The organism is Streptomyces sp. NPDC101237, assembly GCF_044767465.1.
Classification (GTDB): Bacteria; Actinomycetota; Actinomycetes; order Streptomycetales; family Streptomycetaceae; genus Streptomyces; species Streptomyces gramineus.
Window position 1 is genome coordinate 1 of record NZ_JBIWNY010000040.1, and the last position, 57,671, is coordinate 57,671.

At 72.5% G+C, this 57,671-nt stretch carries 44 protein-coding genes (1 of these 44 running past the window's edge); 22 read left to right on the forward strand and 22 right to left on the reverse strand.

The features are described from left to right. The first annotated feature begins 119 nt into the window (after nucleotides 1-119). Entirely contained in the window at nucleotides 120-2,807 is a 2,688-nt protein-coding gene (locus tag ACIRQ9_RS37140; protein WP_404184268.1) for a tetratricopeptide repeat protein, read from the forward strand. Between the two features lie 60 nt (nucleotides 2,808-2,867). Further along, nucleotides 2,868-6,614, forward strand: coding sequence for a tetratricopeptide repeat protein (locus ACIRQ9_RS37145; RefSeq protein ID WP_404184131.1), 3,747 nt, complete (start codon nucleotides 2,868-2,870; stop codon nucleotides 6,612-6,614). 45 nt (nucleotides 6,615-6,659) lie between these two features. Here the strand turns inward: ACIRQ9_RS37145 and fxsT are convergent, their stop codons facing one another. The 4 genes from fxsT to ACIRQ9_RS37165 all read right to left on the reverse strand — a co-directional run bounded on the left by fxsT (nucleotide 6,660) and on the right by ACIRQ9_RS37165 (nucleotide 12,455). Next, nucleotides 6,660-10,133, reverse strand: a complete 3,474-nt coding sequence (gene fxsT / locus ACIRQ9_RS37150; protein WP_404184134.1) for an FxSxx-COOH system tetratricopeptide repeat protein — start codon at nucleotides 10,131-10,133, stop codon at nucleotides 6,660-6,662. Continuing rightward, nucleotides 10,126-10,338 (reverse strand): hypothetical protein, encoded by a 213-nt coding sequence (locus tag ACIRQ9_RS37155; RefSeq protein ID WP_404184137.1) that lies wholly within the window; start codon nucleotides 10,336-10,338, stop codon nucleotides 10,126-10,128. Before ACIRQ9_RS37155 ends, fxsT begins: the two co-directional genes overlap by 8 nt. 96 nt (nucleotides 10,339-10,434) lie before the next feature. After that, nucleotides 10,435-10,902 carry a hypothetical protein gene (locus ACIRQ9_RS37160; protein ID WP_404184140.1) on the reverse strand — a complete coding sequence of 156 codons (468 nt, stop codon included), beginning with the start codon at nucleotides 10,900-10,902 and terminating at the stop codon, nucleotides 10,435-10,437. A gap of 131 nt (nucleotides 10,903-11,033) precedes the next feature. Continuing rightward, on the reverse strand, nucleotides 11,034-12,455 hold the full coding sequence (locus ACIRQ9_RS37165) for a DEAD/DEAH box helicase (protein WP_404184142.1): 1,422 nt from the start codon (nucleotides 12,453-12,455) through the stop codon (nucleotides 11,034-11,036). Nucleotides 12,456-12,696: 241 nt separating this feature from the next. On the opposite strand from ACIRQ9_RS37165, the gene ACIRQ9_RS37170 reads away from it, so the two are divergent. From ACIRQ9_RS37170 to ACIRQ9_RS37180, 3 genes are read left to right on the forward strand one after another with little or no spacing between them, the layout of a single operon-like run. After that, on the forward strand, nucleotides 12,697-13,761 hold the full coding sequence (locus ACIRQ9_RS37170; protein WP_404184145.1) for a Rieske 2Fe-2S domain-containing protein: 1,065 nt from the start codon (nucleotides 12,697-12,699) through the stop codon (nucleotides 13,759-13,761). After that, entirely contained in the window at nucleotides 13,758-13,931 is a 174-nt protein-coding gene (locus ACIRQ9_RS37175) for a hypothetical protein (RefSeq protein ID WP_404184148.1), read from the forward strand. The genes ACIRQ9_RS37170 and ACIRQ9_RS37175 overlap by 4 nt, the downstream gene beginning before the upstream one ends. Then, the gene (locus ACIRQ9_RS37180; protein WP_404184150.1) at nucleotides 13,928-14,875 is read left to right on the forward strand and encodes a PDR/VanB family oxidoreductase; all 948 of its coding nucleotides are present in this window, start codon (nucleotides 13,928-13,930) and stop codon (nucleotides 14,873-14,875) included. Before ACIRQ9_RS37175 ends, ACIRQ9_RS37180 begins: the two co-directional genes overlap by 4 nt. An 80-nt stretch (nucleotides 14,876-14,955) precedes the next feature. Here ACIRQ9_RS37180 and ACIRQ9_RS37185 read toward each other — a convergent pair whose 3' ends face one another. The 10 genes from ACIRQ9_RS37185 to ACIRQ9_RS37230 form a co-directional block, all read right to left on the reverse strand. Continuing rightward, complete coding sequence (locus ACIRQ9_RS37185; protein WP_404184153.1) at nucleotides 14,956-17,133, reverse strand: discoidin domain-containing protein; 2,178 nt, start codon at nucleotides 17,131-17,133, stop codon at nucleotides 14,956-14,958. Nucleotides 17,134-17,192: 59 nt separating this feature from the next. Beyond that, nucleotides 17,193-18,800, reverse strand: a complete 1,608-nt coding sequence (locus ACIRQ9_RS37190) for an alpha-amylase family glycosyl hydrolase (RefSeq protein WP_404184156.1) — start codon at nucleotides 18,798-18,800, stop codon at nucleotides 17,193-17,195. A 30-nt stretch (nucleotides 18,801-18,830) separates the two neighbouring features. Then, on the reverse strand, nucleotides 18,831-19,712 hold the full coding sequence (locus ACIRQ9_RS37195; RefSeq protein WP_404184159.1) for a carbohydrate ABC transporter permease: 882 nt from the start codon (nucleotides 19,710-19,712) through the stop codon (nucleotides 18,831-18,833). Further along, on the reverse strand, nucleotides 19,709-20,665 hold the full coding sequence (locus ACIRQ9_RS37200) for a carbohydrate ABC transporter permease (RefSeq protein WP_404184162.1): 957 nt from the start codon (nucleotides 20,663-20,665) through the stop codon (nucleotides 19,709-19,711). Before ACIRQ9_RS37200 ends, ACIRQ9_RS37195 begins: the two co-directional genes overlap by 4 nt. 5 nt (nucleotides 20,666-20,670) lie before the next feature. Beyond that, nucleotides 20,671-22,023, reverse strand: coding sequence for an ABC transporter substrate-binding protein (locus ACIRQ9_RS37205; RefSeq protein ID WP_404184165.1), 1,353 nt, complete (start codon nucleotides 22,021-22,023; stop codon nucleotides 20,671-20,673). 151 nt (nucleotides 22,024-22,174) lie between these two features. After that, the gene (locus ACIRQ9_RS37210) at nucleotides 22,175-23,170 is read right to left on the reverse strand and encodes a LacI family DNA-binding transcriptional regulator (protein ID WP_351314784.1); all 996 of its coding nucleotides are present in this window, start codon (nucleotides 23,168-23,170) and stop codon (nucleotides 22,175-22,177) included. 78 nt (nucleotides 23,171-23,248) lie between these two features. Then, the gene (locus ACIRQ9_RS37215) at nucleotides 23,249-24,064 is read right to left on the reverse strand and encodes an ABC transporter permease (protein WP_404184169.1); all 816 of its coding nucleotides are present in this window, start codon (nucleotides 24,062-24,064) and stop codon (nucleotides 23,249-23,251) included. 11 nt (nucleotides 24,065-24,075) lie between these two features. Next, on the reverse strand, nucleotides 24,076-24,939 hold the full coding sequence (locus ACIRQ9_RS37220) for an ABC transporter permease (RefSeq protein WP_404184172.1): 864 nt from the start codon (nucleotides 24,937-24,939) through the stop codon (nucleotides 24,076-24,078). A 3-nt stretch (nucleotides 24,940-24,942) separates the two neighbouring features. Continuing rightward, nucleotides 24,943-26,133, reverse strand: coding sequence for an ABC transporter substrate-binding protein (locus tag ACIRQ9_RS37225; protein WP_404184175.1), 1,191 nt, complete (start codon nucleotides 26,131-26,133; stop codon nucleotides 24,943-24,945). 61 nt (nucleotides 26,134-26,194) lie between these two features. Next, the gene (locus tag ACIRQ9_RS37230) at nucleotides 26,195-27,226 is read right to left on the reverse strand and encodes an ABC transporter ATP-binding protein (RefSeq protein WP_404184178.1); all 1,032 of its coding nucleotides are present in this window, start codon (nucleotides 27,224-27,226) and stop codon (nucleotides 26,195-26,197) included. A 123-nt stretch (nucleotides 27,227-27,349) separates the two neighbouring features. On the opposite strand from ACIRQ9_RS37230, the gene ACIRQ9_RS37235 reads away from it, so the two are divergent. Together ACIRQ9_RS37235 and ACIRQ9_RS37240 are read left to right on the forward strand one after the other, a co-directional pair. Continuing rightward, nucleotides 27,350-28,090 (forward strand): FadR/GntR family transcriptional regulator, encoded by a 741-nt coding sequence (locus ACIRQ9_RS37235; protein WP_404184181.1) that lies wholly within the window; start codon nucleotides 27,350-27,352, stop codon nucleotides 28,088-28,090. 38 nt (nucleotides 28,091-28,128) lie between these two features. Beyond that, entirely contained in the window at nucleotides 28,129-28,908 is a 780-nt protein-coding gene (locus ACIRQ9_RS37240; RefSeq protein WP_404184184.1) for a cache domain-containing protein, read from the forward strand. A gap of 100 nt (nucleotides 28,909-29,008) precedes the next feature. Here the strand turns inward: ACIRQ9_RS37240 and ACIRQ9_RS37245 are convergent, their stop codons facing one another. Further along, nucleotides 29,009-29,677, reverse strand: coding sequence for a hypothetical protein (locus tag ACIRQ9_RS37245; protein WP_404184187.1), 669 nt, complete (start codon nucleotides 29,675-29,677; stop codon nucleotides 29,009-29,011). A gap of 246 nt (nucleotides 29,678-29,923) precedes the next feature. Between ACIRQ9_RS37245 and ACIRQ9_RS37250 the strand changes: the two genes are divergently transcribed. The 3 genes from ACIRQ9_RS37250 to ACIRQ9_RS37260 all read left to right on the forward strand — a co-directional run bounded on the left by ACIRQ9_RS37250 (nucleotide 29,924) and on the right by ACIRQ9_RS37260 (nucleotide 31,629). Next, nucleotides 29,924-30,580, forward strand: coding sequence for a helix-turn-helix domain-containing protein (locus ACIRQ9_RS37250; protein WP_404184190.1), 657 nt, complete (start codon nucleotides 29,924-29,926; stop codon nucleotides 30,578-30,580). A 30-nt stretch (nucleotides 30,581-30,610) separates the two neighbouring features. Next, nucleotides 30,611-31,180: a toxin-antitoxin system, toxin component gene (locus ACIRQ9_RS37255; RefSeq protein ID WP_404184193.1), complete on the forward strand. Its 570-nt coding sequence runs from the start codon at nucleotides 30,611-30,613 to the stop codon at nucleotides 31,178-31,180. A 218-nt stretch (nucleotides 31,181-31,398) separates the two neighbouring features. Beyond that, a complete protein-coding gene (locus ACIRQ9_RS37260) occupies nucleotides 31,399-31,629 on the forward strand; it encodes a hypothetical protein (protein ID WP_404184196.1) in 231 nt (76 codons plus the stop codon). Between the two features lie 27 nt (nucleotides 31,630-31,656). Here the strand turns inward: ACIRQ9_RS37260 and ACIRQ9_RS37265 are convergent, their stop codons facing one another. Beyond that, the gene (locus ACIRQ9_RS37265) at nucleotides 31,657-32,337 is read right to left on the reverse strand and encodes a 4'-phosphopantetheinyl transferase (protein ID WP_404184199.1); all 681 of its coding nucleotides are present in this window, start codon (nucleotides 32,335-32,337) and stop codon (nucleotides 31,657-31,659) included. Further along, on the reverse strand, nucleotides 32,285-33,190 hold the full coding sequence (locus tag ACIRQ9_RS37270) for a metallophosphoesterase family protein (protein ID WP_404184202.1): 906 nt from the start codon (nucleotides 33,188-33,190) through the stop codon (nucleotides 32,285-32,287). Before ACIRQ9_RS37270 ends, ACIRQ9_RS37265 begins: the two co-directional genes overlap by 53 nt. Before the next feature lie 377 nt (nucleotides 33,191-33,567). Between ACIRQ9_RS37270 and ACIRQ9_RS37275 the strand changes: the two genes are divergently transcribed. Beyond that, nucleotides 33,568-34,689 carry an ATP-grasp domain-containing protein gene (locus ACIRQ9_RS37275; RefSeq protein ID WP_404184205.1) on the forward strand — a complete coding sequence of 374 codons (1,122 nt, stop codon included), beginning with the start codon at nucleotides 33,568-33,570 and terminating at the stop codon, nucleotides 34,687-34,689. Between the two features lie 216 nt (nucleotides 34,690-34,905). Beyond that, entirely contained in the window at nucleotides 34,906-36,588 is a 1,683-nt protein-coding gene (locus ACIRQ9_RS37280) for a carbohydrate binding domain-containing protein (protein ID WP_404184208.1), read from the forward strand. A 319-nt stretch (nucleotides 36,589-36,907) separates the two neighbouring features. Here the strand turns inward: ACIRQ9_RS37280 and ACIRQ9_RS37285 are convergent, their stop codons facing one another. The 4 genes from ACIRQ9_RS37285 to ACIRQ9_RS37300 are packed head-to-tail and all read right to left on the reverse strand — an operon-like array spanning nucleotide 36,908 to nucleotide 43,354. Next, on the reverse strand, nucleotides 36,908-38,158 hold the full coding sequence (locus tag ACIRQ9_RS37285) for an alpha-L-fucosidase (RefSeq protein ID WP_404184211.1): 1,251 nt from the start codon (nucleotides 38,156-38,158) through the stop codon (nucleotides 36,908-36,910). Between the two features lie 4 nt (nucleotides 38,159-38,162). Continuing rightward, entirely contained in the window at nucleotides 38,163-41,207 is a 3,045-nt protein-coding gene (locus tag ACIRQ9_RS37290; RefSeq protein WP_404184214.1) for an alpha-mannosidase, read from the reverse strand. A gap of 45 nt (nucleotides 41,208-41,252) precedes the next feature. Then, nucleotides 41,253-42,593, reverse strand: coding sequence for a 6-phospho-beta-glucosidase (locus ACIRQ9_RS37295; protein WP_404184217.1), 1,341 nt, complete (start codon nucleotides 42,591-42,593; stop codon nucleotides 41,253-41,255). Beyond that, complete coding sequence (locus tag ACIRQ9_RS37300; RefSeq protein ID WP_404184220.1) at nucleotides 42,590-43,354, reverse strand: DeoR/GlpR family DNA-binding transcription regulator; 765 nt, start codon at nucleotides 43,352-43,354, stop codon at nucleotides 42,590-42,592. The genes ACIRQ9_RS37295 and ACIRQ9_RS37300 overlap by 4 nt, the downstream gene beginning before the upstream one ends. Nucleotides 43,355-43,480: 126 nt before the next feature. Between ACIRQ9_RS37300 and ACIRQ9_RS37305 the strand changes: the two genes are divergently transcribed. From ACIRQ9_RS37305 to ACIRQ9_RS37345, 9 genes are all read left to right on the forward strand, one after another. Next, entirely contained in the window at nucleotides 43,481-44,500 is a 1,020-nt protein-coding gene (locus ACIRQ9_RS37305; protein ID WP_404184223.1) for a carbohydrate kinase family protein, read from the forward strand. Between the two features lie 95 nt (nucleotides 44,501-44,595). After that, nucleotides 44,596-45,882, forward strand: coding sequence for an ABC transporter substrate-binding protein (locus ACIRQ9_RS37310; RefSeq protein WP_404184226.1), 1,287 nt, complete (start codon nucleotides 44,596-44,598; stop codon nucleotides 45,880-45,882). Further along, a complete protein-coding gene (locus ACIRQ9_RS37315; RefSeq protein WP_404184229.1) occupies nucleotides 45,879-46,838 on the forward strand; it encodes a carbohydrate ABC transporter permease in 960 nt (319 codons plus the stop codon). The genes ACIRQ9_RS37310 and ACIRQ9_RS37315 overlap by 4 nt, the downstream gene beginning before the upstream one ends. A gap of 14 nt (nucleotides 46,839-46,852) precedes the next feature. Beyond that, the gene (locus ACIRQ9_RS37320; RefSeq protein WP_404184234.1) at nucleotides 46,853-47,713 is read left to right on the forward strand and encodes a carbohydrate ABC transporter permease; all 861 of its coding nucleotides are present in this window, start codon (nucleotides 46,853-46,855) and stop codon (nucleotides 47,711-47,713) included. After that, nucleotides 47,710-50,634: a glycoside hydrolase family 2 TIM barrel-domain containing protein gene (locus ACIRQ9_RS37325; RefSeq protein WP_404184237.1), complete on the forward strand. Its 2,925-nt coding sequence runs from the start codon at nucleotides 47,710-47,712 to the stop codon at nucleotides 50,632-50,634. The genes ACIRQ9_RS37320 and ACIRQ9_RS37325 overlap by 4 nt, the downstream gene beginning before the upstream one ends. Before the next feature lie 83 nt (nucleotides 50,635-50,717). Beyond that, nucleotides 50,718-51,500 carry an IclR family transcriptional regulator gene (locus ACIRQ9_RS37330; protein WP_404184240.1) on the forward strand — a complete coding sequence of 261 codons (783 nt, stop codon included), beginning with the start codon at nucleotides 50,718-50,720 and terminating at the stop codon, nucleotides 51,498-51,500. 9 nt (nucleotides 51,501-51,509) lie between these two features. Beyond that, nucleotides 51,510-52,850: a lanthionine synthetase LanC family protein gene (locus tag ACIRQ9_RS37335; RefSeq protein WP_404184243.1), complete on the forward strand. Its 1,341-nt coding sequence runs from the start codon at nucleotides 51,510-51,512 to the stop codon at nucleotides 52,848-52,850. A 161-nt stretch (nucleotides 52,851-53,011) separates the two neighbouring features. Further along, nucleotides 53,012-53,245 carry a hypothetical protein gene (locus ACIRQ9_RS37340; protein ID WP_404184246.1) on the forward strand — a complete coding sequence of 78 codons (234 nt, stop codon included), beginning with the start codon at nucleotides 53,012-53,014 and terminating at the stop codon, nucleotides 53,243-53,245. A gap of 178 nt (nucleotides 53,246-53,423) precedes the next feature. Beyond that, on the forward strand, nucleotides 53,424-54,839 hold the full coding sequence (locus ACIRQ9_RS37345; protein ID WP_404184249.1) for a glycoside hydrolase family 16 protein: 1,416 nt from the start codon (nucleotides 53,424-53,426) through the stop codon (nucleotides 54,837-54,839). A gap of 54 nt (nucleotides 54,840-54,893) precedes the next feature. Here the strand turns inward: ACIRQ9_RS37345 and ACIRQ9_RS37350 are convergent, their stop codons facing one another. Further along, entirely contained in the window at nucleotides 54,894-55,790 is an 897-nt protein-coding gene (locus ACIRQ9_RS37350; RefSeq protein WP_404184252.1) for a helix-turn-helix domain-containing protein, read from the reverse strand. Between the two features lie 145 nt (nucleotides 55,791-55,935). On the opposite strand from ACIRQ9_RS37350, the gene tkt reads away from it, so the two are divergent. Continuing rightward, nucleotides 55,936-57,671, forward strand: partial view of a transketolase gene (tkt, locus tag ACIRQ9_RS37355; protein WP_404184255.1) — the 5' portion only. Its footprint extends 343 nt past the window's final position; only the first 1,736 of its 2,079 coding nucleotides appear in the window; it begins with the start codon at nucleotides 55,936-55,938; its stop codon lies beyond the right edge, outside the window.

The window sequence follows — 57,671 nt, forward strand, 5'->3', positions numbered from 1 at the left end:
CACCGCGCGCCCCCGCCGCCGGTCCACCACGCGGGATCAGCCGTGGCGGCGGGCCCCCCGGGGGTGCCCCCGGGCGACGCGCCCCGGGGGGGCGGGGGGGGGGGGCCCCCCCGCCGCTGCTGGTCCTGGCCGGCTGCTCCACCGCCTCCGCGCGACGACTGCCGCGCGAGGACGGTGGCGGCACCTCGTTCCTGCCCGGCATGGCGGAGCAGTTGGCCGCCTTCGGCCTGTCCGCGGTCCTCGCCATGTCGGCGCCCGTCCGGGACACCTACGCGGGCGAGCTGACCGCGGCCTTCTACACCGGCCTCGCCTCCGGGACCAGCCCGTTGGACGCCCTGCACCGAGCGCGGGTCGCCCGCGAGGAGATCCGGTGTCAGGCGGGTGGTGACGCCGCCCTTCCCGAATGGCACATTCCGGTGCTGTACACCGCCGCCCGCACGGCTTCCGGACCCCACGCGGGGAACGGACCGTCCCGACCAGCCCATGTTCAGGGGCCAGACGGCGGCCGCCCGGCCACCGTCCTCGCCGCACGGACGCCGCTCGCCCTGCCACTCGGCACGTTCGTGGGCCGCCGTCCCCAACTGCGCCTGGCCGCACGCGCCTTGGCGGACGACGGGACGGGGCTGGTCGTCCACGGCCTCGGCGGAGGCGGCAAGTCCGCCTTCGTCGGTGAACTGCTGCGCTTCCACGCGGCCGGCCGGCCCGTCGCGCTGGTGCGCGGCAGGACGGACGTCGAGGAGATCCTGCACGCCGTCGCGGCCGCGCTGCCCGGCTCCGCGGACCAGACCGGCCTCCTCACCGACGCCTCACGCCCCTGGCCGCACCGGCTGCGGGACCTCGTAGGCGCGGCCGCCGGCCACGACACCGCGGGGCCCGTGCTGGTGCTGGACGAGTTCGAGGCCAACCTCGCCTCCGACGCGGGCGCGGCCCCGGGATTCGCCGACAGGGAACTCGGCGAGTTCCTGGACACCTGGGCGGAACTCGCCCCGCGAATCCCCGTACTCGTCACCTCGCGGCATCCGCTCCCGGCCGCCCGGCGGGACGCGGGACGGCTGCCGCATCTGGCCCTGCCGCCGCTGACGCCCGCCGAGACGGACCTGCTCCGTCTCAGGCTGCCACAGACCCGGCGACTGCCGCGGAGCGAATGGAACCGGTTCAAGGAGGCGGTGGGCGGCCACCCCCGGTCCTACGGCTACCTGGACGCCCTGCTCAGCCGGACCTCCGTCACCGATGCCGACCTGGAGCTCAGGCTTCGCCGCCTGACCGCCGGAGTCGAGGCGACCCGGGCCCGGGTCGCCGGACGTACCCGCAGCGCCCTGCGGGAGGCGTTGCGGATCACCGCTGCCGACACCCTGCTCGACGAGCTCCTGGCCACCCTCGCCCCCGGCTCCCGCACCCTGCTCACGTACGCGGCGGTCCACCGCTCGCCGGTACCCCGACGGGCCTTCACGGACGCCGAAGACGTCTCGCACGCTCTCGACGAGCTGGTCTCCGCGGGCCTCCTGGCTCCCGACGGCGAGGGACGGGACGGGGAGCGGTTGTGGTCGGTGCACCGCTGGACCGCGGCCGAACTGGTCCGGCTCGACGGTCCGTCGGCGCGCGCCGCCCACCGACGGGCCGCGATCCACTGGGCCGGCGTCCTCGACCAGGCGTCGCTCACCCAACGGGAGCGTATCCGTGCCGGGTTCGAGGCGATCGCCCACCACGAGGCGTGCGGGCAGACCGCGCAAGCCGCCGAGCTGGCACAGCCCGTGTGCCGGCTGCTGCACGCGGTGGGCCACTGGACCGCCGAGGAACAGCTGTGCGGGCGGGTGCTGGACTGGGTCGAACCCGGCTCCGCACAGGCGGCACAGGCCCATCGGCAGCTCGGCCTGGTGGCTCGCGACCGGGGGCTGATGGCCGAGGCGCGGGACCACCTGGAGCGTGCGCTGACGGTGAGCGACACGGCCGGCGATCTCCTGGGGATCGCCTTCGCCGAGCACCAGCTCGGCTCGGTGCTGCACGAACTCGGCGACTTCGCCGACACCGAGTCCCGCTACCGCCGGGCCTTCGAGGTGTTCCGGGAACTCGGCCGGGACCGGGACGCCGCCGCGTCCCGCTACCAGCTGGCCATGCTGGACGAGAACCGCGGCAACGCGGCGCGCGCCCGCGCCGGTTACGAGGAGGCGCTCGCCGCCTTCGAACGGGCCGAGGACACCGGGGCCGTCGTCGCCTGTCTGCGCAGCCTGGCCTACGTCGCGCAGGATGCCCAGGACGTGGCCGGAGCGATGGCGCACTGCCGTACCGCCGCGGCACTGTGCCGGGAGACCGGCGACGAGATCCAGGAGATGGAGATCCGCAACCAGGTCGGCACCCTGCACGTCGTCTCCGGTGAACTCGACCAAGCGCACGTCGAGTTCGACGCGGCACTGCGTATCGCCACCGCCCGCGGCGCCCTCGAGGAGATTGCACGCTCCCACCAGCACCTGGGCATCTGCGCCGAACGCCAGGGCTCGCTCGACATCGCCGAGGAACACGTGCGGACCGCGCTGGACTTCAACAGACAGCTGGCCCGCGTAGTGGGTCAGGCACAGTGCCTGACCCGGCTCGCCGCCCTCGACCGCGGACGCGGCCGTCCGCTGGCGGGGCTGGCCAAGGCACGCGAGGCGCTGGCCCTGTTCCGCCGCACCGACGAGACACGTGACCGCGCCGACACCTACCGCGTCATCGGCGACTGTTTCCAGGACCTGGGCCGCCCCGCGGCCGCCGACCGCTATCACTCCCGCGGTTCCGTAACGACCGGGATGACGCCGCCCGCAACCGCCTGAACGCGGCCGGGCCGCACGTACGGCACCCCGGCGGCCTCGCCCTGAACGCCCGACGGAAGGATGGCAGTGAAGTCCGAGCCCGCCCAGGCCCCCGTCGAGCGACCGGTCTCCGTCCTGGTGACCGTGACCCGCACGGAGACCGCCGTGTCGGTCGACGGCGAACTCGCGGTGACCCGGAAGCATCGCGGTCTCACGCGCGCCGTGGAGGAGCGGCTGTGGCGGCTGGCCAGGTCCCGGGTGGGACACCCGTCACTGACCAGGTTCGACCCGGTCACCAACGCGACCGCGCCGGCGTCCGCCGCGTCACGGTACGCCGTGCACGCGCTGGGCATCGCCCTCGGGGAGGCGTTCCTCGGCGGTCCGGCCGCCGAGGCCGTCGTACGCGCGCTGGACGGCGGCGGTCCAGGCCGGCCGGTGTGGATCGGATTCGCCGTGCCCGTACCGGAGTTCCATGGGATCCCGTGGGAGACGCTGCTGCTGCCCGGCACGCCGGCTCCGCTCGCGCTGTCGCCCCGGGTCCGGCTCTACCGGTCGCCGACCGCCGACCCGCGGCCCGCTCGCGGACCGGCCGGGTCGAACGGCCTGCGGATCCTGGCCGCCTTCGCGGATCCGCTGGACGATCCGGACGGCCCCGCACTCGATCTGGAGGCCGACGCACGGCGTATCGTCGGCGCCTTCGAGGCGGGCATCCGGCAGCGTCTCGTCGACGTGGAGACGGTCGACGGGCCCGGCACGCTGGCCGAGATCCGCCGGGCGCTCCGGCGCCGGCCCTGCGACATCCTGCATCTGTCATGTCATGCGCGAGCCGACGCGCTGCTGCTGGAGGACGACCGGGGCCGTGTCCACGCGGTCACCGCACAGGACCTGGCCGACGCCTTCCCGGCCGTCGGCGCACCCCGGCTCGTGGTGCTGGCCGGCTGCTCCACGGGGGCCGGACGCTCCCAGGACGGCGCGGCCCCGGCCGCGGCGGAGGAGCGGCTCGCCGGGCTCGCCGCCGGACTGGTCGCGGCAGGCGCCGGATCCGTCCTGGCCATGACCGCCGCGGTGAGCGACAGGTACGCGGCCGACTTCTGCGCCGAGGTGTACTCCGTCCTCGGCCGGTCGCGGGTCCGGGACGGTCTCCCGGACGTGGCGGTAATCCTCGACGCCGTCGCCGCGGCCCGGCACCGGCTGGAGTCCCGGCGCCGGGAGGACCGGGAGGGCGCGGATCTGTGTGAGTGGCCGACCCCGGCCCTGTTCCTCGACGCGCAGCCGCTGCCCGCGGACCCCCCTCCCGGCCCGTCCCCGGACACCGTCGCCCGCAGTGGTCCGCCGGTCTCCTCCGCCCCACCGCGGGAGGTGCAGCCGGTGGCCCGTCGTCAAGTGCTGCGTCATCTGCTGCGCGGCTGGGAGGACGACCGTGCGGGACTGGTCGTCCACGGACTCGCCGGGGTGGGCAAGTCGACGCTCGTCACCCAGTTCCTCCAACGTCTCGCCGTACCCGTCGAGAACGTGGTGCGGATCAGGGGCGCGGCGGACGCGGCCGCCCTGACGGCGGCCCGCCGGCGCGTGGCCGCCGTCCGGCCGGGCGCGCCGCCGGTGATCGTGGTCGTCGACGACGTCGAGAGCGAACCGGTACCCGGCGGACACCACGCCCGGTGCACCGACCCCGTGCTCGCCCGGCAGCTGACCGACTGGAGCGGGCAGCCGGACCGGTGTCGGCTGATCGTCACCAGTCGGCACCGGCTGCATCTGCCGGCGCCCGGCGGCGGCCCGACGCCGACCTTTCACCTCGGCCCCCTGTCACCGGCCGAGTCGAGGCTTCTCATCGGCAGGCTGCCCGGACTGAGCCGGTTCCCCGGCGACGCCGTGCGGCGGATCCTCGCCGGGATCGGCGGCCATCCCGCCGGCCTGGGCCACCTGGACGCGCTGGTGCGCGGTGCCGAACCGGTCCTTCCCGGGCTGGCCGCCCCGCTCGCCGACCGGCTGGCCGCCGAGGGCCGGTCGCTCGCCGCGGCCCGTTCCGGAGGGCTGGGCGCCGCGATCCGCTCGACGCGCCGGCTGCTGGCCCACCTCTGCGGTACGGACCGGCTGCTGGGACAGCTCACCCCCGCCCAGCACACGGCACTCGTCTCGCTCTCGGTCCACCGCCGTGCCGTGCACCCGGACGACCTCGCGCCCTTCCCGGAAGCCGGAACAGCTCCGGTGCGCGAGACGATCGCGGTGCTGGAGAGCGGGGGCCTGCTGTCGTCCACCACCGGCGAGGGCACCGGACCGTCCTACTTCGTCTGCCCCTGGCTGGCCGAGCTGCTCACGGGGGCCGCATCCCCGGAACTGCTCTCCGCCTGCCACGAGCGGGCCGCACGTCAGTGGCTGGACGTCCGTCGGCGCGAGGGCGACACCGCCCGGATCGTGGCCGATCTGACCGAGGCCAGGTACCACTTCCGGGAGGCGGGCCTGACCGACGAGGCGTTCGCGACGACGGTGGCGCTGGTCGACCGGCTGCGTCCCGTCGCCGCCCACGCCGAGGTGGAACGCCTGGCGCGGGAGTCGCTGACCTGGACGCCACTGACGGATCACGCCGCCGCCGTACTGTACGACGCGCTGGCCTGCGCGGCACAGGACACCGGGCGTCTCACCGAGGCCAGGGCCCACCGGGAACGGGTGCTCGACCTCTTCACCCGGGCCGGAGCCGTGGAGTCGGCCGCCACCGCCGATCTCGAACTGGGCACGCTTCAGGAGGCGATGGGCGAGTACGCGGAGGCCAAGGAGCGGTACGAGCGAGCGCTCGTCACCTTCAGCGGGATCGACGACGTGGCGGAGATGAAGCGTGCCCGGCACTATCTGGGCAGCGTGGCGATCTCCCTGGGGGACACGGTGGAGGCCCGGGAGCACTACGAGGCGGTCCTCGCTCTGGAGACCTCCCGCCCGGACGACGAGAGCGTGGCGGGCACCGCCGCCGCCCTTCACCAGCTCGGCGTGCTGGAGCACAGCCATGGGCGGCTGGACGTGGCCGACGGCCACTACCGGCGCGCGCTCACCACGCACGAACAGCTCGGCGACCGTACCGCGATGGTCTCCGGCTACCTCCAGTTGGCGCTGCTCATGCGAGAACAGGACCGGGTTCTGGAGGCGACGGCCCTGTGCCGACGTGGCATGGGCATCGCCGACGAACTGGGCGACGTGACCGCGAGTGCCGCAGGTGAGCATCTGCTGGGCATGATCGCCGACGACGCCGGCGAACCCGAGCAGGCCCGCGCCCACTACGAACGGGCGCTGGCCTTCCTGTCCCTGGCGGGCGACCGCGCGGCGGTGGGCACCGTCTACCACCAGCTGGGAGTACTGGCTCAGGGAACGGGCGACCGCGACCGCGCCCGGGAGCTGTACGGGCGCGCCCTCGCCGTCGCCGGTGAGTGCGGGGACCGGTACGGCGCGGGCCGTTCCCGCCAGCAGCTCGGGCTGCTGGCGGCCGCCGAGGGGGACGTGACCGGTGCGGTGTCCTGGCTCCGGCAGGCCCTGGAGACCTTCGAGGCGATCGAGGACCACGACGGCCAGGCCCGTGCCCTGTCCGCGCTCAGCGAGCGGGAGCGGCTCGCGGGGAATCCGGAGGCCGCCTTCGGCCTCGCGCTGCGCGGCTTCACGGCAGGTCTGGAGTGCGGACCGCAGACTCCGGTCGCGACCACGGCTCTGTTCGAACTCGCCGACGTGGCGGCGTCCTTGGGAGACGTCCGGTTCGGGGAGCTGCTGTCCGGTTCGGTAGGGTCCTCGGCCGCTGACGCTCTGGTCGAAGCCGTCCGCACCGCGCGCGAGTTCGGGGCCGAGAGCTGACCTGGCACCGGCGGTCCGCGGGGCACCGCTGCGCGTCCGCCCGGTTCAGGTGCTGCCGGAGACCAGCACCCGCAACCGGCTCCGGGTCTCGCGCTCCAGCTCACGGGCCGCGTCGAGGTCACCGGCGCGGCGCAGTTCCGCGGCGTGCACCGACGCCGTACGCAGGGTGTCGAGATGTCCTTCGCCCAGTCGGCGCAGGCGTCGCCGGTAGGTGTCCTCGATCAGCCGGGCGGCGTCCTCGCCTTCGCCCGCACGACGCAGCCCCACCGCCAACCAGTGGGCGTAGCGCAGGGTTTCGGGATGGTCCTGGCCCAGAACGGTCACGGCTCGGCCGTGGGCGTCCCGCAGCATGGCGAGGGCTGCCGCGCTGTCACCTTGGGCACCTGCGGCCCGTGCACAGCTGTAGGCGGACTGCAGCACGTCGGGGTGGTGCGGGCCGAGGACCGTCCGGCGACGCCGGTAGGTCTCCTCGTGCAGGTCCCTGCCCTCCGTGAGCGACCCGGTGTCGGTGAGCTCGAGGGCGTACCCGTGGGCCGCCCGCAGGGTTTCGGGGTGGTCGTCGCCGAGGATGCGTGCCAGTCCGGTGTAGGCGGCGCGGTGGACGTCCCGGGCCTCGGCGGCCCGGCCGGCGCCGCGCAGGGCGAGGGCCAGGTTGTACAGCGACAGCAGGGTGTCCCGGTGGTCCGCGCCGAGAAGCCCGGTACGGCGGTCGACCACCTCCTGCTGCAGCCGCAGGGCGTCGGCACCTGCGTCGCTGTGCGGCCCGCCGGTGTGCACGGCGAGGGTGATGAGGTCCGCGGCGAGATTGTGCTCGGCGGTGAGGGTCTCGGGATGCCCGGGGCCGAACCGGCGGGTGCGGTGGCCGAGGACTCGCCGGTCGAGTTCCACCGCCGCACCGTGGTCGCCGAGTTGGACACAGCAGCGGGCCAGGTGTTCGGTCGCGGCCACCGTGACGTCCGCGTCGTCGCCGTACTCGGTGCGCCAGTGTCCGGCCGCGGCGGACACGAGGTCCTTGGCGGTCCGGGCGTCGCCGCTGACAGTGAGGAAGTGGATCGTCCGCAGGAACATCCGGTGGCACGCGGGCTCCGGGGCGGTGGCGAGGTCGAGTTCGAGGACGTGCGGCAGCAGAAGGCCGTACGTCCGCCAGGTGCTCGGGTCCCTGGGATCGCCCGGATCGGTCGCCGACAGCACCTTCCGTGCCCACGAACGGTCCGTCTCCACCTCGGGTGCCCATTCCTCGCGGACGAGCCTGCGGAACAGCCGGTGCATGTGGAGGTCACCGCGTTCGACCTGTACGAGACCGACCCGGGAGGCGGCCTTCACCAGGTCCGCCAGCCGGCCGGGTGCGCGCGCGGACTCGTCGCGCAGGGCGGGCGGCAGCTCGGTGGCCTCGTCGAGGAGGGAGAAGGGCAGCGGGGCGGTCGCGAAGCAGGCCAGCAGCCGGACGAGTCGGGCCGAGAAGGGATCCCGTTCCTCGAGCCTGTCGACGGCGATCCGCACGACCGCGGCCAGCGAGGCCGGGTACACGTCCTCGTCGAGCCCGTGCGCCAGCGTGTCCTTGGCGTGCTCCGCGACGAGCGCGAGGTACCGGTCCACGCTCATCGGCGATCCCTCCAGCTGCTGCGCGGCCTGGTCCACGGCGAGCGGGAGATCGCCCAGCGCGGCGGCGACCCGGTCGGCGTCGCGGGCGGAGAGCTGCTCGGCCCTGCGGGTGAGCAGCAGGGTGGACTGGTCACGGTCGAAGTCACCGAGCCGGTGCTGGGACCCGAGCTGGGACCAGGACGGGTTGCGGGAGGTGATCAGTACCGTGAAGCGCGTTCCGGGGCGTGGAAGGTGGCGGCGCAGGGCCGAGGGCCGGTCGGCGTCGTCGAAGACGACCAGCCAGCTGCCCATCCGGCCCAGAGCCTCGATGACGGCGTCGGGTCCGGAGGCGGCCTCGGCCTCGACGCCGCAGAGCCGTGCCATGTCGGAGAACACCTGGGACAGCAGTTCCTCGCGCTGGGCCGGCAGCCACGCGACGAAGTCGTACGCGCCGCCCTGCCGGTCCAGATGTTCGAGGGCCAGTTGAGACTTGCCGGTGCCGGGCGGCCCGGTGATGATCACAGGACGGCCGCCCGGAGTGAGGAGCCGGCCGACGGCGTCCAGTTCCCGGTCTCGGGGCACGTGGTAGCCGAGCGGGGCGGTGGGGCGGGCCGTCCGCCAGAACACGGCCGGCGGGCCCGGCCTCGCGTCGAGGTGACCGGGGTCCGCGATGGCGGGCGAGGCCGGTGCGTCCGGCCGTCCGGTGGTCCGCTCGTCGCGGAGCGCTAGGTAGGCCTCGGCCGCGCGGGCGGCCAGTTCGAAGAACCACTGCCTGTCCTCCGGGCGCAGCCGGGCGCGCCCGGTGAAGACCAGGGCACAGGCGAGCTGGGCCAGGAGGCGGTGGCTGCGCCATTCCGCGTACAGACCGCGGCGGTTGTTCTCGACCCAGCGCTTCTCTGCCCCGTGGATCGAGTCGATCACCCGGCGAAGTCCGACGCGTACCTGGTCGCCCGGCCATCCGTCCGGGTCGACGAGATACCGGGCGAGGTCGGTCCGTACCTCCGGGGCCCGCTCCCCGGCCAGCTGTGAGGCCACGACGGAGAGGACGAAGTGGGCGGGGTCGCACACGAGGGGGACGTCCTCGCCGAATCTCGACAGGTCGATGAACCGGTGGGCGTCCGCGGCCAGCCCGGGGCGACGGCGGCAGACCACGTTGCCCGGGTGCAGATCGCCGTGGCCCAGCCCCGCCAGCAGCGACAGGATCTCGTCGCCGGCCGTCCGGTCGTCGGTCACCAGCGCGAAGGGATTGGGGAAGGGCCGGCCCTCACCGGGCAGCGCGAGGAACCTGCGGGGACGCTCCAGCAGGCCCGGATCGTGCGCGGCCCAGGTGTGCAGCGTGCCGCCCGGCTCGATACGGGGGCCGAGCAGACCGGTGAGGACCTCGGAAGCGGTTCCGCGGTGAAAGCTCAGGGTCTGCGGGGTGTTCCATTCGTTCAGGACCGACTCGACGACCTGCCGGCAGAGCGCGGCGGCCTCGGGACCTCCGAGGCTCTCGGACTCCAGGAGGGCCGACAGCGGCCGGTGGTCGGTGAGGCTGCCGCCCGCGATCTCCTGGAACATGATCCAGCCGTTGTCACCGAGAGGCAGGGCAGGGTAGTCGGGCAGCAGGCGGGTGAGGCGGCGCTCGACGAAGTACGGCGTGGACAATTCCTCCGCACGCGCGTGCCGCTGGGGTTCACGGACGGTCTGGGCGCGGGGCGGCAGCACCTTGAGGACGAGCTTGCGGGCGTCGGTGTGCCGGCCGCCGTCACGTCGTTGCGCGTACACCGCCAGGACCTGCGCGCCGGAGTTCCCGGCATCCTCCCAGCCCGCGTACGACAGCACGGTGCCGGTCCGGGCCAGCCACTGCTCCAGCGCGCGGCGGGCCTTGGGATCGCGGATCCGCCGCGGCACGTCGTCCGGTGCCGTCGGCGGCGGTGCGCCGGGCTCCTCAGTCACTGCCGGACGGCGGCGTCACGGAATCGGTCTCCGGATCCTCCCTCATGGCGCTTCCGGTGTCGTCGCCGGGCAGGCCGCTGAAGACGGTCCACCGGGTCCCGTCGAACTGCTGCACCTCGCCCTCGGCACCGAACCTGACATCGCCCTTCTCCGGCTCGGGCTCGTCCTCCCAGCCCGCGCCGCCGCTCTTGCCCTGCCCTGCCACGGTGTCGATCCCCCGTCCTCGCCCAGGAGTTGGTCCAGGCTACCGACCGCGCTCCCCCGGCACGGCCGAAGAGCCGGGATTCACTCCGCCGACGGATCACACGACGCGGAGCGAGGCCGCGTCGATGAACTCCTCCACCGCGATCCGGGTCCTGGAGCCGATGTCCTTCAGCTCCTCCAGGTCGTTCGCCTCGTCGATGCGGGTGGCGAGGGTCATGGCCGTGTTGCCCAGCTCCACCAACTGGCGTTCGCCCGAGACGAGTCGGAGTCGGTAGAGCGCGTACCAGGCCTCCGCTCTGCGCTGATGGGACTCGTAGCGGGCCTCTTCGTAGGAAGGTGAGTCGTACGCGGACTGACGGCGCCGCCAGCGCCGGTACTGGGACGACCTGAACTCCATGACCGTACGGGCGAAGTCGGCGCAGGCGGTGACTCTCTCCTGGCGCAGCCGTTCGGCGGCGGCGGTCTTCTCGCTCCGGTCGGCACGTCTGTTCTGCTGTCTGTTCGTCACGACGACGCCGAGCAGCGTCCCCGCCACCGCGATGAGTGCCGCCAGCATGCTCTCCACAACCGACTAGTGAACCAACGACGGTCACCTTGATCAAGACCGCGCCGCCACCAGGCGTGATCGGCTCGCCACGGAACGCCGCCGCGGGCCGGCCGGATCCCCGGAGTCGGGATCCGACCGGGAAGGCGGGCTCAGCCGCCCCGGCGGATCCGGGCCGCCTCGCGGGCCTCGGCGAGCTTGCGGGCCTCGCCGCCCCTGCGGGACGGCTTCCCTCCCGAGCCGCCCCGGGGGTCCTTGGTGGTGCCCAGGCCCCGGAACGGCGCGTTGTGGTTCTTGGGGCGGGGGGCCGCGGGGCCGCCGTCGAGAGGCTTGCCCGACGGGGTCCTGGCGCCGGTGATCCGGCTCAGCTCCGCCTCGCCCGACCGCACCTTGCTGACCTTGGCGGTGACGCCGGCGTCGGCCATGACCTGGCTCGTCTCGCGGCGCTGTGCCGACAGGACGAGTGTCACGACGGTGCCGGAGCGGCCGGCCCGCGCGGTGCGGCCCGCGCGGTGCAGGTAGTCCTTCGGGTCGGTGGCCGGGTCGGCGTTGACCACGAGGTCGAGGTCGTCCACGTGCAGACCGCGTGCGGCCACGTTGGTGGCGACCAGCGCGGTGATCTGGCCGCTCCTGAACTGGGCCAGCGTCCTGGTGCGCTGCGGCTGGGGCTTCGCGCTGTGCAGGGCGGCGGCAGCCACGCCGCTGGACCGCAGGTGCTTGGTGAGCAGGTCCACACCGTGTCTGGTGTCCGCGAACAGCAGGACGCGTCCGTCGCGGGCGGCGATCTCCGTGATCACGGCGTACCGGTCGGGGCCGTGCACGACGAAGACGTGGTGGTCGACGGCCGTGACCGCGCCGGCGGCGGGGTCCACGGAGTGCACGGCGGGGTCGCGCAGGTAGTCCCGGACCAGCTGGTCGACGTCGCGGTCGAGGGTCGCGGAGAACAGCATGCGCTGCCCGTCGGGCCGGACCTGGTCGAGGAGTTCGGTGACCTGCGGCAGGAATCCCATGTCGCACATCTGGTCGGCCTCGTCCACCACGGTGATGCGCACCCGTCCCAGGCGGCAGTCCTTGCGGCCCACGAGGTCGTGCAGCCGGCCGGGGGTGGCGACGACGATCTCGGCGCCGTCCCGCAGCGCGGCGGCCTGCCGTCCGGCGGACACCCCGCCCACCACGGTCGCCACCCGCAGCCGCAGCGCCTCGGCGTAGGGGGTGAGCGCCTCGCCGACCTGCTGGGCCAGTTCCCTGGTGGGCACCAGGACCAGGGCCAGCGGCTCCCTGGGCTGCGCGCGCCGCCCGGCGGTCCGGGCGAGCATCCCCAGCCCGAAGGCGAGCGTCTTGCCGGATCCCGTGCGGCCGCGGCCCAGGACGTCCCGTCCCGCGAGCGCGTTCGGCAGTGCCGCCGCCTGGATGGGGAAGGGCACGGTCACGCCGTGTCCGTCGAGCGTCCGCAGGATCTCGGGCGGCAGCCCCAGCCCGGCGAAGGACGGCGCCGGGGTCGCGGCCGCGCCGGGGTCCGGCTGACCGGACGGCTCGTCCTGCCGGGGGGCGCCGGCACGTGTCGATTCGCTCACAGAAAGTCTTCCTCCGAAGGGACCGTACCGAGGAAGGCGCGGCGGGAACGGGGCCGCCGGCCGGGACCGCGAACGGGTCACCGGCACGGCAACGCTGCAAACGGGACACAGTAGCACGAGGCGCGCCGCACGGTCCGGTGACCGTTTCCCGCCCGGCCTTCCGCCGGGCGGAAGTCGCGTTGCCGCGCCGCGCCGGTCTTCCGGACGATGCCACCACCGCAGACGGACGGGAGCCGCACGCATGCCGCACATCACCGCCTTCGCCAGGAACCAGTGGTACGTCGCCGCCTACCGTCACGAGGTCGGCCGGGAGCTGCTCGGGCGGACCGTCCTCGGGGAGCCGCTCGTGTTCTACCGGGCCGAGGAGGACGGCGCGGCCGTGGCGCTGGCCGACCGGTGCGTGCACCGGCGGTACCCGCTGTCGGCGAGCGGGCTCGACGGTGACCGGATCGTCTGCGGTTACCACGGGTTCACGTACGACCGGACCGGAGCGTGCGTGTACGTGCCGGGACAGAAGCGCGTCCCGCGCACCGCCCGCGTCGCCTCCTACCCGGTGGTCGAGACGGACTCCCTGGTGTGGGTGTGGATCGGCGACCCGGGCCTGGCGGATCCGGACACCGTGCCGCGGGCCCGGCACCTGGACGCCGCGGGCTGGACGACCGTGCGCGGCATGGAGCCCGTCGACGCCGACCACGGCCTCCTCGTCGACAACCTCCTCGACCTCTCCCACGAGACCTACCTGCACGGCGGCTCCATCGGCTCTCCGGAGGTCGCCGAGACGCCGATCACCACGGAGGTGGACGAGCGCGCCGGGATCGTACGGGTCAGCCGGCGCATGGACGACGCCGAGTGCCCGCCGTTCTACGCCCGTTCGACCGGGATCGAGGGCCGGATCACCCGCTGGCAGGACATCGAGTACCACGCGCCCTGCCTGTATCTGCTGCACAGCAGGATCGCGCCGGCCGGCGTGCTGCCCGAGGCCGACGGCAGCGATCCGAACGGCTTCCACACCGAGATCACCTACGCCATCACCCCGTCCGCCGAGGGCCGGGTGTACGACTTCTGGATGGTCTCCCGGGACTGGGCGACCGGTGACGACGAGGTCACCGGCTTCCTGCGGGACAGCAACCACGCGGTCGTCATGCAGGACGTGGACGCCCTCAACCTCCTGCAGCGCGCGCTGGGTTCGGAGCGGTCCGGCTACCAGGAGCTGAGCATCAACATCGACACCGGCGGCCTCGCCGCCCGCCGCATCCTCGCCCGGCTGGTCGAGGAGGGCGACAAGCCCGTGGAGAGGTCGCTGTGAGCACACCGGCCGGCGGTGAGGTCTACCGCGTCGACTGGCTGCCGGGCACCGACGTGCTGCACGGCACCTGTCACTGCGGAGCCGAGCACACCGCGCCGGATCCGGTCGGCATGTGGGAGTGGATGCTCGGCCATCCCGAGGGACACCGGCCGCCGGAGCGCACCGCGTGAGCCCGTACGAGGCCGAACTGGTCGTCGCGGAACGGGTGCCGGCGGCCGAAGGCGTCGTCGCCCTCACCCTTCGGCACCCGCTCGGCGCGCACCTGCCGGGCTGGGAGCCCGGGGCCCATGTCGATCTCGTGCTCGGGCCCGGCCTGGAGCGGCAGTTCTCGCTGTGCGGGGATCCCGGGGACCGTGCCGGATGGCGGATCGCGGTGCTGCGGGAGCCGGGCGGGCGGGGCGGATCCGCCTTCGTCCACGACAGGCTGGGCGTCGGGGACCGGGTGCGGGTGCGCGGCCCGCGCAACCGCTTCCGGCTGGAGCCCGCGCCCCGCTACCGGTTCGTCGCCGGCGGCATCGGCATCACGCCGATCCTGCCGATGCTGGCCGCCGCCGAGGCCGCGGGCGCCGAGTGGAGCCTGCTGTACGGCGGCCGGACCCGGCGGTCGATGGCGTTCACCGCCGAACTGGCCCGGTACGGCGGCCGGCGGGTCACCGTCGCCCCGCGGGACGAGACCGGGCTGCTGGATCTCGGTCCGGTCCTGGACGCCGTTCCGGACGGCACCCTCGTGTACTGCTGCGGTCCGGGCCCGCTGCTGGACGCGGCGGAGGAGCGCTGCCCGGCGGGCGTGCTGCGCACGGAGCGGTTCCGGCCGAGGGACCGGCCGGACGGCGCGGCCGGTACGGACGGCGCGTTCGAGGTCGTGCTCGGGCGCAGCGGCCGCAGCCTGACCGTGGCGTCCGGGGTCTCGGTGCTCGACACCGTGCGGGCCGCCGGGGTCGAGGTGCTCTACTCCTGCGCCGAGGGCACCTGCGGTACGTGCGAGACGGACGTCCTGGAAGGCGAACCGGACCACCGGGACTCGGTCCTCTCCGCACAGGAGCGGGCGGCCGGCGAGACCATGCTCATCTGTGTGTCACGGTGCCGCGGGGCGCGCCTGGTGCTGGATCTGTGAGCCGCGGGGCGCGGTGGCCGCCGCCCGGACCGCGGCGTCGGTCCGGGCGGCGGAACGCGGGACTCCCCCGGCGGTGGGCGTCACGACGTCAGATACGCCTCGACCTCGCTGAACTGCGCGGCCGGCCAGCCGCTGTTGGCGGTGACGGCCAGCCGCAGGTAGCGCAGGCTGGTGCCGGAGGGCAGGGCGACGGTGACCGCGTTGCCGGTGGCCGGGTCGAACCGGTAGCCGGTGGAGCCCACCACGGTCGCGTACGACGAGCCGTCGGTGCTGCCCTGCACGGTGACGGTCTGGGTGCGCGCGCCCCATGCGGAGGACGGCGGCAGCTTCAGCACCACCCGGCGGGCCGCGTAGGCGGAGCCGAGGTCGACGGTCAGCGACTGGGGGAAGGCGTTGTTGGCCGACTCCCAGTAGCTGTTGGCGTCCCCGTCGACCGCCTGGCCCGGCGTGTACACGTCCTGCGAGCCGGTGGCGGTCGCCGGGCGGCCCTTGGCGAGGTTGCGGCTCGGGTCGGGATCGGGGTTGCCGCTGCCGGGCCGCGGCCAGCTGGAGCAGTCCGACCAGGTGCTGGACCAGCCGGAGTTGCCGCCGCCGTCGGTGAGCGCGAAGGTCCCGGAGTTCGACGGGTAGGGGCAGTTGTAGACGCCGGCCGCGCCGACGCCGGAGGCGGTGACGTCGCGGAAGACGGCGGCGCCCTGCGCCTCGGCCTGCACGACGACCGTCCCGGCGTTGCGCACGGTCGCGCCGGTCACGTTGACGTTCCGTACCGGGTGGCCCTGCCCGCCGCCGGAGACGAACTCGAAGGCGCTGTAGGGGCTGTCGGTGATCGTGGTGTTGGTGATGTTGACCGTGGCGTTGATGGCGCTGTCGTAGGAGTCGACGCGCAGCGCGCCCATCGGGTGGTTCCAGTTGGGGTTGACGGCGCCCGTGCGGACCAGGGTGTTGCCGTCGACGGTGATCGTCCCGGACAGCGGCGAGAACGGGTCGGCGAACTTCTGGTTGGAGATGGCGATGCCGCTGCCCAGCGCGTTGGTGTCGGAGATCAGGTTGTTCTTCACGGAGATGTCGGTGCCGCCGTAGACGGCGATGCCGTTGGCCAGGTTCGGCTGGGAGATGGTGTTGGAGGTGAAGCCGGAGTCGGTGTCGGGCGAGTACAGCGACCACATGGCGAGCGAGTCGTCGCCCTGGTTGCGCAGGAAGTTGTTGCGGACCTGGACGCCGTGGGCGGTGCCGTTGAGGTTGAGGCCGTCGGCGGTGGTGTCGAGGACGCGGTTGTTCTCGACCACCAGGTTGTCGTTGTCGCCGGTCAGCCAGAACCCGCACTTGAGGTGCTGGATCCACATCCCGGAGACCGAACTGTTCGGCCCGAGCGATCCGTTGACGAAGTTGTCCGGGCTGGAGTCGACCCGCTCGGTGACCTCGCCGAGGACCGCGAAGTTGTTGATGTGGACGTTCCCCGAGGAGCTGGACTGGTCGATGAACCGCGAGGTGTGCACGACCGAGTACCAGCTGCCGGCGCCCAGCAGGGTGACGTTCTGCACGCCGCTCAGGGAGGACGTCAGCCGGTAGTCGCCCGGCGGGATCCACACGGTCCCGCCCTGGGCGGCGGCGACGGCGTCCCGGAAGGCCTGGGTGGAGTCGCCGTTGCCGCTGGGATCGGCGCCCTTGGAGGTGACCGAGACGGATCCGGCGGGCTGCGTGGCGGCCGCGGCCACCTGCTCGAAGTCGGCGACGTCGACGGTGACCTGGGTGCCGGTGGACTCGAAGGCGACCTTGTCACCGGCCTGGACGTTCTGGCCCAGCAGCAGGCGCGCGTTGTCGAAGAAGTGGTGCTGCTTGGCGCCGGCGATCCAGCCGGTGTCGACGTAGGAGTACTTGGAGGTGACGGCGAGGGTCCTGGCCAGCTTGACCCCGTTGACGTACACGTTGAGCGTGCCGGTCTGGCCGTCCGGGACGCTGTAGGAGACGTTCACGGCGTTGGCCGCCCGCGGCGCGGTGAACTCGACCCGCTGTCCGGAGGTGAGGCGCACGGCCTGGCGTCCGGAGGCCTCGGAGGCGAGGGTGCCCTGGGTGTAGTCCGGGCCGATCCGGGTGCCGGTGGTGGTGGCCGTCTCCGCCTCGACGGAGGTGAAGGGCAGGCTCGCGCCCGCCGCCGCGTGGGCGGCGGGCGCCACCGCGACGAGCATGCCGGCGGCGAGGGCCACCGCGGCCGCCACGGCTGGCATGCTCCTGGCGGTACGGGCAGGGGTGCGGGGCATGTGCTGATCCCTTCGGTGTGGGGGGAGGGAGCGGGGACGGCACGGGCGGCGCCGGCGGGTCAGACCGTCAGCCAGGCCGCCGTGTCCCGGGGCAGCCGGCCCTCGTCGTCCAGCGGGCCGCTGGTGAGCAGGAGCCGGGTGTGGGCAGGGAGTCCGGCGGGCTCGGGCCCGAGGTTGACCACGCAGACCGCGCCCTGGGCGCGGCTGAAGGCGAGGACGCCCTCGGGAGCGGGCAGCCAGGTCAGCGGGCCGTCACCGAACAGGGGGCGGGCGGCGATGGCGCGGCGGTAGAGGCTGAGCATCGAGTCGGGGTCCTCCCGCTGGCGGTCGGCCGCGTAGGCGGCCCAGCCGGCCGGCTGCGGCAGCCAGGGCTCCTCGCGCGACCCGAACCCGGCGTACGGCAGATCGGCGGCCCAGGGCATCGGCACCCGGCAGCCGTCCCGGCCGGGATCGGTGCCGCCCGACCGGAAGTACATCGGGTCCTGGATGCGGTCAGCCGGGATCTCGGCCTCGGGCAGCCCCAGTTCCTCGCCCTGGTAGACGTAGACCGCGCCGGGCAGCGCCAGGGAGAGCAGTGCGGCGGCCCGGGCCCTGCGGGTGCCCAGCTCCAGGTCGGTCGGGGTGCCGAAGGCCTTGCTCGCGAAGTCGAAGGCGGTGTCCTCGCGGCCGTAGCGGGTGACCGTGCGGGTCACGTCGTGGTTGCACAGCACCCAGGTGGCGGGCGCGCCGACCGGGGCGTGCTCGGCGAGGGTGGTGTCGATCGAGTCCCGCAGCCGGCCCGCGTCCCAGGGGCACGACAGGAAGGAGAAGTTGAAGGCGGTGTGCAGTTCGTCGGGGCGCAGGTAGCGGGCGAAGCGCTCGGCGTCGGGGAGCCAGACCTCGCCGACGAAGACGCCGCCGTAGGCGTCGGCGACCGCGCGCCAGGCTCGGTAGACGTCGTGCAGGTCGTCACGGTCGACGAAGGGGTGCGGCTGCGGATCGGTGGCGAGGTCCGGCAGGTCCGGGTCCTTGGCGAGCAGCGCGGCGGAGTCGATGCGGACGCCGGCGACACCGCGCTCGAACCAGAACCGCAGGATGTCCTCGTGCTCCTGGCGGACGGCCGGGTGCGCCCAGTTGAGGTCGGGCTGCTCGGGAGTGAACAGGTGCAGGTACCACTCGCCGTCGGGCAGCCGGGTCCACACCGGTTCGGTGGAGCCGAGGAACTGCGACGGCCAGTCGTTGGGCGGGAGTTCGCCGTTCGCGCCGCGTCCGGGGCGGAAGTGGAAGAGTTCGCGCTCGGGGCTGCCGGGCCCCGCGGCCAGCGCGGCCCTGAACCACGGGTGCTGGTCGGAGACGTGGTTGGGGACGATGTCCACGATCGTCCGGATGCCCAGCTCCTCCGCTTCCGCGATGAGCTTCTCGGCCTCGGCCAGGGTGCCGAACGCCGGGTCGATGGCCCGGTAGTCGGCGACGTCGTAGCCGCCGTCCTTGAGCGGCGACAGGTACCAGGGGTTGAACCAGAGCGCGTTGACGCCCAGTTCGGCGAGGTACGGCAGCTTGGCGCGGACGCCCGCGAGGTCGCCGGTGCCGTCGCCGTCGCCGTCCGCGAAACTGCGGACGTACACCTGGTAGATGACGGCCGAGCGCCACCAGTCGAGGTCCTTCTGGGCATGGCTGGGCTGTCCCACTGTGCGTGCCTTTCTGTCGGAGGAAGGGCGTCAGCCCTTGGTGCTGCCCGCGCTGATCCCGGCGATGATGTGCCGCTGGAAGACGAGGAACAGCGCGACCATCGGAATGCTGGCGATCACCATGGCGGCGATGAGCACGGTGAGCTGGATGTTCTGTGACAGCTGGACCAGGGCGACGCTGATGGGCTGCTTGTCGGTGTCGGAGAAGACCATCAGCGGCCACAGGAAGTCCTGCCACACCGCGACCAGGGCGAAGATCGACACCACCCCGAGCACCGGGCGGGACATGGGCAGCACCACCGACCACAGGATGCGCAGCTTTCCGGCGCCGTCGATCTCGGCGGCCTCCAGCACGTCACGCGGCAGCTGGTCGAAGAACCGTTTGAGGAGATAGAGGTTGAAGGCGTTGGCGACGGCCGGCAGCCAGATGCCGAGCGGGTCGTTGAGCAGGCTGGTGTGCAGGAACGGCAGGTCGGCGACGGTCAGGTACTTCGGCACCACCAGGGCCTGCGCCGGGACCATCAAGGTGGCCAGGATCCCGCCGAGGATCACGTTGCCGAAGGCGGGCTTCAGCTTCGACAGGGCGTAGGCCGCGGCCGTGCAGAACACCAGCTGGAAGGCCCACGCACCGGCCGCCTGGACCACCGTGTTCCACAGGTGCTCGGGCAGCTGCATCAGGTCCCAGGCATCGGTGTACCCGGACATGCGCAGGTGTGTCGGGATCAGGGTGGGCGGGGTCTGGGCGACCTCGTCCGGGGACTTCATCGCGCCGGTGACCATCCAGTACACGGGGAAGAGGAAGGCGATCGCGAAGAGGAGGACGACACCGGTGAAGACGGACCAGTAGACCGCCTTCCCGCGCGGGCGGGCCAGGGTCGCCGGTGAGATCAGGGTCCGGGTGGCGCTGCTCATCCGTCCTCCCCGGAGCGGGTCAGCCGCAGGTAGCCGGCGGAGAAGACACCGAGCAGCACCAGGAGCATGACGCTGAGGGCGCAGGCGCCGCCGAAGTCGTTGTAGAGGAACGCGTACTTGTAGATCAGGTAGAGAACGGTCACCGTGGCGCTCTCCGGGCCGCCGCCGGTGATGACGAACGGTTCGGTGAACACCTGCATCGTCGCGATGATCTGAAGGAGCATCAGCATCAGGATGACGAAGCGGGTCTGCGGGATCGTCACGTGCCGGACGCGTTGCAGCAGGCTCGCGCCGTCCAGTTCGGCGGCCTCGTAGAGTTCGCCGGGGATGGACTGCAGGGCGGCCAGGTAGATCAGGACGGTGCCTCCCATGTTGGCCCAGGTGGCCACGATGACCAGGGAGACCAGCGCGGTGTCGGCACCGTTGGACCAGTTCGAGGTGGGCAGGTGCAGGGCGCGCAGGGTCTCGTTGGCGAGGCCGGCCCCCGGGTCGTAGAACCACTTCCACAGCAGGGCGCTGACCACCGGCGGGATCATCACCGGCAGGTAGACCACGACCCGGAAGAACGCCTTGGCGTGCCGCAGTTCGTTCAGGACGAGGGCGAGCACGAAGGGCACGGCGAAGCCGATGAGCAGCGCCAGCACCGTGAAGGTGAGGGTGTTGCGCCAGGCCGCCGAGAACTCAGGGTCGTGCAGGACCCGGGTGAAGTTGGCGGTGCCGACCCATTCCGGGGACGAGCCGGGCGTGTACTTCTGGAAGGCGATCACGACCGCGCGGATCGCCGGGTACCAGGAGAAGAGGGCGAAACAGATCAGTCCGCCGAGCAGGAATCCGTAGGCACGGGCCTGGTCGAGGAGCCGGCGCCGCCCCCCGTCCCCAGCCGGGGGCGGCGCCGGGGCCCGACGGGCGCCGGCCGCCACGGGGGCGGGCCGGCGCTCGGCCGTCTTGGTCATCGCGGTCAGCCCCGGGCCAGGATGCCGTCGATCTTCTCGTTGGCGTCCTTGAGGAGCTGGTCGATGTCGGCGTCCTTCTTGGTGAGGACGGCGGAGACCGTGGCGTCGAGGACCGAGTAGATCTGCTGGGCGTTGGGCGGCTCGATCTTCATCTGGAGGGAATGGTTGCCGTCCAGGAAGGCCTGGTAGTTCTCCACCGGGACGTTCGCGTTGGCCTTCTTGACCTCCTGGTCCTTGGCGTCGGCGGCGCCGGTGAACAGCCGCGGCTCGGGCAGGCCGACGGGCGCGTTGTTCTTCTTGGCGCGGGCGTAGTCGCCGAGGAAGCCGTCACCGGGGGTGAGGAACATGGAGTCGAGCCACTTGAGGCCGGCCTTGATCTGTGCCGGGGTGTCCTTCTTGTTGAACATGTAGCCGTCGCCGCCGATGAGCGTGCCCTGGCCGCCGGGCATCGGGGCGAGGGCGAGGTCCTTGTAGTTGCCGCCCTTCTCCTTGACCAGGATCGGGATGTTGTCCGGGGCGGAGAGGTACATGCCGAGCTTGCCGGAACCCATCATCTGCTGGACGTCGTTGATGATGAGGAGCTGCTTGCTGCCCATCGAGTTGTCGGTCCACCGCATGTCGTGCAGGTTCTGCAGGACGGCGTGGCCCTGCGGGGTGTCGACGGTCGCCTTCTTGCCGTCGCCGGAGACGACGTCGCCGCCCTGGGAGTACAGCTCGGCGGTGAAGTGCCAGCCGCCCTGGTTCTGCGCGCTGTAGTCGGCGTAGCCGACGGTGCCGTTGCCGAGCGCGGCGATCTTCTTGGCGTCGGCGCGGACCTCTTCCCAGGTCGCCGGCGGCTTGTCGGGGTCGAGGCCGGCCTTCTGGAAGAGCGCGCGGTTGTAGATCAGGCCCATGCTGTAGCCGGTGCGCGGGATGCCGTAGACCTTGCCGTCCACGGTGTAGATGTCCCGCAGCTGCTTCTGGATGGTGTCGTAGCTCTTGAGGTCCTTGAGGTACGGCGTGAGGTCGGCGGCCTGGTTGATGTCCACGACGTGCTTGGCGTCGGTGAAGTACGTGTAGAACACGTCCTCCATCTGGCCGCCGGCGAGCTTGGCGTCGAAGGTCTTGGGGTCCTGGCACGGGAACGCGTCGTGCATGACGACGTCGATGTCCGGGTTCTTCTTCTCGAAGTCGGCCGTGTCCTGATCGAAGAACGAACGGTCGACCTTGGCGCTCTTCGGCGGCTCGCAGTTGACGGTGATGCGTGTCTTGCCGCTTGCCGCGTCGTCGTCACCCGACCCGCAGGCCGAGGCCGAGAGCGCGAGGGACGAGCAGACGGCTGTCGCGACGAGAGCACGGCGGAACCCGGTGCTGGACATCGGTGGACCCCCCAGAACAGGAGCAGTGGGCGCCGCACCGGGACCGGTGGGCGCCGCACACTCAAGCACCGGCGACAGCCGTGCGCAAGATGTCGCGCAGAATCTGTAATTATTCGACAGAGGATTGGCAGCGGCTCGGTTCTGTTGTGAATCAGACCTTGGGCGCTTGCGCTGTGGAACCGCGGACCACCAGTTCCGGTTCGAACAGGAGCTCCTCCGGCGGCACGGCGGTGCCGCCGATCTGCACGTTCAGCAGTTCGACGGCCGCGCGGCCCATGGCCTCGATGGGCTGGCGGACGGTGGTGAGCGGAGGTTCGGTGCAGTTCATGAAGGCCGAGTCGTCGTACCCGACGACGGAGATGCGTGAGGGCACCTCGTACCCCTTGCGGCGAGCCGCCCGGATCGCGCCGAGCGCGAGCGGGTCGCTGGCGCAGATGATGCCGGTGACACCCCGGTCGATCAGCCGGGACGCGGCCGCGTGACCGCCCTCGATGGAGAAGATCGCGCGGGCCACGTTCTCCTCGGGAACCTCGGCGATGGCCCGCGCGGCGGCGAGCTTGCGGGCGGAGGGCACGTGGTCGCCGGGGCCGAGGACCAGGCCGATGCGCTCGTGCCCGAGGGAGGCGAGGTGCCGCCAGGCCTGCTCCACCGCCACCGCGTCGTCGCAGGACACGGCCGGGAAACCGAGGTGCTCGATGGCCGCGTTGACCAGCACCACCGGGATGTTGCGGTCGGCGAGCAGCCGGTAGTGGTCGTGGGGCGCGTCGGCCTGGGCGTACAGACCGCCGGCGAACACCACGCCGGAGACCTGCTGCTGGAGCAGCAGCTCCACGTAGTCCGCCTCGGAGACCCCGCCCTTGGTCTGGGTGCACAGCACCGGGGTGAGCCCGAGCTGCGCGAGCGCGCCGCCGATGACCTCGGCGAAGGCTGGGAAGATCGGGTTCTGCAGCTCCGGCAGGACCAGACCGACGAGCCGGGCACGCTCGCCGCGCAACTGGGTGGGGCGTTCGTAGCCGAGGACGTCCAGGGCCGAGAGCACCGCCTGCCGGGTGGCCTCGGAGACCCCGGGCTTGCCGTTGAGCACCCGGCTGACCGTGGCCTCGCTGACCCCGACCTTCTTGGCTACTTCCGCAAGTCGTCGTGTCATGAGCGCAAGGGTAGCGCAATTTACGCAAGCAGCTTGCGTAAGCCGGGGAGCCCGGATCGCGGGCCGGCGGAGCCGGGGTCAGACGCGGCTGCCGGTCGCCGTGTCGGCCGACAGCCGCTGCGCGAGGTAGATCGGGAGCACCGACAGCAGCACGAGCACGGCCGCCACCACGTTCACCACCGGCGCCTGCTGGGGCCGGGTCATGTTGTCGTAGATCCACAGCGGCAGGGTCTGGACGCCGGGGCCGGCCGTGAAGGTGGTGACCACGATCTCGTCGAAGGAGAGCGCGAAGGCGAGCAGCCCGCCCGCGAGCAGCGCCGAGCGCACCAGTGGGAAGGTGACGTCGGCGAAGGCGCGGAAGGTGTCGGCGCCGAGGTCGGCCGCCGCCTCCTCGTAGCTGCCGGAGGCGCGGCGCAGCCGGGCGGCGACGTTGTTGAAGACGATCACCACGCAGAAGGTGGCGTGCCCGACGACCACGGTGAACAGGCCGAGTCCGACGCCGAGCGGCGCGAGGACGGTGCTGAAGGCCGAGTTGAGGGCGATGCCGGTGACGATGCCGGGCAGCGCGATCGGCAGGACGACCACGAAGGAGAGGGCACCCCGGCCGAAGAAGCGGTGGCGGGCGACCGCGAAGGCGATCAGGGTGCCGAGGACCAGGGCGATCGCGGTGGCGCCGAGTCCGGCCCGCACCGAGGTCCACAGGGCCTCGCGGGCGCCCGAGCTGTGCCAGGCGGCCGTCCACCAGCGGGTGGTCAGGCCGGGCGGCGGCCAGCTCGCGCTGCGGTCCGGGTTCAGGGAGTTGACCAGGACCAGCAGCAGCGGCACGTAGATCACCGCGAAGCCGAGACCGGCGGCGACGCGCACCGCGATCCGCGCGGAACGGGAGAGTTGCACGGCGGGCTCCTCTACAGGCTGCTCAGCGCGCCCGTGCGGCGCATCGCGAACAGGTACAGCACGATGACGACGACCGGGACGGTGGCGAGGGCGGCGGCCAGGGGCAGGTTGAGTTCGATGTTGGCGTAGACGAGGTTGCCGATGAGCTGGGTCTTGCCGCCGACGATCTGCACGGTGATGTAGTCACCGAGACTGAGCGAGAAGGTGAAGACCGACCCGGCGGCGACGGACGGCAGCACCATGGGCAGCACCACGGACCGGAACGTCCGGCCGGCGCGGGCTCCCAGGTCGGCGGAGGCGTCGAGCAGGTTGCCCGGCAGCTGTTCCAGCGCGGTGTGGACCGGCAGGATCATGTACGGCAGCCACAGGTAGGTCAGGGCCAGCACGGTGGCCGGCAGGCCGTAGCCGGGCCCGCTCAGCCCCAGCGGTTTCAGCAGCCAGTCGGCGAGCCCGCCCTCGGACAGGATCAGCCGCCAGGCGTACACCTTGACCAGGTAACTCGCCCACAGCGGGGTGAGGATGGCGACCACCAGGAGCGGGCGCAGCCGCGGGCTCGCCACCCGGGCGGTGTAGAAGGCGACCGGGAAGGCGATCACGGCGCACAGGACGGTCACCGCGAGGGCGACGCCGACGCTGCGCAGGACCACCTGCCGGTACACCGGCGTGGTGAACAGCTGGTGGAAGTTGTCGGCCGACCAGACCTTCACCACCTCGGAGGTGAAGGAGTCCGTCGTCCAGAACGCGGAGACGAACAGCACCGCGAGCGAGCCCAGGTAGAGGACGGCGAGCCACAGCAGCGGGGCGGTCAGCAGCAGGGCGAGGCGGAGCCGGGGGCGCCGGTGCAGCGCCCCCGCGGTCCGGGTGAGCACGGTCATGGCTCAGCCCTTGATCTCGGTCCAGGCCTGCACCCATTTCGCGTACGGGACGCACTTGACGTCGGTGCGGCCGTCCAGGCACTGCTCGATGGGCGTGTTCCAGAAGGCGATGTTCTTCCAGTAGTTCTCGTCGGCCGCGTGGTAGGTCGCGCAGAAGCTCTTGTCGCTGGTCAGGTCGCAGGCCTTGGAGTTGGCCGGGGCCTCGCCGAAGTACTCGGCGACCTCGGCGTTGACCTTCGGCGAGACGATCCAGTCGAGCCACTTGTAGGCGCAGGTCGGGTGCTTGGCCTTGGCGGAGACCATCCAGGTGTCGGACCAGCCGGTGGATCCCTCCCGGGGCACGAAGGCCCTGACCTTCGCGCCCTCCCCCGCGGTGAGGTTGGCGATCACCTGCCAGCTGGTGCCGATCACGGAGTCGCCGCTCTTGAAGGCGGAGATCTCCTTGAGGTAGTCGCTCCAGTACTCGCCGATGTCCGCGTTCTGCTTCTTGAGCAGGGCGACGGCCGCGTCGAACTGCTTCTGGTCCAGCGCGTAGGGGTTCTCGATCTTCAACTCGGGTTGGGCGGCCTTGAGGTACAGGGCCGCGTCGGCGATGTAGATCGGCGAGTCGTAGGCGGTGACATGGCCCCGGTACTTCGCCGCGTCGTCGAAGACCGCGGACCAGGAGGTGGGCGCGGGGCTGACCTTCTGCGTGTTGTACATCAGGAGGTTGGCGCCGCGGCCGTGCGGGATGCCGTACATCCGGCCCTTGACGGAGTTCCAGGCGCCGTTCTTCAGGCCGCTGAAGACGTCCTTGTAGTTCGGTACGAGCTTGGTGTTGACGGGGGCGGCGTCGCCGGAGGCGATCAGGCGCAGCGAGGCGTCGCCGGACGCGGAGACGGCGTCGTACTGGCCCGTCTTCATCAGTTTGACCATCTCGTCGGAGCTGGCGGCGACCTTGGAGTGGACCTGGCATCCGGTCTGCTTCTCGAAGTCGCTGACCCAGTCGGCCTTGGGGTCGTCGGAGCCGTCCTCGACGTAGCCGGCCCAGGCGATCAGGTTGACCGCGCCCTCGCCCTTCCCGAGCTTCGCGAGGGGTTCGAGGTCGGGCGGGTTGAGTCCGGAGGAGGAGCCGGAGCCGGAGGAGCCGCAGGCGGTGGCGGCCAGCAGCAGCGCGGCGACGGCGGCCGCGGCGCGGGGACGGATGAGGCGCACGACGAACTCCAGGGATGCCAGAGGTGCCAGGGGGCGGGGGACGGTGGTGCGGGACGGCGGGTCAGCCGGGGACGTGGACGGTGTGCCGGCGCTGCCAGCGCAGCCGGACGCGGGTGCCGCGGTAGGCGGCGACGTCCTCGGCGGAGGTGTCGAGGTTCTGCTGGAGCGCGGTCATCCGGCCGCCGCCGTCCAGGTCGACCAGGAAGCGGGTGGCGTCGCCGAGGTAGACCACCTCGGCGACGGTGCCCACGGCGTCGGCGTGGTCGGGTCCGCCCGGCTCCGCGCCCTCCCTCAGCACCCGGATCCTCTCGGGCCGGACGCTGTGGGTGCCGCTCTCGCCGAGCACGCGCACGGCGGCCTCGCCGGTGAGCAGGTTGGAGGTGCCGACGAAGGAGGCGACGAAGGCGGTGGCGGGGCGTTCGTAGATCTCGGCCGGGGTGCCGACCTGTTCGATACGGCCCTGGTGGAAGACGGCGACGCGGTCGCTCATCGTCAGGGCCTCCTCCTGGTCGTGGGTGACGAAGACGAAGGTGATGCCCACCTCGCGCTGCAGCGACTTGAGTTCGAGCTGCATCTGCTCGCGCAGCTTGAGGTCGAGGGCGCCGAGGGGTTCGTCGAGGAGCAGGACGCGGGGGCGTCCGACGAGGGCGCGGGCGAGGGCGACCCGCTGGCGCTGGCCGCCGGAGAGCTGGGCGGGGCGGCGGGCGCCGAAGCCGTCGAGGCGGACCTCGGCGAGCGCCTTCCGGGCCCGGACCAGGCGTTCGGCCTTGGGGACTTTGCGGACCCTGAGGGAGTAGGCGACGTTCTGCTCGACGTTCATGTGCGGGAACAGGGCGTAGTCCTGGAAGACGGTGTGCACGTCCCGTTCGAAGGGGGCGCGGCGGGTGACGTCCTGTCCGGCGAGTTCGACCGCGCCCGAGGTCGGGGTCTCGAATCCGGCGATCAGGCGCAGGACGGTGGTCTTGCCGGAACCGGAGGGGCCGAGCATCGAGAAGAACTCGCCGTCGCGGATGTCCAGGTCGACCCCTGCCACGGCGCTGGTGCCGCCGAACGACTTCCGCAGATCCCGCAACCGGATCGCGCTGGCCTGCATGGGCGGGAACCTTTCTGACGCGCTCTTGCGTTGACCGTGATGATCGGAAAGATATGAAGTCATAGTTCAAAGCTCAAGACCCTTCCGAGGTAAAGCTTGGGTCAACGCATAGGGTGGTGGCCCGTGGAACAGCAGCAGACGGACGGCGGCGCCCGAAAGGCCGTCTTCGCCCCGGTGGACAGCAGCGCCCGGGTGGACGCGGTGGTACGCCGGATCGGCGACGCCATCGAACTCGGCCTGCTCGCCGACGGGGAGCAGCTGCCCGGCGAGACCGAACTGGCCGGACAGCTCGGGGTGTCCACGGTGACCCTGCGGGAGGCCTTGATGGCGCTGCGCCAGCAGGGGCTGGTCGTCACCCGCCGGGGCCGCGGCGGCGGCAGCTTCGTCGCCCTGCCCGACACCCCGGGCCGGGACCGGCTCCTGGAGCGGCTGCGCGGCTGGAGCCCCGAGGAACTGCGCGATCTCGGCGACCACTGGGCGGCCCTGTCCGGCACCGCCGCGCACCTCGCCGCCCGGCGCACCGAGGACCCCGACCTGGACCAGCTCCGCCGGACCACCGCGGAGCTGCGCGGGGCCGGGGACGCCTCGGCCCGCTGCCGGCTGTACGGCCGCTTCCAGGTGGAACTGGCCGCGGCCGCCCAGTCGGCCCGGCTCACCCGCGAACAGGTCGCGCTCCAGACGGAGATGGGGGCGCTGCTGTGCCTTGTGCTCGGCGACGACGAATATCGTGAAGAGGTGGCGGACCGTCACCGGTCCGTGATCTCGGCGGTGCAGGATGGGGCGGACGCATCGGCCAGGGAGCTGGCCGAGCGGTGCGTGCGGGACTCGACTGCGCGGCTCATCGCCCTGCGGCTGACCCTGTAGCGGCGCCGCGCCCGCTCCCCCGTCCGCCGGAGGGCAGCATGAGCCGCGGCACCGTCCCCTTCACCTCCGTGGCCACCACAGCGGACACCGCCGAGCAGTACGTGGCCGAACGGGTCGGTCACGCCCTGGAGGCGGTCTTCGACGCCGTCGCCCAGACCCGCGCCGACACCGCCGCGCTGCTGGCCCGGGTCGCGGACCAGGGCCGCCGGCCGGTGACCGCGGACCTCGCGGCCCTGCGCCCCGGGCTCCATCTGCGCCTGACCCGGCAGGAGTTGGTCTCCGGCGTCGGCTTCGTGGCGGCCCCGGGACTGCTGGCCGACGTCCCGGCCTGGCTGGAGTGGTGGCAGAGCGACGCCGCCGGGGACGTACGACCGCTGCTGCTCGACCTCGACCCGCGCACCTCGGCCTACTCCGACTACACGCACTGGGACTGGTTCACGCTGCCCCGGGACACCGGGCGGCGGGCGGTGGCCGGGCCGTACGTCGACTACCTCTGCTCGGACGAGTACAGCCTGACCCTGTCGGCCCCGGTGGAACGGGCGGGCCGTTTCCTGGGCGTGGCCGCCGCCGACGTGTACCTGCGGCACTTCGAGGCGGCCGCGCTGCCGCTGCTGCGGACGCTGCCCGGCCCCGCCCGGCTGGTCAACGCGCGCGGCCGGGTGGCCGCGTCCGCGGATCCGGCGCATCTGGCCGGTTCCCTGACCAGGGGCCCGGACTTCGCCGCCGTGCTGGAGAGCGGCCGTCCGGGGCTGTTCGGCGCGCTGCGGCTGGTGCCCTGCCGGGGCGTGCCGCTCGTCCTGGCGGTGGCCGCGGAGTGAGGCGCCGGCCGCCGCACGCGGGGCGGGTGAGGGGCGGGCCGGAGCCGGAGGAGGCGTCCGGCCCGGCGCCGTCGGCGACCTGAACGCCGGCGGTGCCGGGTCAGGCGTCGGTGGCGGGCACGACGGTCAGATGGGCACCGAGGCCGCCGGGGCGGCGGGAGCGGCGCGGGGCGGCGGGCCGGGGCACGGAGCGCAGCACCAGGGTGTAACGCGCGTAGCCCATGTCCTCAAGGGTTCTCGGGGTCTCGCCGACCACCCGGCACTCGGTGGCGCCGAGCAGCGGGTCCGGGTGCAGCACCGGCCGGACGGCGCCGTCGAGCCGGGCGCCTTCCTCGCCGACCGCGCGCAGCCAGTGCGGCAGGCCGTGCCGGTAGGCCGCCTCCATGATCGGGTCCAGGGCGATGTCCCGGCGGACCGACTGGAGTTCGTGGTCGTGGCCGTACCGCTCCAGCGTGGTCTTGAACTGGGCCAGCATCGGCAGGCACCAGCCCGACTCGTGCGCGCCGAGGACCGTACCGGCATCCGGGTGGAACAGGACGAACCGGAGGAAGTTGTCCCCCGGCATGGCGGTGGGATGCGGGGCGACCGCCCCGAAAAGTGTCTCGAACGCGTCGTTGGCCAGCACCACGTCCCAGCGGTGGTCCACCACCAGGGACGGGAAGGGAAGCGCGTCCAGCAGCAGCGCGTAGTCCTGCAGATATGCCTGGGCCTCAAGACTCTCGGGGACGGGTCGCGGCGCCGGTCGCCGCCCACCTGCCTGATATGCCATCGGGAGGTCACCCCTCTTGCCTATGCGGCCTTCTCGCGGCGATGTGATCCTGCTGCCCCACCCAGAGGCATGTCAACTATCGTGGCATTTCATGCCTGTTGACGGCCGAAATTGGCCACAGTTGTGGCGACACCTGGATGTGAGTTCGAACGAACCGATAATCTCCGGGAGGTTCACGCCGGGCGGTCCCCGGCGACCGCACGAGCGAGGCCTCTGATCCCTCTGAGAGACGTAGGAGTTCTGTCGGTGACGGATGGCTACGAGGATCCGGGCGCCACGGCGACCGCCCAGCTGCCGGCCGTCGTCTCCCGCGTCACCGCGCTCGCCGACCGGCTCGGCGTGGCGTACGCCGAGGTCTTCGACATCGGACGGCTCTCCTACGCGTGCGGGGTCCCCGAGCCCGTGGTCAAGGCCCTGCTCGGCGGCCGGCCGGCGGGCGAACCCGACGTGCAGGAACGCTTCCTGCAACGCCTGGACCTGCTGCGCCGCACCCGCCTCAAGCCCAACGGCCGCAAGCACACCCAGCAGGAGATCGCCGACGGCGCCGGCATGTCCCGGCAGCAGGCCGGTGCCCTGCTCAACGGCGACCGGCGGCCCACCATGGAGCACTGCGACGCCCTCCAGCGGTTCTTCCGGGTGCACGCCGGGTTCCTCACCGCCGCGGACCCGGAGGCGCTGGCCGGTGCCCTGCAGCGCGTCGAGCAGGAGCTGCTGCAGAAGCTCGCCGACCGGGAGCGGGCGGCGGCCGAGGCCGCGGCGGACCCGCTGGAGCGGCTGCTGCAGGACCACGGGGTGCGCGGGATCGCCTGGCGGGCCGCCCAGCTCCCCACCGACCAGCACCGCGACAAGGTCGCGGAATGGCTGGACATGCTCCTGGAGAGCGTCAAGCGACCCGAGTCGTGAGCCGAGAGGGAACAGGAGAACCACGAAGACATGGCCATCGGCAGGGACATGCGCCGGCTGAGCGGCGAGCTGGTCGGGGAGCTGACCCTGCCCGCGCCCAGCGCGCCGCAGGAGCTGTACCGGGCGCTGTGCGATGCGATGAGCCGCCGCCGCGGCCGCCCGGTCCTCTTCCGTACGGCCGTCTTCCCGCCCGGCACGGCCAGCGGCCTGTGGCTCGACCTGACCGACCGGGACCTGGTGGTGGTCGAGGAACGCACCGCGCCCGACCATCAGTTGGTGATCCTCGGCCACGAGCTGTGGCACATGCACGCCGACCACCACGGCCACGACGTCGACGGGATCGCGGTGGCGGCTCGGCTCGTGGACGAGGGGACCGGCGGCGGTGCGGGCACCGACCGGGCCGCGGTCCAGGCCGCCGTCCGGCGGATGGCCGCCCGCACCCGATTCGACCAGGCCGAGGAGCAGGACGCGGAGACCTTCGGACTGCTGCTGGCCAGCAAATGCCGGACCTGGCTCGTGGGTTCGGCCCTGCGCGGTCCGGTGCGGCGGCACGACGTGGCGGGACGCATCGAGGCCTCGCTGGGCTATCCGGGCAAGTGAGCCCTTCAGGGCCGGATTCCGTTGCCGCACGGGCGAGGATACGTTCCCTCAGCGCGGTGGGCGACGGCGGTCCACAGTCGGCTGAGCGGGCGAACCGAGGCGGAGCGGCGAGGCGTTGTCAGTGGCGGGCGGCAAGCTGGTGGGTGCGCACCGCACACGCGGTGCGGGCCGCGCCGTCCGGGCGCGGGACCGTGACGACCGACGGGGAGAGCCGAGCCATGCCCACCGCCGTACTGACCGACCGTGAGCGCACCGCCGTCCAGGCCTACCTGCGACTGCTGCACACCGTCCGCGCCGCCTTCGACGGCCCGCCGGACACCACCCCGCGCCCGTTCCTGGTCCCGCCCGCCGTGCTGGCCGAGGCGGAGCAGGCCCTGGACCGCGCCGGGCTCGCCGGCAACGAGGAGGCGTTCTTCCGCCTCCTGCACGACTGGTGCCCGCCCACCTGAGCCGGCACGGCGTGCCCGGGGCCGACGTCAGGGGTGCGGCACGACCACGGCCGAGGTCAGCAGGGAGCTTCCCACGCTCCAGCGGCCCTCGAAGACCTGCAGCCGCTGCCCGCCGACCTCGGGGCCGGGGACCAGCAGGCGGGCGCGCAGCGTGCCGTGCCGCCGCCCGCCGGGCTCCGCGGCCAGCTCGATGTCGGCCTCCATGAAGTCCAGCCACATCCCGGTGAGGGGGAACCACGCCTTGTAGACGGACTCCTTGGCGCTGAACAGCAGCCGGTCCCAGTGCACGTCGGGCCGCTCGGCCGCGAGCCGGCCGAGCCGCTGCTGCTCCGAGGGCAGCAGGACGGCCTCCGCGACGCCCTCGGGCAGCGGGGCGTGCGGTTCGGCGTCGATGCCGAGGGAGGCCAGATCGGTGGCGCGGACCAGGGCGGCGGCGCAGTAGCCCTCGCAGTGGGTCATGCTGCCGGCCAGCCCGTCCGGCCAGCGCGGTGCGCCGCGCTCGCCGGTCAGGACGGGCTGCGGCGGGACCCCGAGCTTCTCCATGGCGCGCCGGGCGCAGGCGCGCACGGCGGAGAACTCACGGCGGCGCTTGGGCACGGCACGGGCGACGAGCGCCGCCTCCTCGGGGTAGAGGGGGGCTTCGCGGATCGCCTCGTCACCGAGCATCTCCACGGCCACCACCGACTCCGGGAGCAGCTCCTCGATCACCGGTCTTGACCTCCATCGGCAGAATGCGGCGCAGCGTGCCCGGCGGCTGGGGTCGCTTGCGCCACTCGCGGGGGTATCCCACGGAGACCTCTTCGAACCGGACGCCGTCGTGGAAGGTGGTCCGGGGGATGTGCAGATGACCGTAGACCATGGTGTCGACACGGAACCGGCGGTGCCAGTCCGCGGTGCGGGTGGTGCCGCACCACATGGCGAACTCGGGGTACCACAGGACGTCCATGGGGTGCCGGTCCAGCGGGTAGTGGGCCGCCAGCACGGTCGGCAGGTCCTCGGGCAGCTCGGCGAGCCGGCGCTCGGTGGCCTCGACCCGGGCCCGGCACCAGTCCTCGCGGGTCGGGTAGGGGTCGGGGTGCAGCAGGTACTCGTCGTTGCAGACGATGCCGGTGCCGTGCGCGTAGGCGAGGCCCTCCTCCTTGGTCGTGCAGCCGGCCGGCAGGAAGGAGTAGTCGTACAGGAGGAAGAGCGGGGCGACCACGGCCGGTCCGCCCTGGCCCTCCCAGACGGGATAGGGGTCCTCGGGGCTGACCACGCCGAGTTCCCGGCAGAGGGCGACGAGGTGTTCGTAGCGGGCGACGCCGCGCAGGGTGACCGGGTCCTTGGGGTGGGTCCACAGGTCGTGGTTGCCGGGGGCCCACAGCACCTTGGCGAAGCGGCCGGCGAAGGTCTCCAGCACCCAGCGGATGTCGGCGACGGTCTCCGCGACGTCACCGGCCACGATCAGCCAGTCGTGGTCCGTCCCAGGGCGCATCTTCTCGACGAGCTCGCGGTTCTCCGGGTACGAGATGTGCAGGTCGCTGATGGCCAGCAACTGTCCGGCACCGGCCGTGGACTCCACCCCGTACCCCTTCCGATCATGTCGTCGCCACCCACCTCAGCACATGACGGGGCGGCGGAACAAGGGGACCTGTCGGCCTGTCGCCGGTCTTTCGGCGGTCCTCCCGCGGTCTTCGGGCGGCCGGTCCGCGACGGGTCGCCGGTCGGCGGCCGTCCGTCAAGGAAACCGCCGTGGACGGCGCGGGAAAACGCGTGTGGACGGTCCCGGGGAATCCGTAACACGGGCGTTGCACGCGGGGCCCCTTGAAAGCCGTATGATCCCTCCAACACCACCGCCACGAAATTCCCTTCGTCCAGGGCGGTTTGGTGACCCTCCAACCACCCTGCCCGGGCACGGGCCCCTGAGTCCTGCCCGAAAATGCCCGAAAGGCGGCCTGCATGCTCTCTCGCGTACGCGTCTGGCTCAACCGCACGTACGCGGAGAACGTGTTCTTCATGGATCAGCTGCGGAGAAATCCCAGCGACCGGGCGGTCGAGATCCATGCGACGCACGGTGACGCCGACTCCCCCGTGCTGGCCGCCGCCGACACCGCCGACCTGGAGCCGGAGGGCCTGTCCCCGGCCGGGTACGTCGAGTACGCGCTCGACCAGTGCCGGCGTCGTGGCATCGATGTCTTCGTGCCCCGGCTGCACCAGTCGGCGATCGTCGCCCACCGGTCCGACTTCGAGGCGGCCGGTACGGCGCTGCTGGCGCCGACGCGGGAGGCGACCGCCGTCTTCGAGGACAAGGCGACCGCCTACGAGGCGGTCGGCGCGGTCGGGGTCCCGGTGCCGCCGTGGTGGCGGGTCCGCACGGCGGACGAACTGGTCGCCGCGGTCGAGGCGCTGGAGGCGGACGGCCACAAGGCCTGCTTCAAGCCGGCCGCCGGTGCGGGCGGTGTCGGGTTCCGGGTGATCACGCGCGCGCCCTTCTCGCTCGTGCACCTCAACGGGTTCCCCGGGCCCTACGTCCAGCTCGACCTGGTGCTCGACGCGCTGCGCCGGGCCGACGAGCCGGTGGACTGGCTGGTGATGCCGCGGCTGGAGGAGCCGGAGGTGTCGGTGGACTGCCTCACCGGTCCCGACAACCGGGTCCGGATGGCGGTGGGCCGCACGAAGAACGGCCGCCGCCGTGGTTTCACCCTGGACGAGAGCTGGCTGAAGCCGGCCCGGCTGATCGCCGAGGGCTTCGGACTGCACTACCTGTCCAACATCCAGTTCCGGATGTACGGCGACGAGCCGGTGCTGCTCGACGTCAACACCCGGCCCGCCGGCGGCCTGCACCAGCTCTCGCTCTGTGGCGTCAACGCGCCTTGGGCGGCGGTGCAGTTGGCGCTGGGTGAGGACCCGGGGGCGATCGAGCCGCCGTTCCTCGGACAGGACTACGCGGTGGTGTCGGGGCCGCGTCCGGTCCTGCCGTCCGTGCCGGCCGCACGGGAGGAGGCCGACGTGGTGCTGGCGCCGTCGGTGCCCGTCGAGGTGGAGACGGTCGAGGCCGCGGCCGCCGTACTGCCGCTCTAGCCGGACGCCGGACGCGTCGCGGTCGCCCGCGCCCGCACGGCTGCCCCGCGCGGGAGGCTCGGGCGCCTGCTACGTCGTCCCATCGGTACGGACCAATCGACGCCCGCATCCTTGACAGCTCGATTGGTCCATACCATTTTTATTGCGCACCCCTTTCGCACTGTCCTCGCACCTCCGTGCAACTCCCGAACACCCCCATTCCCGCAGGGAGATCGCGTGCGCAACTCACTCGGACGTCCCAGACGTCGGTTCCTCGCACTGCTCGGCTCCGCCACCCTCGCGCTCGCCGGAGCCATCGCGCTTCCCGGTACCGCACAGGCGGCCAACGTCCTCACCAACCCCGGCTTCGAGTCGAGCAGCCTGTCACCCTGGTCCTGCACCGGAAACCTGGGCTCGGTCGTGTCCTCGCCGGTGCACGGCGGGTCCAAGGCCCTCGCGGGGGCCGTCAGTTCCAGCGACACCGCCCAGTGCACCCAGACCGTCGCCGTGCAGCCCAACACCACGTACTCGCTCAGCGGCTGGGTGCGCGGCTCCTACGTCTACCTCGGGGTCACCGGCGGCGCCTCCACCTGGACCAGCTCGCCGTCCCAGTACAGCCAGCTGAGCGTCTCCTTCACCACCGGGGCCTCGCAGACCAGCGCCCAGATCTACGTGCACGGCTGGTACGCGCAGGGCACCTACTACGCAGACGACATCAGTCTCGACGGGCCCGGCGGCGGCGGCTCCGACACCCAGGCGCCCACCGCGCCGGCGAACCTCGCCGCCACCGGGAAGACCTCGTCGAGCGTGTCCCTGTCGTGGTCGGCCGCGACGGACAACGTCGGGGTGACGGCCTACGACGTCTACCGCGGGTCGACCCTGGCGACGAGCGTCTCCGGCACGTCCGCGACGGTCGGCGGGCTGTCCGCGAGCACGGCGTACACCTTCACCGTGAAGGCCCGTGACGCGGCGGGCAACGTCTCGGCCGCCTCCAACGCGGTGAGCGTCACGACCGACGCCGGCACCGGCGGCGGCACCGGGTTCAAGCAGGCCGCACCCTACCTGTACGAGGGCTGGGGCGACCCGCCGAGCCCGTCCACCGTGATGAGCGCGACCGGCATCAAGAACTTCACCATGGCCTTCATGCTCGACTCGGGCGGCTGCACGCCCGCCTGGGACGGCAGCCGGCCGCTGACCGGCGGCGCCGACCAGAGCGCGATCAACCAGATCCGGGCGGGCGGCGGTGACGTCACCCCGTCGTTCGGCGGCTGGCAGGGCAGCAAGCTCGGCGCCAACTGCTCCTCGGCGAGCGCGCTGGCCGGAGCGATCCAGAAGGTGATCGACGCCTACGGGCTCAAGTCCGTCGACATGGACATCGAGAACACGGACGAGTTCGAGAACGAGGCCGTGCAGGCGAAGATCCTGACCGCCCTGAGGACGGTCAAGGCCAACAACCCCGGCCTGCGGACCATCGTCACCTTCGGCACGTCCACCACCGGGCCGACGTACTACGGCAACCGGCTCATCGAGCAGGCGCAGTCGCTCGGCACGAACATCGACGTCTTCACCATCATGCCGTTCGACTTCGGCGGCGGCGCCGACATGTACGGCAACACCGTGGCGGCGGCCGAGGGGCTGAAGACCAAGCTGAAGTCCACCTTCGGGTGGGACGACGCGACGGCCTACGCGCACATCGGGATCTCCGGCATGAACGGCCTGTCCGACCAGCAGGAGACCACGACCCCGGCGATCTGGACGCAGATCCGCGACTGGGGCAACACGCACCACATCGCCCGGCTCGCTTTCTGGGCCGTGAACCGCGACCGCGGCTGCGCGGGCGGCGGCGTGGTGAGCAACTGCTCCGGGATCAGCCAGAACACCTGGCAGTTCACCTCGATCACGGCCGGCTTCACCGGCTGAGCGGAGACGAGGCGGGAGGCGTGGGGGTGCCCTGGACCGGGTACCCCCACGCCCTCGCCATCCCCGCCGGCCGGGGCGGGAGTCCGGCCGGCGGGTCGGCTCGGCGCGCGGCCTGAACGTGCCGTGGTCCTTCCTGCCGTGGTCGAGCATGCCGCTCTCCCACGGGACGCCGAGGTACGCGCACAGTTCGCGGGGGATCCGCTCCGGTTCGGCGGTGAGGTCCCCGTAGGTGATCACATGGGCGCCGGGCCACCGTCGACGCGGCCGGGGCCGGACGAGGGTGGCCGGTGGGGTCTTGTCGACAGTGACGTCCTTCCCGTCAGAACCGGCCCGATCCCCGGTACAGGGCCAGCTCCCCGTCCAGCTCGACGGCGAGGACCGTGGCGTACGGGTCGAGGTCGGCCGCCGCCGGCGGGTCGATCCACAGCACCCCGACCGCCTCGTGCAGTCCGCCGACCACCCGGTGGCCGAGTGCGGTCCCGGTGCCGAGCACGGTGACCCCGCGGACCGCCGTCGCCAGGCCCCGGACGCCGATCTCGGCCCGCGGGGCGTCGAACAGGACGAGGTAGAGGGTGCGCCGGTCGGCCGAGAGGGTGCTGGGCCCGTAGTGGTGCCCGGCCGGCAGCCCGCGCCCGGTGCCGTACACCGCCTCGGCGTGCCGCCGGATCCACTCCCCCAGCCCCTCCAGCCGCTCCGCCTGCGGCGGCGGGACGGTGCCGTCCTCCGTCGGGCCGACGTCGAGCAGCAGGTTTCCGCCGCCGCCGATGGTCTCGGTGAAGTACCGGATCAGCTGGGCCAGGGACTTGTGGTTGTGATCATGGTGCTGGTACCCCCACGAGTCGTTGATCGTCAGGCACAGCTCCCACGGGCCGTCGGGCGGCACGACCGGCGCGCCCTGCTCGGGCGTGGCGTAGTCGCCCTCTTCGAGCATCCGCGCGTTGAAGACGACGTCGGGGACGTAGGACCTGATCAGCGCGGCCAGTCGGGGGATCCGCCACTGCTCCCCGCTGCGCTCCCACTCCCCGTCGAACCACATCAGGTCCGGCCGGATCCGCGCGGCCAGTTCCGTCACCTGACCGTCGCGGTAGGCGAGGAAGCGTTCCCAGGCGGCCGGGTCCTCGTGCCCGGCCGCCGCCTCCGAGTAGCGGTTGTCCTCCTGCTCCGGCGGGCGGCCCGGCTTGCGCGTGGAGGCGTAGTCGGGGTGGTTCCAGTCGGAGTGCGAGTAGTAGAGGCCGACCTTCAGGTCCCTCTCTCGCAGGGCCTCGGCGTAGGGCCCGAGGTAGTCCCTGCCGAGATTCAGGGAGCCGTACGCGGTGTCCCACAGGGCGACCCCGTCGTGGTGACGGCTCGTCAGCACGGCGTACCGGGCGCCGGCGCGGGCGAACAGGTCCGCCCACGCCCTCGGGTCGTAGCGGGCGCCGGTGAACCGTTCCAGCTGGGACATGTACCGCTCGTGCGGCACGACGCCGTCGTAGAAGGACCAGGACTCCTGGACCCCGTCGACGGCGTAGATGCCCCAGTGCACGAAGATCCCCAGCTTGGCGTCGGTGAACCAGGGTGGCACGGCCATGGGGTCAGCCCCTCCGCAGCCGCAGGGTGAGGATCTGGAACGGGCGCAGCTCCACGGGCACCGTGCCGTCGTGGGCCGTGGCGTCCTCCAGGGGGCGCTCCAGCAGGTCGGTGACCTGGGCGCCCGCGAGCGGGAAGCCGGTGCGCAGCACGCCCCGGGCGCGGCCGCCGCGGGACTCGTAGAGCCGGACCACGACGTCGCCGGAGCCGTCGTCGGCGAGCTTGACCGCCTCGACGGTCACGCCCTCGCCGAGGACGGAGACGACCGGTTCCGGGGCGCCCGCCGCTTCGGCCACCCGGAGCGGGAGGTTGAGGGCGTAGCCCGCGGCGACCGCGTCCCCGATGCTCGCGCCGGGCAGCAGCGAGTAGGTGATGCGGTGCCGGCCCTGGTCGGCGCCCGGGTCCGGGACGCGCGGGGCACGGACCAGGGAGAGGCGGACCGTGGTGGTCGTTCCGCCGTCCTCGCGGACCGTGCGGGAGACGTCGTGGCCGTACGTCGAGTCGTTGACGACGGCGACGCCGTAGCCGGGCTCGGCGAGGTGCACCCAGCGGTGGCCGGAGACCTCGAACCGGGCCGCCTCCCAGCTGGTGTTGGGGTGCGTGGGCCGCTGGACGTGGCCGAACTGGATCTCCGCGGAGGAGTGCGCGGCGCGGATGTCCACGGGGAACCCGGCCTTGAGGAACTTCTCCGCCTCGTGCCAGTCGATGTCCGTCTCGAAGTCGACCCGCGGGCTGCCGGCCCGGACCGTGATCGTCTGGACGATCGTCGAGCCGTTGCCGAAGGGGCGGGTGACGCGGATCGAGCCGATCAGCGGGTCGGCCTCGGCGACCGTGATCCCGGAGGGGTCCAGCAGGTCCGTGTAGCGGTTCTTGTAGTGCTTGTCGACGTCCCAGGCGTCCCAGTAGTTGGGCAGGTCGGTGTGCAGGCGCAGCAGGTTGCCCTGGCCGGCGAGGACCTCGCGGCCGGCCCGGTGGTCGTACACCGACGACAGGGTGCCGTCCTCGGCGACCTCGACGCGGACGAGTCCGTTGTCGAGGACCCTGCCCTCGGCCGTCACCGGACGCGGCGCCTCGGCGGCGGCGGTCAGCGGGGCGCTGCCGTTCGCGGGGACCTCGACGTACACCGGTGTGCCCGCGGCGTCCCGGACGACCTCGGCGCGGTCGTGGGGGCTGGTGTTGAAGACCCGGGCCGGGCCGTCGCCGAGCGCCGCCAGCGCCTCGGCGGTCAGCGTCTCCAGTTCCGCGGCGACCCGGGCGTACTCGGCCTCCGCCTCGCGGTGCACCCAGGCGATCGAGGAGCCCGGCAGGATGTCGTGGAACTGGTGGAGCAGGACCGTCTTCCAGAGCCGGTCGAGCCTCTCGTGCGGGTAGCGGTAGCCCGGCGCGTGCAGGGCCGCCGTGGTGGCCCACAGCTCGGCCTCGCGCAGCCGGTGCTCGCTGCGCCGGTTGCCCTGCTTGGTGCGGGCCTGCGAGGTGTAGGTGGCGCGGTGCAGCTCCAGGTACAGCTCGCCGACCCAGACCGGCGCGTCCTCGTACTCGGCGCGGGCCTTGGCGAAGAAGGCGTCCGGGTGCTCGATCTCGACGCGCGGGGAGCCCTCCAGGTCCTTCAGCCGGCGGGCCCGCTCCATGATCTCGCGGGTCGGGCCGCCGCCGCCGTCGCCCCAGCCGAAGGGGGCCAGCGAGCGGGTGGCGCCGCCCTTCTCGGCGTAGTTGCGGACCGCGCGGGACATCTCCTCGCCGCTGAAGCGGGCGTTGTAGGTGTCCACGGGCGGGAAGTGCGTGAAGATGCGGGTGCCGTCGATGCCCTCCCACCAGAAGGTGTGGTGGGGGAACTTGTTGGTCTGGTTCCAGGAGATCTTCTGGGTGAGGAACCACTCGTTGCCGGCGAGCCTGGCGATCTGCGGGTAGGCCGCGTTGTAGCCGAAGGAGTCCGGCAGCCACACGCCCTTGGTCTCGATGCCGAAGTGCTCCATGAAGAACCGCTTGCCGTGCACGAACTGGCGGGCGACCGCCTCGCCGCCGGGCAGGTTGCCGTCGGACTCCACCCACATGCCGCCGACCGGCGCCCACTGGCCCTTCTTGACGGACTCCTGGATCCTCGCCCAGACCCGCGGGTGGTTGTCGCGCACCCACTCGTACTGCTGGGCCTGCGAGCAGGCGAAGACGAACTCCTCGTACTCCTCGGCCAGCGAGGTGACGTTGGAGAAGGTGCGGGCGGTCTTGCGCTTGGTCTCGCGGATCGGCCACAGCCAGGCCGAGTCGATGTGCGCGTGACCGACGCCGGAGACGCGGTGCGCGCTGGCGTGCGCGGGCCTGGACAGCGCGGGCTTCAGCGCCGCGCGGACGGCGGCGGCGGAGCCGGCGACGTCGTCCAGGTCGAGCAGGTCCATGGCGTGGTCGAGGGCGTGCGTGATCTCGTGCCGGCGCGGGTCGTGCTCGCCCAGCTCCAGCATCAGCTCGCGCAGCACCTGGACGTCGAGGTCGAGGTGGAAGACCTCCTCGTCCAGGACGGCGATGTCGGCGCGCCGGAAGGTGTAGAGCGGCTCGTGGCCGGCGGTCAGCACGTCGCCGAGCGGGGTCGGCGCGGCGAAGTCGTTCGCCAGGATGTCGGGGTTGGAGGCGGCCTCGACCAGGTAGTCGACGACCTCGCCGCCGGTCGCGGGGTCGGCGATCCGCACGTACTGGTTGAGCGGGTTGACCGCCTTGAGCGGGGTCCCGTCGGCGAGGTGGACCAGGGCCTCGGCCTGGTTGCCGGGCCAGTCGCCGACGAAGCCGAGGTCGATGACGGCCTCGACCCGGCGGCCCGCGAACTCCTCGGGGACCCGGCCGTGCATCCGGAACCAGGTGGTGCCCCACGGCGGGCCCCACGGGGTGCCCGTCGCGAACGGCTCGTACGGGGCGGCCGCGGCCTCCTCGAAGGGCACCGGCTCACCGGGAGCCTGCCAGGCGGACACCTCGAAGGGAACGGCGGCCGCGTGCACCGCGGGCTTGATGCGCTGGTCGTGGAGGCGTGCAACGCGCTCCTCGATCCGGCGGCGTTCGTCGTGCATGGAAGTCTCCAGAAGAGGTGTGGAAAGCGCTTTCCGTACGGCTGGTCACCTAAGATACGCGAGCCCCGGATGGACCTCGGTGTACCCCTCCAGCAGCCGGCGGGCGACGTTCACCGAGTCGACCAGCGGGTGCAGCGCGAACGCCTTCACGGCCGTCGCGCGGGAGCCCGAGTCGGCCGCGGCCAGCACCTCGCGCTCGACGGCCTTGACCGCGCAGACGAGACCGGTGGCGTGAGCGGGCAGCGGATCGACGGCGACCGGGTGGGCGCCGTTGGCGTCGACCAGGCAGGGCACCTCGATGACGGCCTCGCCGTCGAGCGCGGAGAGGGTGGAGCGGTTGCGGACGTTGAGGATCAGGGTGGTGCGTTCGTCGCGGGCGATGGCCCGCATCAGCGCCAGGGCCACCTTCTCGTAGCCGCCGGACAGGTCGTCGGCGTCGCGCTCGCCCGCGCCCGCGGTCTCCCGGTTCTCGGCCATGTAGGTGGCCTCGCGCTCGGCACGGGTCCGGTCCCAGACGTCGAGGGCCTTCGCGCCGGGCTCGGCGACCGCCTCGTAGAACTGCGCCTGCTGGTCGCGCAGGAAGGCGCCGCGGGTCTTCTCGGCCTGCTGGTAGGCGCGGACGGCCTCGCGGTTGAAGTAGTAGTAGTGCAGGTACTCGTTGGGGATCGCGCCGAGGGAGCGCAGCCAGTCGGCGCCGAAGAGCTTGCCCTCCTCGAAGGAGCCGAGCAGGCCGGGGTCGGCCAGCAGGCGCGGGAGTTCGTCGCGGCCCGCGATGCGCAGGCCGCGGACCCAGCCGAGGTGGTTGAGGCCGACGTAGTCGATCCAGGCCTCGCCCGGGTCCTTCGCGCCGAGCACCCGGGCGATGCGGCGGCCGAGGCCGACCGGCGAGTCGCAGATGCCGATGACGCGGTCGCCGAGATGCCGGGACATCGCCTCGGTGACCAGTCCCGCGGGGTTGGTGAAGTTGATGACCCAGGCCTCGGGGGCCAGGCGTGCCACCCGGCGGGCGATGTCGACGGCGACGGGGACGGTCCGCAGTCCGTAGGCGATCCCGCCCGCGCCGACCGTCTCCTGCCCGAGGACGCCTTCGGCGAGCGCCACCCGCTCGTCCTCGGCCCGGCCCGCCAGGCCGCCGACGCGGATCGCGGAGAAGACGAAGCGGGCCCCGCGCAGGGCCTCGTCGAGGTCGGTCGTGGCGGTCACCGCGGGGGCGCCGGGGACGCCGGCCGCCTGTTCGGCCAGGACCCGGGCGACCGCGGACAGCCGGCCGGCGTCGAGGTCGTGCAGCACGACCTCGGTGACCCGGCCCTCGCCGCGGTCCGTCAGCAGCGCGCCGTACACGAGCGGCACGCGGAATCCGCCACCGCCGAGAATCGTCAGTTTCACGCTTGAGCCTTTCCTGCCAGGACCACGTCGACACCGGCCTCCTCCAGGGCGGACCGGGTCACCGGGTCGACCGGCGCGTCGGTCACCACCATGTCCAGGTCCTCGGGACCGCAGACCTTCGCCATGCCCGTACCCGGGAACTTGGCGGCGTCGGCGAGCAGGACGGCCTTGTCGCTCGCCTTGATCATCGCCCGTTTGACCGGCACCTCGACCACCGTCGTGTCCATCACCTGGCCGCCGGGCCGCACTCCGCTGGTGCCGAGGAAGAGCCAGTCGGCGTGCAGCTGGCGCAGGTTGTCCTCGGTGAGGAAGCCGACCAGGGAGCGGTACTCGCGGCGCACCACGCCGCCGAGCAGCACCAGTTCGATGCCCTCGTCGTCGGCCAGCTCCTCGTAGACCACCAGGTTGCTGGTGATCACGGTGAGGCGCCGGCCGTGCAGCTGGCGGGCCAGCCGGTAGGCGGTGGTGCCGATGTCCAGGAGGACCGACTGGCCGTCCGCGACCAGGGCGGCGGCGCGGGCCGCTATGGCGTCCTTCTGCGTGACCCGCACCTCGGCGACCTCGGCGAAGGGCTGGTCGCCCTCGTCGGCGACGGCACCGCCGTGCACCCGCGTGAGGAGCCCTTCCTCCTCCAGCTTCAGCAGGTCGCGCCGGACGGTCGCGGGGCTCACGCCCAGCTGCTCGGAGAGGTCGGTCACGGCCGCGGGACCGCCCGAACGCAGGGCCCGCAGGATGAGTTGATGTCGTCGTTCTGCCAGCACGCGAGGAACAGTACTCGTCATCTTCAATCATTTCTATGCTCAGTTCTGCTCGTGTATTGACCAATCTCGCGCGGCAGCGCACGATTCCGTCATCGAAATTGACGGGTTTTGACGAGAGGGTGGCGTGTGGACGACGACATACCCGACGTGCTGCTGACCGGTCTCCTCTTCTACGACCTCGTCCTCACGGGCCTCGGGAAGCCGCCGGCACCGGGCGAGGAGGTCTGGACGGCCGGCATGGGCTGCGGCCCCGGCGGCATCGCGAACCTCGCGGTGGCGGCATCCCGTTTCGGCCTGCGCACCGAACTGGCCACGGTCTTCGGCGACGACTTCTACGGCGTGCACTGCCGGGAGGTGCTGGGCCGCCAGGAAGGCGTCGGCCTCTCCCTGTCCCGGACCGCCACGGGCTGGCCCACGCCGGTCACCGTCGCCCTCGCCCACGGCCGGGACCGGGCCCTGGTCACCCACGGCGGCGAACCGCCGTACTCGCAGGACGTCCTGACGGGTGATCCGCCCGCGGCCCGCACGGCGCTCGTCCACCTGGAGGCCGAACCCCGCGAGTGGATCGCCAAGGCCGCCGCGAACGGCACCCGGATCCACGCCGACGTCGGCTGGGACCCCACCCAGCGGTGGTCCCGCGACCTCCTCGACCAGCTCGCCCTGTGCCACGCCTTCCTCCCCAACGAGACCGAGGCGATGGCCTACACCCGCACCGACAGCGCGGTCGCGGCCCTCGGCACGCTCGCCGAACTGGTCCCGGTGGCCGTGGTGACCCGCGGCGGCGACGGCGCGGTGGCCGTCGACCAGACCACCGGCGAGTTCGCGGAGGTCCCGGCCCTGGCCGTGGACGTCCTGGACACGACGGGCGCCGGGGACGTCTTCGGGGCGAGCTTCGTGACCGCCTCGCTCGCCGGCTGGCCGCTCGCCGAACGGCTGCGGTTCGCGGTCCTGGCCGCCGGTCTGTCGGTCGGCCACCACGGCGGCGCGCTCGCGGCCCCCGGCTGGTACGGCGTCGACCGCTGGTGGCGGTCGGTCACCGACCCCGAGCTGCGGCGCGCCTACGGCTTCCTCACCGACCGGCTGCCGGCCGACCCCGGCCCGCCCGTGAGCCACGCACCCGTCACTCCCCCCGCACCGCGGCCCTGACACCCCACGGCGGCCCCCACGCGCGCCCCCGACTCCCCCACGCTGCACGCGAACGTTCCGAACAGATCCGAAAGACCCGAAAGGCGGTGGGAGCTGTGCGGCTCTCACGTAGAGGCCTGCTGCGCGCGGGCCTGGCCGGTTCGGCCGCCACGGCGCTCGGCGGCCTGGCATCCGGCTGTGCCGTTCCGACCGGCTCCACCGGCCGGAACATGGTCCTGTGGTACTGGGACGGCGGCCTCGGCGACACGGTCGTCAAGAACGCCGGGACCCGCTACGGCGCCGACGTCGACCTGCAGGCCATCAAGATCGGCGGGTACTACCGGTCCAAGCTCCTCACCACCATGACCGGCCGGGCCCACGTCCCGGACATCGCGGGCCTCAAGGGCGAGGACATGGCGTCCTACCTGCCGAACGCGAACCAGTTCGTGGACCTGCGCACGCTGGGCGCGGACACCTACCGCGACCAGTACCTGTCCTGGAAGTGGGACCAGGGCATCGCCGACGACGGCACCATGGTCGGCTTCCCCATCGACTGCGGCCCGGTCGCGCACTTCTACCAGTACGAGGTCTTCCGCAAGGCCGGACTGCCCTACGAACCCGACGACGTCTCCGCCGGACTGGACACCTGGGAGAAGTTCTTCGCCGCCGGCGAGCAGCTCAGGAAACGCATCCCGGGGACCTGCCTGCTGTCCGACGTCAACTCGGTCTTCGAGAACGTGGTGACGCAGGGCGGCAAGCGGTACGTCGACAAGGACCGGCACTTCATCGGCGACCAGGAACACGTCCGCCGCGCCTGGGCGCTGGCCGTGGAGGCGAAACGGCGGGGGATCGTCTCGGACCTGGTCAGCGGCACGCCCGACCAGCTCTCCGCCCTCCAGGACGGCAAGCTGCCCAGCCAGCTCAGCGCCTCCTGGGCCACCAACGACATCAAGACCGGCGTCCCGAGGACCAAGGGCCGGTGGCGGGTGGCCCAGATGCCGGTACGGCCCTCCAACAACGGCGGGTCCTTCCTGTCGGTCACCAAGGAGTGCCGGGAGCCCGAGCAGGCGTTCCGGATCATCACCTGGATGCTGAACGCGGACAACCAGGCCCAGGGGTTCGCGGACGCGGGACTCTTCCCCTCGACCCCGGCGTCGTACGGCCTGAAGACCCTGCGCGAGCCCGACCCGTTCTTCGGCGGCCAGGTCACGATGGACATCTTCGGGCCCGCCGCGCAGCGGATCGCCGTCGCCTACAACAGCCCGTTCGACGTGGCGCTCGGGCAGCCCCTCAAGGACGAGATCAAGAACGTCGGCGTCCTCGGCAAGAACCCCGAGCAGGCCTGGAAGGACGCCATGAGCAAGTGCCGCCGCATCGCCCGGCACCTGGGGGTGGGTCTGTGACGGCCACCGCCCTCGACAAGCCCCCGACGACCGTGGAACGGCCCGCGACGGCCGGTCCCCGCACCGGAATCCGCAGGTACTGGCACCTGTACGCCGCCATCTCCCCCTTCTACCTCCTCTTCCTCTGCTTCGGCCTGATCCCGGTCGGCTTCTCGCTCTACGTCTCCCTGCACCGCTGGGACGGCCTCGGCCCGATGGAGTGGGCCGGTCTGTCGCAGTACCGGTACCTGCTGAGCGACACCGACTTCTGGACCGCGGTCGGGAACACGATCGTCATCTGGGCGCTCGCCACCCTCCCCATGATCTTCCTGGCGATGGTGACGGCCGTGATGCTCAACTCGGCGGTGCGCTTCAAGAACCTCTACCGCTTCGCCTACTTCCTGCCGAACGTGACGTCCGTGGTCGCCGTCGCGATCATCTTCGGCTCGGTGTTCTCCACCAACTTCGGCCTGGTGAACGCCTTCCTGCGGGCCGTGGGCATGGACCAGATCGCCTGGCTGAACACCCCGTGGGGCATCAAGGTCGCCGTCGCCACGCTGATGACCTGGCAGTGGACCGGCTACAACGCGATCATCTTCCTCGCCGGACTCCAGACGATCCCCGGCGAACTGTACGAGGCCGCCCGCATGGACGGCGCCGGACCGGTGCAGACCTTCTTCCGGATCACCCTGCCGATGATGCGGCCGGTGCTGCTGTTCGTGCTCGTCGTGTCGACCGTGACCGGCCTGCAGAGCTTCTCCGAACCGCAGGTCCTGCTGCAGACCACCTCCAACGACTCCACGTTCGCGGGCGGTCCCGGCCACGCCGGGCAGACCATGGTCCTCTACTTCTTCCAGCAGACCTTCGACAACAACGACTTCGGGTACGGCGCCGCCGTGGCCTGGGGCATCTTCCTCGTCGTCATCATCTTCTCGATCGTCAACTGGCGCCTGGTGCAGCGCCGGGGCGAGGACTAGGGAGGCCGCACACCATGGCATCCATCCGCACGACGCGCCCCAGGGCCGTCAAGGGCACCCGCGGCCGCCAACTCGCCCTGCACGCCGCCCTGGTCGCCGGTCTGCTGCTCTCGGCCTTCCCGTTCTACTGGGCCGTGATCATGTCGACGCACACCACGTCGGAGATCTTCTCCTACCCGCCGAAGCTGCTGCCGGGTCCGCACTTCCTGGAGAACGCCCGCAGCCTCTTCGACAACATCGACTTCTTCGGGTCGATGGCGAACTCCCTGCTGGTCGCGGGCTCGGTGACCTTCCTGGTCCTCTTCTTCGACTCGCTGGCCGCCTTCGTCTTCGCCAAGTTCGCCTTCCCCGGCAAGAACCCGCTGTTCGCCCTGCTGATGGTCATCTTCATGGTGCCGGCCCAGCTGTCCGCCATCCCGCAGTTCGTGATCATGGCGAGGCTGGGCTGGATCGGGTCGATGACCTCGCTGATCGTGCCGGCGGCGGCCAACGCGTTCGGGATCTTCTGGATGCGCCAGTACATGAAGGGCGCCATCCCCGACGAACTCCTCGACGCCTCCCGCATCGACGGCGCGAACTTCCTCCGCCAGTACTGGCACGTGGCCCTCCCGGTGGTCCGGCCGGGCCTCGCCTTCCTCGGCATCTTCACCTTCATGGGCCAGTGGAACGACTACGCCTGGCCCCTGATCGCCCTCACCAACCCGGACAACGTCACCCTCCAGGTCGCGCTGTCCCAGCTGAACGGCACCCACGGCACCACCGACTACGGAATGGTCATGACCGGCGCGCTCCTCGCCCTCGTCCCCCTGCTGATCGTGTTCGCGGTCGGTGCCCGCCAGATCATCGGTGACCTCGCCAAGGGAGCCGTCAAGTGACCGACCCGCTGGCCGCGCTCCGCCCCTGGGAGGCACCCGAGGTGACCTCCTGGGGGCGGCTGCCCATGAACGCCGTCGACCGGCGCTCCGGCGCCCTGTCCCTGGACGGCCGGTGGCGCTTTCGGCTGCTGCCGGATCCGCAGGCGCCGGCGGACGGCGTCCCGTGGTCGGCCGTGCACGTCCCCGGCGCGTGGACGATGCAGGACACGGACGACCGTCCGCAGTACACCAACGTGACCATGCCGTTTCGCGAGTTCCCGCCGCACGCCCCGGCCGCCGACCCCACCGGCGTCCACGAGCGCGACCTGGACGTGCCCGCCGCGTGGGCCGGGCGCCGGATCGTCCTCCAGGTCGGCGCCGCCGAGAGCGTCCTGCTGGTGCACGTGGACGGACGGCCGGTGGGCCTCTCCAAGGACTCCCATCTGGCGGCGGAGTTCGACCTCACCGACGTGGTACGCCCCGGCGAGCGGTCCGTGCTCCGCCTGACCGTCGTCAAGTGGTCGGACGCCTCGCACATCGAGGACCAGGACCACTGGTGGCACGGCGGGATCACCCGCTCCGTGCTGCTGTACGCGACCGACCCGCTGCATCTCGCCGACGTGAGCGTGCGGGCGCGACGCAACGGCGAGCTACGGGTGGACTGCGCGGTGCGCGACCGCGGCGGTGCGCTGCCGGACGGCTGGTACGTGAGTGCCGACCTGGACGGAGAACTCCTCGCGCAGGACGCCGAGTTCGACCGGCGAAACGCCGAGGACGACCGGGTCTCCGACTTCCTGGGCGAGGCCCGCGTCCACACCGTCGTACCCGGGGTGCGCACCTGGAACGCGGAGCAACCCGAACTGTACGGGCTGACCGTGCGGCTGCACCGCGCGGACGGCACGGTCGCCGACACGTCGTACCACCGCGTCGGGTTCCGGGACGTCGAGATCGCCGGCCGCGACCTGCTGGTCAACGGCGAGCGGATCTTCGTGCGCGGCATCAACCGGCACGACTTCCACCCGCTCACCGGACGGACGGTGTCGTACGACGACATGCGCGCGGACCTGGTGCTGCTGAAGCGGTTCGGTTTCAACGCGGTCCGCACCGCGCACTACCCGAACGATCCCGCCCTCTACGACCTCGCCGACGAACTGGGTCTCTACGTGGTCGACGAGGCCGACATCGAGTCCCACGACCACGCGCACGAGATCGCGGACGACCCGCGCTACCTGAACGCCTTCGTGGACCGGGTCTCGCGCATGGTGCTGCGGGACAAGAACCACCCGTCGGTCATCATCTGGTCGCTGGGCAACGAGTCCGACTACGGCGCCAACCACGACGCGGCGGCGGGCTGGGTGCGGCGGCACGACACCACTCGGCCGCTCCAGTACGAAGGGGCGGCGAAGCGGGGCTGGGCGGATCCCGACGTGGCCTCCGACATCGCCTGCCCGATGTACGCGCCGCTGGCGGAGTGCGTGGCGCACGCGCTCTCCGGCGAGCAGACGAAGCCGCTGATCCAGTGCGAGTACTCGCACGCCATGGGCAACAGCAACGGCACGCTGGCCGACCACTGGGCCGCCATCGAGTCCACTCCGGGGCTTCAGGGCGGGTTCATCTGGGAGTTCTGGGACCACGGAATTCTCCAGCGGGTGAGCGACGGCAGACCGGTCGGGCGCGCGGGCGCCGGACTGTACGACAGCGGTGTCGCCGCGCCCGGCCACCGCTGGGCGTACGGCGGCGACTTCGGCGAGGCCACGCACGACGGGGCGTTCGTCGCGGACGGCATGGTCTTCCCCGACCGGACCCCCAAGCCCGCGATGTACGAGCACCGGGAACTCGCGGCGCCGGTCCGCATCCGGTGCTTCCGGCACGAGGGCATCGTCCTCGCCAACCACCAGCACTTCCGGGGCTTCGACTGGCTGACCGCCACCTGGGAGCTGGCCCTGGCCGACGGCCGTACCCTGACCGGTCCGGCCGAGCTGCCCGAGCTGTGCCCCGGCGAGACCGCGGCGGTGCCGCTGCCCTTCGAGGTCCCGGCGGACGGCGGCGAGGCGTGGCTGACCCTGCGCGTGACCACGGCCGGCGACCAGGCGTGGGCGCCGGCCGGTACGGAGGTGTGCGCGCCGCGGATCCGGCTGCGGGCCCCCGGCCCGTTCCCGGCGGCCGTGCCGGGCGGGCCCGGTGTCGAGGTGGACGACGAGGGGCTGCTGCTGCACCCGCTGCTCGCCGCCGCCCCGACGCTGTCGCTGTGGCGGGCGCCCACCGACAACGACGAACTCGGCGGGATCGCACCCCGCTGGCGGGCCTGGGGCCTGGACAGCCTGGTGCGCAAGGCGGTCTCGGTACGGCGGACGCCCGGCCGTGTGACGGTGCTCGCCCAGTACGCGGGGACGACGGGAGTCGTCCGGCACCGGCAGGAGTTCACCGCGGTCGAGGGCGGCATCCGGGTCGAGGAGTCGGCCGAGCTGCCCGCCGAGTTCGACGACGTGGCCCGGGTCGGCTCGGTCTTCGAGACGGTGGCCGGCCCGGAGCTGCTGGAGTGGTTCGGTCAGGGTCCCTGGGAGTCGTACCCCGACCGTGCCGCCGGTGCCCCGGTCGGCCACCACTCCATGCCGGTGGACGAGCTGTTCACCCCGTACCTGCGGCCCCAGGAGAGCGGCGGACGCCACGGCGTGCGGCGGTTCACGCTGTCGGCGCCGGACGCCACCGGACTCGCGGTCGAGCTGGACGAGCCCCGCCAGGTCTCCGTCGGCCGCTACCGCGCCGAGGACCTGACCGCCGCCGCCCACCACGACGAACTGGTGCCCCGGGCCGGCTGCGTGGTCCACATCGACGCCGCGCACCGGGGCCTCGGCACGGCCTCCTGCGGCCCCGACACCTTCCCCTCCTACCGCGTCGCACCGGGCGTCCACCGCTGGAGCTGGACCCTGCGCGTCCTGTGACGTCCCGCCGGGACCGAGCCGTGAGGGGCGAGGGCCGGTGCGACCGGTTGTCGCCGGGCGGCCGGTGCGCCATGCTGCGATCCGTGCCTCGTCGCGCACCCGCCGCCCGCACCGCGCCCGACCGGCTGCTGTCGGTACTGGCCGCGTTCGACCACGGGCATCCGGCGCTCGCCCTGAGCGACATCGGCCGCCGGGCCGGACTGCCGCTGACCACCGCGCACCGTCTGGTCGGTGCGCTCACCGCGTGGGGCGCGCTGGAACGGGACGCGGAGGGGCTGTACCACGTGGGGCTGCGGCTGTGGGAGCTGGCCGCGCTGGCGCCCCGGGGACTCGCGCTGCGCCAGGCCGCGCTGCCGTACCTGGAGGACCTGTACGAGGCGACCCACGAGAACGTGCAGCTGGCGGTCCGGGACGGAGCCGAGGTCGTCTACATCGAGTGGCTGTCGGGGCGTTCCGCGGTGGGGGTGCACATACGGGTGGGCGCCCGCTGGCCGCTGCACGCGACGGGCGTGGGCCTCGCGCTGCTCGCGCACGAGCCGCCCGGATTCCAACGGGACTACTGTGCGGGGACGTTGGCCGCCTTCACGCCGTACACGATCACCGATCCGGTGCGGCTGCGCCGTTCGCTCGCCGAAGTGCGGCGCACCGGAGCCGCGGTGAGCAGCCGCCAGGTGACGGACGACGCGCTGTCCGTGGCGGCCGCGGTGCGCGGTGCAGCGGGGCAGGTGGTCGCGGCCGTCTCGGTGGTGGTGCCCGAGGCCGACGCCCAGGTGCCGGCGCTGGTCCCGGCGGTGCGGCTGGCGGCCCGCGGGATCTCCCGTGCGCTGGGCTGGCGGCCGGACCGGACGGCGGGTCGGCCCCTGTAGCGTGTTCCGGTGACGACGAGCGAGGTGTACCGGGAGCTGGGCGAGGCCGCCTGGACGTGGGTGCTGGGGCAGATGCGGGACGACGCGGGCCCCTGGCTCCCGGAGACGGTGCCGGAGGAGGACCCCGGGGACCCGGCGCCCGAAGAGGACCGGGACTCGCTGTACGCGGGGATCGCCGGACTCGCCCCGGTGCTGGCGGAGATCGCGCGGTACCGGCCGATGAGCACGCGGGAACGGGCGCTGGCCGCCGGGATCGTGGAGCGTCTGTCGGCGCGGGCACCCGTCGCGACCGAGCCGTCGCTCTACCTCGGCCTGGCCGGTCACGCGACGGCGTTGCGGCTCCTCGCGCCGGGCAGCGAGGCGACCGCGCTGCGGCGGCTGGCCGAGCTGGCGGCCCCCGGGGGCTGGCGGACGACGACCGGGTTCGTCCCGGACTCCGACGCGCCCCTGACCGACATCGTCATGGGCGTCGCGGGTGTGGTCATGACGGCGGTCTGGGCGGGCGGCCCGTACGCGGAACACCTGGCGACGACCGGGGGTGAGGCCCTGCTGCGGATGGCCGACCGCACCGCGGCGGGGCTGGACTGGGGGATCTCGCCGGGCAGCGAGTCGCGGTGCCCGAACTACTCGCACGGGGCGGCCGGGGTGGGCGCGGCCCTGGCGGTGGCGGGCGCGGCCCTGCACCGGGAGGACTTCGTCGCGGCCGCCGTGGACGCGGCCCGCCACGTCCTGTCCGTCGGCTCGCTCGCGGACGGCGGCTTCGTCGTCCCGCACACGATCCCGCCGTCGAAGCGGGAGGTGGAACCGGTGACGTACACCTGGTGCCACGGTCCCGCGGGCACCTCCCACCTGTTCACGGCGCTCGCCCACGCGGGCGTCCCCGAGGTGGCGGGGCACGCCGTGGGCGAGCTGCGGCAGCGCTGCCTGACCTCGACCCTCGCCTCGGGGATCCCGGAGCGGCTGCGCCCGGGGTTCTGGGACAACGACGGCCGCTGCTGCGGGACGGCCGGCGTCGGGGACGTCCTCCTCGACGCCGCACAGGACCTCGCGGGCACACCCGAGGCGGACCCGCTGGTGCGCGGCGCGGTACGGATGGGCGACGCGCTCGTGGAGCGGGCGGTCCGGGACGCGGCGGGCGCCCGCTGGCGCTTCGTGGAGTACCGCGCCGAGAACCCGCTGCTGCCGCCGGGCACGTCGTGGATGCAGGGCGCGGCGGGCATCGCGGCCTACCTGCTGCGTCTGGCCCGCTACCTCGACACCGGCCCGGACGCCCCGGTCGTCTCCCGCCCCGACCAGTGGTGGGCGGTACCGGCGCGGCTGCGCGGCGAGGGGCCGGTCCTGGTCGGCTGACCGCCGCCGTGGCCGCGTACGTCACCGCGTCGGCCCGTGGCCGGCCGACGTGCCGCGGACCGTGCGGCGCCCGCACCCCGCGCACCCGGCCCGGCGCGAGCTGCGCGAACCGGCGGCGGCGGACCGCGGCCGGGTCGTCGAGGGCGAGTTCGTGCAGGGAGATGTGCCAGGAGAAGCGGGCCCGGTGCACCGCGCTCCGCGGCCCGCTCGCGGGCCGGGCGCTGCGCGTCGGCCAGGGCGCGGGGCACGTCGACGGCGGCCGGGGCCGGGGCAGTCCACCACCCGGCCGGCCGGGAACCCACGGCGAACGGGCCGCCGAGTCGGCCGGCGTGCTCGACGGGTTCAACGGCCGGAACCTGTCCCGGGCGGGCCGGGAGGCCGCCGGCGCGGTGTGATCCGCGAACCTCTTCACTGCCTGAACTCCGTTGGCGTGCAAGGAGATTCTTTGTTTTGACTCTTGACGGCCGCAGGCGCGGAGAGCACATTGGGCGCACTTTGAGAGCGCTCTCAGAAATGGCTCGGAAGCGTTCTCGGAGGCACCCGCACCCCCACTCCGTACCCGAGAGGCACCCCATGAGTGAAACCTCCGGTATCTCCCCCGCGGACCCCGGACGGCGGCGTCCCCTCACCCGCGCCCTCGTCGCCGTGCTCGCCACGATCGGCCTGGCGGCCGCCGCCGCCACGACCGCCACCCTTCCCGCCAGCGCGTCCGCGCCGGGCACGCCGTCCGGCTGGAGCCAGGTCTTCCTCGACGACTTCAACGGCTCCGCCGGCACCGGCGTCAACACCTCCAACTGGCAGTACGACACCGGGACCTCGTATCCCGGCGGCGCGGCCAACTGGGGCACCGGCGAGGTCGAGACGATGACCTCGTCGACCAACAACGTCGCACTCGACGGCAACGGCAACCTGCTGATCACCCCGCGCCGTGACGCCTCGGGCAACTGGACGTCGGGCCGCATCGAGACCACCCGCACCGACTTCCAGCCGCCGGCCGGCGGAAAGCTGCGGGTCGAGGCGCGGGTGCAGATGCCCAACGTCACCGGGACGGCGGCGCAGGGATACTGGCCCGCGTTCTGGATGCTCGGGGCGCCGTTCCGCGGCAACTACCAGAACTGGCCGTCGGTCGGCGAGCTGGACATCATGGAGAACGTGCAGGGCCTGAACACCACGTGGGCCACCATGCACTGCGGCACGAACCCGGGCGGTCCCTGCAACGAGACCACCGGCCTCGGCAACTCCACCTCCTGCCCCGGCTCCACCTGCCAGTCCGGCTTCCACACTTACACGATGGAGTGGGACCGCTCGGCGAGCCCCGAGGCGATCCGCTTCTCGGTCGACGGTGTCACCTACCAGACGGTGACGGCCAATCAGGTCGACGCGACGACCTGGTCGAACGCCACCCGGCACGGTTTCTTCGTCATCCTGAACGTGGCCATGGGCGGCGGCTTCCCCGGCGCGTTCGGCGGCGGCCCCTACGGGACCACCGAGCCGGGCCACCCGATGACCGTCGACTACGTGCAGGTGCTCCAGAGCACCGGCGGCGGTGGCGGCACCACGCCGCCGCCGTCCGGCAACCGTGACGCCTACAGCGCCATTCAGGCCGAGTCCTACGACAGCCAGTCCGGCGTCACCACGGAAGCGACCACCGACACGGGCGGCGGCCAGGACATCGGCTACGTCACCGGCGGCGACTGGGCGCTGTACAAGGGCGTCGACTTCGGCTCGTCGGCAGCCACCCAGTTCAACGCGCGGGTGGCGAGCGGCGCCGCGAGCGGGGTCAGCGGGCTCGTGGAGGTCCGCCTCGACAGCCGGAGCAACGCGCCCGTGGGCAGTTTCGCGGTGGGCAACACCGGGGGCTGGCAGAGCTGGAGAACGATCCCGGCCAACATCAGCGCGGTGACGGGCACCCACGACGTCTACCTGACCTTCAGCAGCGGCCAGTCGGCGGACTTCGTGAACGTGAACTGGTTCGACTTCGGCCACTGACGGAGGGAGTTCGGGACACGCGGCGCCGGGGTCCGCCCCGGCGCCGTCGCCGTGTCAGCGCAGTTCCGCCCGGAACGCCACCGGGGTCTGGCCCGTGTGCAGGTGGAAGAACTTGGAGAAGTTCGCCGCGTCCGGGAAGCCGACGGCCACGCCCACCCGGCCGATCGGCAGGTCGGTGTGGGCCAGCAGGCGCTTGGCCTCCAGGACGACCCGCTTGTCGATGAAGCCCTTCGGCGTCTCGCCGGTCGCGGCACGCACCGCGCGCACCAGGGTGCGGCGGGAGTATCCGAGGGCGTCGGCGTAGGCGCTGACGCTGTGGTTGTCCGCGAAGTCCTTCTCCACCGCGTCCCGGAACAGGGTGAAGGTGGTGTCGGCCTGACGGCGGGCCGCCTCCGCCGAACTGGCCGCCAGGTGGGCGAGCCGCAGCAGGAGCGCCGTGAGCGAGTGGCGCAGGACAGAGGTGTGCAGCCCGGGGGGCAGGGTCTGGTCGTCCTCGTACTCGCGCTGGAGGTTGGCGAGCGAGGCCCGCACCGCGGCGAGCTGCGGCGCGTCGGGACGGAGCAGGGGCGGCAGGTCGTAGCGGTAGAGTCCGGTCGCCTCGACGATGGCCCGCGGCAGGAAGCCGGGCTGCATGGTCAGGACGGTTCCGCGGTACTCGCAGGTCCGCGAGAAGCGGTGGACCTGTCCGGGGCGGATCCAGAGCAGGTCGCCGGCGTGCGCCTCGTACTCGGCGAAGTCGATCATGTGGCGGACCGGGCCCGCGGCGAAGAGCATGACCACGTGGAAGTCGATGCGGTGAACGCGCTCCAGGGGGGCATCCGCGTGCCAGGTGCGTCCGGTTCCCATCGGGCCGACCTGGATGCCGACGCCGCCGACGCTCAGATCCACCGGGAAGGGGAAGGTCCTGATTCCGTCACCGTCGCCCGCCCCTTCGGGCGTTCTGTCCGCCATGTCCTTCTCGTGCCGTCCCTGCCGAAGATCCGTGTCCCACTTTCACCACAGGCTGACACACTCCGACCTTCCTTCCAAAAAGTCAGACTTTTACTTTTGAACGCGTCAGGCCAGCCAGAACGTTTCGAACGAGGACTTCTTGAAGATGAGCACGCAGACAGCAGACGGCTTCGAGTGGACCGACCTGGACCGGCGTGCCGTGGACACCGCGCGCCTGCTCGCCGCGGACGCCGTGCAGCAGGTCGGCAACGGACACCCCGGCACCGCCATGAGCCTGGCCCCGGCCGCTTACACGATCTTTCAGAAGGTGATGCGGCACGATCCCGCCGATCCCGAGTGGACCGGCCGGGACCGTTTCGTCCTCTCCCCCGGACACACCTCGCTCACCCTCTACACCCAGCTGTTCCTCGCCGGGTACGAGCTGGAGCTGGACGACCTCAAGGCCTTCCGCACGCACGGCTCCAAGACGCCCGGCCACCCCGAGTACGGCCACACGGCCGGCGTCGAGACCACCACCGGGCCGCTCGGCCAGGGCGTCGCCAACGCGGTCGGCATGGCGATGGCCGCCCGTTACGAGCGCGGCCTGTTCGACCCGGAGGCCCCCGAGGGCACCTCCCCGTTCGACCACACGATCTGGGCGATCGTCTCCGACGGCGACCTGGAGGAGGGCGTCTCCGCCGAGGCCTCCTCGATGGCAGGCCACCAGAAGCTCGGCAACCTGGTCTTCCTCTACGACGACAACCACATCTCCATCGAGGGCGACACCGCGACCGCGTTCTCCGAGGACGTCCTCGGCCGGTACGCGGCCTACGGCTGGCACACCCAGCGCATCGAGCCCACCGCCGAGGGCGACGTGGACGTGCACGCCCTGCACGCGGCCCTGAAGGCGGCGCGGGCCGAGACCGGGCGCCCCTCCATCATCGCCATGCGCACGATCATCGCCTGGCCCGCCCCGAACGCGCGGAACACCGAGGCCTCCCACGGCTCCGCGCTCGGCACCGACGAGATCGCCGCCACCAAGCGCCTCCTCGGCTTCGACCCGGAGCGGACCTTCGAGGTCGCCGACGAGGTGCTGGCCCACACCCGCCGGGCCCTCGACCGGGGCGCCGAGGCCCACGCCGCCTGGGACAAGCGCGTCGCCGAGTGGCGCACCGGGAACGAGGAGCGCGCACGGCTCTTCGACCGGGTCGTGGCCGGCCAGCTGCCCGAGGGCTGGGAGGCCGAGCTGCCGGTGTTCGAGGAGGGCAAGGCCGTCGCCACCCGGGCCGCCTCCGGCAAGGTCCTCCAGGCGCTCGGCGCGGTGCTGCCCGAGCTGTGGGGCGGCTCCGCCGACCTCGCGGGCTCCAACAACACCACCATCGACAAGACGTCCTCCTTCCTGCCGAAGGGCAACCCGCTGCCCGAGGCCGACCCGTACGGCCGTACCGTCCACTTCGGGATCCGCGAGTTCTCGATGGCCGCCGAGATGAACGGCATCGCGCTGCACGGCAACACCCGGATCTACGGCGGCACCTTCCTGGTCTTCTCCGACTACATGCGCAACGCCGTCCGGATGGCGGCGCTCATGCAGCTCCCGGTGACCTACGTCTGGACCCACGACTCCATCGGTCTCGGCGAGGACGGCCCCACCCACCAGCCGGTCGAGCACCTCGCCTCGCTGCGCGCGATCCCCGGCCTGAACGTCGTCCGCCCGGCCGACGCCAACGAGACCGCGGCGGCCTGGGCCGAGATCCTGAAGAGGCACGCCACGCGTCCCGCCCCGCACGGGCTCGCGCTGACCCGCCAGGGCGTGCCGACGTACGCGCCGAACCCCGACGCGGCCAAGGGCGGCTACGTACTGCGCGAGTCGTCGACCGAGACCCCGGAGGTGATCGTCGTCGC

Excerpts from the sequence above, each read along its gene's own strand:
- ACIRQ9_RS37245 (WP_404184187.1), bottom strand. The coding sequence starts at position 29,677 with ATGGCATATCAGGCAGGTGGGCGGCGACCGGCGCCGCGACCCGTCCCC.
- ACIRQ9_RS37185 (WP_404184153.1), bottom strand. The coding sequence starts at position 17,133 with ATGCCCCGCACCCCTGCCCGTACCGCCAGGAGCATGCCAGCCGTGGCG.
- ACIRQ9_RS37350 (WP_404184252.1), bottom strand. The coding sequence starts at position 55,790 with ATGGCGGACAGAACGCCCGAAGGGGCGGGCGACGGTGACGGAATCAGG.
- ACIRQ9_RS37230 (WP_404184178.1), bottom strand. The coding sequence starts at position 27,226 with ATGCAGGCCAGCGCGATCCGGTTGCGGGATCTGCGGAAGTCGTTCGGC.
- ACIRQ9_RS37340 (WP_404184246.1), top strand. The coding sequence starts at position 53,012 with ATGTGCCAGGAGAAGCGGGCCCGGTGCACCGCGCTCCGCGGCCCGCTC.
- ACIRQ9_RS37200 (WP_404184162.1), bottom strand. The coding sequence starts at position 20,665 with ATGACCAAGACGGCCGAGCGCCGGCCCGCCCCCGTGGCGGCCGGCGCC.
- ACIRQ9_RS37145 (WP_404184131.1), top strand. The coding sequence starts at position 2,868 with ATGGCAGTGAAGTCCGAGCCCGCCCAGGCCCCCGTCGAGCGACCGGTC.
- ACIRQ9_RS37220 (WP_404184172.1), bottom strand. The coding sequence starts at position 24,939 with ATGACCGTGCTCACCCGGACCGCGGGGGCGCTGCACCGGCGCCCCCGG.
- ACIRQ9_RS37275 (WP_404184205.1), top strand. The coding sequence starts at position 33,568 with ATGCTCTCTCGCGTACGCGTCTGGCTCAACCGCACGTACGCGGAGAAC.
- ACIRQ9_RS37260 (WP_404184196.1), top strand. The coding sequence starts at position 31,399 with ATGCCCACCGCCGTACTGACCGACCGTGAGCGCACCGCCGTCCAGGCC.
- ACIRQ9_RS37205 (WP_404184165.1), bottom strand. The coding sequence starts at position 22,023 with ATGTCCAGCACCGGGTTCCGCCGTGCTCTCGTCGCGACAGCCGTCTGC.
- ACIRQ9_RS37210 (WP_351314784.1), bottom strand. The coding sequence starts at position 23,170 with ATGACACGACGACTTGCGGAAGTAGCCAAGAAGGTCGGGGTCAGCGAG.
- ACIRQ9_RS37170 (WP_404184145.1), top strand. The coding sequence starts at position 12,697 with ATGCCGCACATCACCGCCTTCGCCAGGAACCAGTGGTACGTCGCCGCC.
- ACIRQ9_RS37195 (WP_404184159.1), bottom strand. The coding sequence starts at position 19,712 with ATGAGCAGCGCCACCCGGACCCTGATCTCACCGGCGACCCTGGCCCGC.
- ACIRQ9_RS37345 (WP_404184249.1), top strand. The coding sequence starts at position 53,424 with ATGAGTGAAACCTCCGGTATCTCCCCCGCGGACCCCGGACGGCGGCGT.
- ACIRQ9_RS37320 (WP_404184234.1), top strand. The coding sequence starts at position 46,853 with ATGGCATCCATCCGCACGACGCGCCCCAGGGCCGTCAAGGGCACCCGC.
- ACIRQ9_RS37285 (WP_404184211.1), bottom strand. The coding sequence starts at position 38,158 with ATGGCCGTGCCACCCTGGTTCACCGACGCCAAGCTGGGGATCTTCGTG.
- ACIRQ9_RS37240 (WP_404184184.1), top strand. The coding sequence starts at position 28,129 with ATGAGCCGCGGCACCGTCCCCTTCACCTCCGTGGCCACCACAGCGGAC.
- ACIRQ9_RS37290 (WP_404184214.1), bottom strand. The coding sequence starts at position 41,207 with ATGCACGACGAACGCCGCCGGATCGAGGAGCGCGTTGCACGCCTCCAC.
- ACIRQ9_RS37255 (WP_404184193.1), top strand. The coding sequence starts at position 30,611 with ATGGCCATCGGCAGGGACATGCGCCGGCTGAGCGGCGAGCTGGTCGGG.